The sequence below is a fragment of the Weizmannia acidilactici genome, assembly GCF_008974225.1.
GTDB classification, from domain to species: Bacteria; Bacillota; Bacilli; order Bacillales; family Bacillaceae_C; genus Weizmannia; species Weizmannia acidilactici.
This window is the reverse complement of sequence record NZ_BKZR01000010.1, coordinates 1-57,671: the sequence shown is the minus strand read 5'-3', so window position 1 is coordinate 57,671 and position 57,671 is coordinate 1. Positions and strand designations below refer to the sequence as shown.

Below are 57,671 nucleotides of genomic sequence, written 5' to 3'. Positions count from 1 at the left end.
GGAGCGAGAACGATGGCGCAATTATTTTTCAAATACGGTGCAATGAACAGCGGGAAATCGATTGAAATTTTGAAAGTGGCCCATAACTATGAAGAACAGAACAAAACTGTCCTGATTTTTACATCGGGAATCGACACGCGTGATGAAGTCGGGTATGTTTCAAGCAGGATCGGCTTGCGGCGTAAGGCCATTCCGATTTTCAATGATACGGATATTTTTGATACGGTGAAACAATACCGGCCGCAGCCTTACTGTGTTTTAATTGATGAAGTGCAGTTTTTGAAAAAAGGCCATGTGCTGCAGCTTGCCCGGATTGTCGATGAGCTGAATATACCGGTTATGGGCTTCGGTCTGAAAAACGATTTTCAAAATGAGCTATTTGAAGGAAGCAAATATATGCTTTTATACGCGGACAAGATCGAAGAAATGAAGACGATCTGCTGGTTTTGCGAGAGAAAAGCAACGATGAATCTGCGTGTTGATGAAAACGGGAAACCGGTGTATACGGGGGATCAGATCCAGATCGGGGGAAATGACACGTATTATCCGGTCTGCCGCAAATGCCACGAGCATCCGCCGATTTAGTTTTGCCGTTTTGTAAATAAACCGCCTCCCATGCGGGAAACCTATCTGGCAGGGAGGTGTTTTTTTATGGCAAAACGGCTAATTTGCCTGTTCCTGATTGCCTCACTTGCAGGCTGTTTCGAGGAAAGCAGGGATGATGCCAAGCCGCACCCGATTGAAACGAGACAACTAAGCACAACGGAAAAGGGCGGGCATGTGAATCAAAATGATGATAGATCTTCCGTTACTGCCGATATTCAAAAGGCCAAGGAAGCCGTATGGAAAATGAACGGATACATACCGCATTCCGTTTTCATTAACGGGAAAGATATGTGGGTGAACGTCCACACCGAATACACACTGAACCACCGGGAGAGGATGGAAAAAGAAAGTGAAATCCGGGACAGGCTTTTGAAAATTCTGCCCCGGTATGACATCCATGTCAAAATCGATGTGAAGTAGCTTTTCCCGGTTTTCCCCCACCGGGTTTCGCTTTAAGTTTTCCATTGCGTATACTATAATAAATTTGGTATGCTGTTAGCCGGCTCTAAACGGGCCGTCGGGCGGAAACGGAAAAAGTAGTGAAATGAGGTGGGGTTCGATGTTCGATCGGCTGCAGACCGTGGAAAATCGGTACGAAAAGCTGAATGAGCTTTTAAGCGATCCTGATATCGTGAATGACCCAAAAAAATTAAGAGAGTATTCGAAAGAACAGTCGGATATACAGGAAACCGTGCAAGTTTACCGTGAATATAAAGAAGTGAAAAAGCAGCTCCGGGATGCCAAGTCTCTTCTGAAGGAAAAACTCGACCCCGAAATGAAGGATATGGTGAAGGAAGAAATCAATGATCTGGAGCATAAAATTTCAGAATACGAAGAACGCCTAAAAATTCTTCTCCTGCCGAAAGACCCGAATGACGAAAAGAACGTGATTGTGGAAATCCGCGGGGCGGCCGGCGGGGATGAAGCGGCATTGTTTGCGGGTGACCTGTACCGCATGTATACCCGCTATGCCGAGTCGCAAGGTTGGAAAATCGATGTGATTGAAGCCAATGTAACAGGGATCGGCGGCTATAAAGAAATTATTTTTATGGTGAACGGAAAAGGGGCTTACTCCAAGCTGAAATTTGAAAACGGCGCGCACAGGGTGCAGCGTGTGCCGGAAACGGAATCGGGAGGCCGCATCCACACATCGACCGCAACGGTTGCGGTTTTACCGGAAGCCGAAGAAGTTGAAGTGGAAATTAACGAAAAAGATGTCCGGGTTGATACGTTTGCATCGAGCGGTCCGGGCGGGCAGAGCGTCAACACGACGATGTCGGCTGTCCGCCTGACCCACATTCCAACCGGGATTGTCGTTTCCTGCCAAGATGAAAAATCGCAGATCAAAAACAAGGAAAAGGCGATGAAAGTGCTGCGCGCCCGTATTTATGACAAATACCAGCAGGAGGCGCAGGCGGAATATGATGCCAACCGGAAATCCGCCGTCGGGACGGGTGACCGTTCCGAACGGATCCGCACGTATAATTTTCCGCAAAACCGCGTGACGGACCATAGAATCGGTTTAACGATCCAAAAGCTCGACCAGGTGCTGGAGGGGAAACTCGATGAAATCATTGATGCTCTCATTCTCGATGACCAGTCGAAAAAGCTGGAAAGTGTGAATGACTGATGGAAAGCCCGATGAAAGTATATGAAGCCTTGCAGTGGGCTTCTTCTTTTTTAACGGAAAACGGCCGCGATGCGAATGCCGGCGAACTGTTGCTGGAACATTTTTTGCAAATGGACCGCACCCGCCTGCTTTCGAACTTAAGGATGGTTTTGCCGGAAGAAGTGCAGGAGAATTTCCGGAAAGCGGCGGAGGCCCATGCACAAGGGGTTCCGGTCCAGCACATTACGGGGTATGAGTATTTTTACGGGCGCAAATTTATCGTCAATCGTGATGTGCTCATCCCGCGCCCTGAAACAGAGGAACTGGTCCAAGGCGCCATCGAAAGGATCCGGCGGCATTTCGGGAAAAACCGGTGCCTTAAACTTGCGGATATCGGAACGGGAAGCGGCATTATTGCGATTACCATGAAATTGGAGTGCCCCAATCTTTCCGTGAGCGCCTCCGATATTTCGGAAAAAGCGCTGCGGGTGGCAAAAAAAAATGCAAAAGCACTGCGAGCGGATGCCCGGTTTATTCAAGGCGATCTGCTCCGGCCTTTTTTGGCGCGCGGCGAAACTTTCGATATTATTTTATCCAATCCCCCGTATATCCCGAAACGTGACCGGACATCTTTATCGGTTGTTGTCAAAGACCATGATCCCGAAACGGCTTTGTTTGGCGGAGAAGACGGGCTTGATTATTACCGCCGTTTTATGGAAGAGCTTCCGCAGGCGTTAAATGGGAGTGCGCTTGTAGGGTTTGAAATTGGCTCGGGGCAGGGGGATCGTGTTTCTGGCCTCCTCCGCGCGGCTTTCCCTGGCAGCCGGGTGGAGACGGTGCGCGACATTAACGGGCATGAGCGGATGGTGTTTTGCATGAAATAACAGACTCCCCGCCGATTTTTTTCAGATTGATAGTTTAAAATCTCATTTTCTTGTCCACAATGTGGATACGAAGGGACGGGGGAAGAAAATGAGAAGAAAAACGATTGTTTCGTTATATATTGTGATGTTATCCATTGCAACGATCTTAAGTTTATATGCGCCGAAACAAAAAGCGGCCGCAACGGATACGGTCGTCATTCCGAAAGATGCGATCCGGCTGAGAATACTGGCGAACAGCGACAAGCCGGAAGACCAGGCGGTAAAAAGGAAAATCCGTGATGAAGTGAATGCGGAAATCACCAAATGGGTGGGAAATTTAACATCCAAGGATGAGGCCGAAAAAGTCATCCGCTCCCATTTACCGGATATTGAAAGGATCGCCAAACGGGTGATAGCGGAAGAACGGATGAACCAATCTGTAAAGGTGGAGCTCGGGAAAGTGGCTTTTCCTACGAAACTGTACGGACAATATTTATATCCGGCCGGAAAATATGAAGCGGTTTTGATTACGCTCGGGAAAGGGCAGGGCGCCAATTGGTGGTGTGTCCTCTACCCGCCGCTTTGCTTCCTCGATTTTCCAAACGGAGTTGCAGTGGAAGGCGGTTTTGAGGAAAAACCTAAGGAAACAGGGAAGAATACGAAGGTAGCTGAACCGGCGGCGCACGCCGAAAAACCTGCAGGCGATACAGCGGTTAAAAAAACAAAAACTGCCAAAAGCGGGAATGAAGCCGCGCCTGAAAAGACAGATAATCACGAAGACAAGAAGTCCGTCCGTAAAGAAACGAAACACGAAGGGCGCAGCGGGCAATCCGTTTACATGAGTGAGAACGACGAAGTGAAGAAAAAATTGTTGGTTGTGGAAATCATTAAGAAATTGTTTTAACATTTGCCGGCCTGCGCTGTGGAAAAATTAGGAGTGCTTCCGGAAATAGACTAATTATCAACAGAATGAAGAGTATTATCCACAAGATGTGGATAATACTTGTTTCATTTCTCACATTTTTGTATACTTGCGGGGAGAAAGCTTGTTAAATAAATATCTTAACGGGGTTTGCGATCCGATGAAGAAAGGTGAAAGTTATGGATACAAAATATTGGTTTGTGGATAAAACTGTGGAAAATCTCCAATCTTATCCACAACTTGTGGAAGCAGCACAATTGTTAAAAGAGAAGCAAGCTGTAGCATTTCCGACTGAAACGGTGTACGGTTTGGGAGCTGATGCGACTAGCGATGAAGCCGTCGATAAAATATACAAGGCGAAAGGCAGGCCGAGTGATAACCCGCTGATTGTCCATATTGCAGATGAGGTGCAGCTGGAAATGTTGGCGGAAGAAATTCCAGATATGGTGCGGGCGTTGATCAAAGCTTTTTGGCCCGGCCCGCTGACACTGATCCTGAAAGTAAAAAAAGGAAAATTATCGCAAAAAGTGACGGCCGGCCTTGATACGGTCGGGATCCGCATGCCGGCCCATCCTGTTGCACTTGCGCTCATCCGTCTCGCCGGGTTTCCGATTGCCGCCCCGAGCGCAAACCGTTCCGGCAAACCGAGCCCGACAACAGCCGGACATGTACGCCGCGATTTGGACGGCAAAATTGCCGGTATTGTGGACGGGGGAGAAACGGGTGTTGGGGTCGAGTCGACCGTGCTGGACTGCACAGCAGATACCCCTGTCATTTTGCGCCCGGGCGGCATTACGAAAGAACAACTTGAAGAGGTGATCGGGGAAGTTCAGCTTGATCCGGGGCTTGAAAATGAAAATGTTGCCCGCCCGAAAGCGCCCGGGATGAAATATACGCATTATGCGCCAAATGCGCCCGTTTACCTAGTCGACGGCGGGGTTCCGTTTATGCAGCGGTTGATTGATGAAAGGCGGGAAAATGGTGAAAATGTCGGTGCGGTGGTGACAGAAGAAACCGCCGGCGAAATCCGTGCCGATACCGTTGCGGTTTGCGGCAGGCGGTCTTCACTTGAGACGGTCGCACATCATCTGTACGATTCATTGCGCTCGTTTGACGATCAGGACGTAGATGTCATTTTTTGTGAGACTTTCCCGCGGAAAGGGATCGGGCAGGCCATTATGAACCGGCTCGAAAAAGCTGCCGGGCACCGTTTGATATCGGAAAATCCATCGGGAAGGTGAACATACGCATAGACTGCGCCTATTCTAAAACGCCTTGGACGTGCATATGCTGGATTAGGCACGTCCAAAGGGGGAAAGGGTATGGCAGTCATCGCAGAAGTGGTTACATTAGCGATTATGGCACTGGCACTCGGGATGGATGCTTTTTCGGTGAGTCTCGGCTTGGGGATGATGAAACCGAGGATGAGGCATATCTTTTACATAGGTTTGACGGTCGGGATTTTTCACGTGATTATGCCGTTTCTCGGGATCATTGCGGGGCAACTTTTATCCCATACATTTGGCATGTTTGCCCAGTATATCGGTGGCATTATGCTTGTTGTAATGGGCCTTCAGATGATTGTGTTTATATTTAAAAAAGAAAACGAATCGATGAGCCCCTCCGGCTGGGGAATTATCCTGTTTGCATTGAGTGTAAGTTTGGACAGTTTTTCTGTCGGGCTGTCACTTGGAATTTTCGGTGCACGGATGGCTGTGGTGATGATTTGTTTCGGGGCGGCGGCAACAGCATTAACCTGGCTCGGCCTGTTGATTGGAAGAAAATTCCATGTTTGGCTCGGCGCATACGGTGAAGCGCTCGGGGGAATGATTTTAATTATTTTCGGCGTTAAATTGCTTTTATCTGTTTAATACGTTGGGCAAGGACCTGGTTTCCAAGACGGATGCCGGGATTTTTTCGTGCGGGGAAGTTCAGCTTTGTATTCGGTGTCTTTTTTACTATAATATTAGTAGATAAAAATACCGGACAAGGAGGACGGGGGTTGAATATTCTTTTTGTTTGCACAGGGAATACATGCAGGAGTCCGATGGCAGAGGCGATCCTAAAGGCGAAGCAGCTGCCGGGCGTTGAAGTAAAATCAGCCGGCATTTTTGCATTGGAGGGAAGCGCCCTCTCAGCCCATACATACGAAGTGCTGAAGGAAAACGCGATTAAATTCCGCCATGCGGCCAAAAATCTTTCGGAAGAACTTGTGGATTGGGCGGATTATATTTTTACAATGACAAACGGCCATAAAGAAGCGGTGGCCGGGCGGTTTCCACGGGCCCGAAATAAAACGTTTACACTACTGGAATTTGCGGACGGCATCGGAGGTGATGTCGTGGATCCATACGGCGGCAGCCTCCAAATTTACAGAGCAACATATGGGCAATTGGACGGTTTAATCAATCGTTTGATTGAAAAATTAAAGCTGGGGAATTAGGGGCGAGTGTGTTGAAAGAAAGAAATTACAGATTCAGTTTGACGAAAAAAATCGTTTTGTTTGTCACCATTTTGTCTTTTATTACGTATACGTCCAGCGGCATTTTTATTTATGTGGTGTTTCCGTTCTTTTCAAATTCGATCAGCCAATCTTGGTTTATTGTGCTGACGCTTGCTTTAGGCATTATCTGGTCCGGGATTTTGAGTTATTTTGTGGCGCGTTTGATTGTTAAGCCGATGCGCAGGCTGGAAAGTGCGGCGATCAAAGCGAGCAGCGGGAATTTGCAGCATGAAGTTCCGGTGCCGAAATCCGGGGATGAAATCGAATCGTTGGCGTCCGCTTTCAATCGGATGATTGCCAATTTGCGGGAGATGGTCGCGCAAATTAACGGAAATGTGGAACATACAAAAGAAAAAGTGTCAGAAATCTCCAAAAAAACGGGGGTGGCCACAAACCAGGCCGAAAATATTAACCAGACGGTTGAAGAAATTTCCCTTGGGGCGGAACAATCTGCAGCGGCGACTCAATCCGCAGCCGATTTGGTGGAGGAAATATACCGGCTGGCTACAGAAGTCCGCGAAAAAGCGGATACTTGCAAACATTCGTCAGACCACATGCTTGGGGAGGTAAAAGCCAGCAAAGAGGCGATTGATTCATTGGTTACGGGCGTCGAGGAAATGACGAAAGAAAATGCGGCTTCCCTTGAGGCTGTCCACCGTCTCGCTGAAGATACGAAAAAAGTGGAAGATATTGTTTCTTTTGTCGGGGAAGTGGCGGCGCAAACCAATTTGCTGGCGTTAAATGCTTCCATTGAAGCGGCACGCGCGGGCGAACACGGTAAGGGGTTTGCTGTTGTGGCCAATGAGGTCAGGAAGCTGGCAGATGAAAGCGCCCAAGCGGTACAGGGCATTGCCGGCCTGATTCAGCATATTGAGGAGGAAGTCAGCCATGTCGTGGGACAAATCACCGTCCAGGTGCAAAATGCGAATGATGAAGCGGTGAAAGGGAAACAGGCCAATGAGGCGATGGGGCAAATGACGGACTCCATCCTGCTCGTGGCCGGGGCGGTGGACAATATCGCTTCATTGGCTAAAAACCAAATGGAGTCCATTCAGGAGGCCGCCCGGCAGTCGCAGGAAGTTGCGGCAATCGCCGAACAGACTTCCGCCGGGGCGAAAGAAGTCACATCGATCACAAATGAACAGGCCCATGTAATGGAGTCCATCGAAAAATTAGTCGGCCAGCTGGAACGGGATGCGGAGAAATTAAAGGGAAATATCGGCCGCTTTCAAATCCGGTGAATAAGATTTTAGGCTTTGTTCCGTTTTCTTTTTTATGGCGATATGCCAGAATAGAATTAGTTGATTTTGTTGGAGACTATGTTAACCGACAATGACGGCCGCAAAATTTGCAGGGTGCCTGGACGGGCCGGGCAGGATCCATCGGCTAGGGCGCTGCGGGAGTCTCACGGAGGCGGATTTCGCGGCCATCAACCATAAAATGTAACACAGCCTCATAATACTAGGGAAGGCGGAAATAAAACGAGGGGGAAAAACATGAAAGTTGCATTGGCATCAGACCATGGTGGAATGAATCTACGAAGGGAAATTGCAAGTTTGCTCGATTCATTGGGCGTGGAATACGAAGATTTTGGCTGTGAGTGTGAAGGTTCTGTAGATTATCCCGATTATGCGTTGCCGGTGGCCGAGAAAGTGGCAGAAGGTGAATTTGACCGGGGGATTCTTATCTGCGGCACCGGGATTGGCATGTGCATTTCAGCCAACAAAGTAAAAGGCATCCGCTGCGCGCTCGTCCACGATGTTTTCAGTGCAAAAGCCACGAGGGAGCATAATGATAGCAATGTGCTCGCCATGGGGGAAAGGGTAATCGGGCCCGGGCTTGCGCGTGAAATTGTGAAAACTTGGCTCGGGACATCGTTTGAAGGTGGCCGCCATGCGCGCAGGATTGAAAAAATATCGCAATACGAAGAAAAAAACGCATGATCATAATAGAGGTGTGAAGCGTTGAAATCAGATTTTAGCCAGTTGGAAGAACAGTTTAACCGGATGCTGGATGAATTTTTCCGGCAAGTCCCCGTGAAAAAGGGGCAGGTTTTTGTCGTCGGATGTTCGACATCGGAAGTGATCGGGGAAAAAATTGGCACGGCGGGTGCAGCGGAAATCGCTGAAATCATTTTTAACGGCGTGCGGAAATTTTCCCGGAAGCTTGGGTTTTATTCGGCGTTTCAATGCTGCGAACATTTGAACAGGGCGCTTGTCGTGGATCGAACGCTTGCTTTGCAGAAGGGCTGGGAAGAAGTAACAGTGGTGCCTGTCCGAAAGGCAGGTGGTGCTATGGCTGCTTTTGCATACGGCCATATGGAAGATCCTGTTGTTGTTGAATTTATCCGGGCAGATGCCGGGATTGACATCGGGGATACTTTTATCGGCATGCATTTAAAGCATGTTGCCGTTCCTGTCCGGATATCGGAAAGGGAACTGGGCGCGGCCCATGTCACATTTGCCAGGACGCGCCCGAAACTGATCGGGGGTGCCCGGGCAGTATATGAAAAAGGCGGCACGTGCTAAGCAATCCGCAAGAAAGAAGCCGAGTCCCGGCAGTTTCCACGCGGGGGCGGGCTTCCTTTTTGATGTTTGTCCCAAAAAAAGGGCATGATTTCACAAAAAGTTATGGTAAAATAAAAAAGAATATGAAAAATGACCGTATGAGGGGGTTTCAATTTGAGCCATATTGCAAGACAAGACCAGGAAGTTTATCAAGCCATCCGGAAGGAACTGAACCGGCAAAGGAGTAAAATTGAGCTGATTGCCAGCGAAAACTTTGTTAGCGAAGCCGTTATGGAAGCGCAGGGATCCGTCATGACAAATAAATATGCTGAAGGCTATCCGGCCCACCGGTATTACGGCGGGTGCGAGTATGTCGATATCGTGGAAAATCTTGCGCGTGACCGGGCAAAGCAGCTTTTCGGCGCAGAGCATGTAAATGTCCAGCCCCATTCCGGTGCGCAGGCGAACATGGCGGTTTACTTCACTATTTTGGAACACGGTGACACGGTGCTGGGTATGAATTTGTCGCATGGCGGCCATTTGACGCACGGGAGCCCTGTGAATTTCAGTGGCATCCAATACAATTTTGTGGAATACGGCGTTGACAAAGAAACCCAGTATATTGACTATGATGATGTACTGGAAAAGGCGCGCATACATAAACCAAAACTGATCGTTGCAGGCGCAAGTGCATACCCCCGTACGATCGATTTCAAAAAGTTCAGGGAAATTGCGGATGAAGTTGGCGCTTATTTGATGGTCGATATGGCGCATATCGCCGGACTCGTTGCGGCCGGTCTCCACCCGAATCCGGTTCCTTATGCGGATTTTGTAACGACAACAACCCATAAAACATTACGGGGGCCGCGCGGCGGCATGATTTTGTGCAAAGAGGAATTTGCGAAGAAATTGGATAAGTCCATTTTCCCGGGAATCCAGGGCGGCCCGCTGATGCATGTGATTGCGGCCAAAGCCGTGGCGTTCGGCGAAGCACTCACAGACAAGTTTAAAGTTTATTCGCAAAAAGTGGTTGATAATGCCAAACGCCTTGCCGAAGGGCTGAAAAAAGAGGGTCTCGATCTTGTATCAGGCGGGACGGACAACCACCTGATCCTGATTGATTTGCGTTCTTTATCCATCTCGGGCAAGACAGCCGAAAAAGTACTGGATGACATCGGGATCACCGCCAATAAAAACACGATCCCGTATGACCCGGAAAGCCCGTTCATCACAAGCGGACTCAGAATCGGTACGCCTGCTGTGACGACAAGGGGCTTCGGCCTTGAAGAAATGGACGAAATTGCGTCGATTATTGGCACTGCGCTCAAAAATCCTAGTGATGAGGGAATTTTAAAAGGAGAAGCCGAACGTGTGAAAAAACTGACCGAACGTTTCCCACTTTATCCGGATCAAAATTAATCTCCTTCCCCGCGGAAGACGCGGGGCCTTTTCATGATCTGCCTTAAGAATTTATTTTGCCGTTCCTTGAGATTGGGTTCTTTTTTCGTGTAAAATGGTTGAGGCGAAGAAGTTTGTCGAATTTTATACCAACCTCTAAAAGGAGAGAATTTCATTGAGCACAGTTCATGTAATTAACCATCCGTTGATCCAGCACAAGTTAACGTATATCCGCGATAAACATACGGGGACGAAGGAATTCCGCGAGCTTGTGGATGAAGTGGCGACGCTGATGGCGTTTGAAATTACGCGGGATATGCCGCTTGAAGAGATCGAAATTGAAACGCCTGTCAGCAAAGCGAAATCAAAAATACTGTCTGGCAAAAAAATTGGCATTGTCCCGATACTGCGTGCAGGATTGGGCATGGTTGACGGTGTGCGGAAACTGATCCCGGCCGCGAAAGTCGGGCACATCGGGCTGTACCGCGATCCGAAAACATTAAAGCCGGTTGAATATTATATAAAACTGCCGAGCGATATCGAGGAGCGGGATTTCATTATCGTAGATCCGATGCTGGCAACGGGCGGCTCCGCAGTGGATGCGATCCAATCCTTAAAACAAAGGGGCGCGAAAAATATTAAATTCATGTGCCTGATTGCATCACCCCAAGGCGTGGAAGCGGTGCAAAAGGCGCATCCGGATGTGGATATCTTCATGGCCGCCCTCGATGAAAAACTGAATGAGAAAGGCTATATTGTACCCGGCCTCGGGGACGCGGGGGACCGTTTATTCGGGACGAAATAATTTGATCTCCTTCCGTCCGGCCATGCAAAATGAATCCGCTTAGTGTTTTACAAATTTGTTAACCTAAGGGAAATGGACTGGCAAAAAAATAAAAAGGGTCTATAATAACTGTATATTTTCGATGTAAATAGATGGAGGCGCCTTGTTCTTTCGGCATGCGGCCATTAAGGTGTCTCCAGGGATAGGGCACTTCCCTTTTTCAGCTTTTGCGTACCCGGGCGCTGAAGCGGTTATGAAAATCTTTAACGATTTTATAGGGGGCAGGAATTCAATGTTGTTTTACAGAAACTCCATTGACAATGCTTTAGTGCTATTGTATGCTAAAAAAGTGTACATTTTGAGAAGGTTTTCATAACTGGAAAGGGGAATCTTTTCTACTATTTACATACAGAAAATAGAACATAATGGCAGTGGCGGGCTACAGTACCTGTAACAGGTGGAGTTTTTGCGTATTGCCGTAGCCGGCTGGTCCCGCATTTCTGCTCTTTGCAGCGCCTGCTGTTGTAAAAGTATGGCAATATCCATTTTTCAGATGCGTGATAAAGAAAAAATACCTTGCTGTTAACGGTCCGGACTTTTACTCGGGAGTGTATTGATACTTATGCCGGAATTTATCCAGGTTTATAAAAGGCAGCGCAAGTATTTGGTGTTTCTTCTGCTGTTCTACCTAATGGGTTTAGGCCTGCCCCCATACCGTCCGGTTTTTCTGGGGTTGCTTTTAGGTACATCCGTCAGCCTTTTTAACTTATGGCTGCTGGCAAAAAGAACGATTTCGGTAACAAACTCTATTGATCCGGGGAAAAAACCGCGTGCAATGGGAACAGGCCTGAGAATGACGGCGGCCGTCATCGCGGTTTTGTTTGCATTGCGCTATCCGGGATATATAGACGTCCTCTGTGTAATTATTGGAATAATGACTGCTTATGTGGTCATTATGATAGATTTTTTTGTGGGTTTATTGCGGCAAAGAAAAATGTAAAAGTGAGGTGAGTTCTAATGGAACATAAGGCTCCAATCGTAGAATTCATGGGATTGTACTTTAACCTGGCCAATGTCATGATGATTACGGTTTCTTCTTTGATCGTTTTCATTATAGCGGTCGTCTCCACAAGAAAGCTGGCGTTGAAACCCACAGGCATGCAAAACTTCCTTGAATGGGTCATGGACTTTGTCAAGGATATTATTAAAAGCAATATGGATTGGAAAACAGGTGGAAGATTCCATATTCTTGGGATCACTTTGATCATGTATATTTTTGTTTCCAATATGCTCGGCCTGCCGTTCATGGTAGTGTTCAACCATTACTTATGGTGGAAGTCGCCTACGTCTGATCCGATCATCACATTGACTTTGGCGGTTATGATTGTAGGTTTAACCCATTATTACGGCGTCAAAGAAAGGGGAGTCGGCGGCTATTTAAAAAGCTATGTCCAGCCGATGGTATTCCTGCTCCCTATTAAACTGATAGAAGAATTCGCGAACACTTTGACAATGGGTCTCCGGCTTTACGGAAACATTTATGCCGGTGAAATTCTGCTGACGCTTCTTGCCGGGAGTTTGGCGACACATGTCGGAGGGACCATTGCGGCCATCGTGCCTACATTGGCATGGCAGGCTTTTTCCATCTTTGTCGGAACAATCCAGGCATATATTTTTACCATGCTGACAATGGTTTACATGTCTCATAAAGTTTCACACGAGGCATAGCCATTTCATATAATTTTTCTTTTTGAAAAGACAAGCCAATTTTTATATAACTTAAAGGAGGAAATATTCATGAGTTTGGGTGTTATTGGAGCAGCAATTGCATGTGGTTTGGCAGCAGTAGGCGCTGGTATCGGGAACGGTCTTGTAGTCGGCCGCACTGTAGAAGGGATTGCCCGCCAGCCTGAAGCACGCGGATTACTGCAAACAATGATGTTCGTTGGTATTGCGTTGGTTGAGGCTCTGCCAATCATCGCGGTTGTTATCGGGTTTATGGTTCTTAACAGATAGGAAACGGTTTTTATCAATGGCGAAGATCATCTAACGGAAACTTCGCCATTCCTTTATGATGGTGTTTTAACGGCGCTTGGTAACGATGGAAGCGGCTTTGGAAAGGAGTGAACCTGGGTGTTTGAAAACAGTTTTGTACTAGGATTCGTTGAAGGACATTTAAATACAGGCGATATCGTCTTTCAGCTTGTCATGTTTATCATTTTAATGCTCCTGTTGAAACGGTATGCCTGGAAGCCTTTAATGGGCATCATGCAAAAGCGTGAAGAACATATCGCAAAAGAAATTGAATTGGCGGAAAAAAACCGCGCTGAAACAAACAGGCTTCTTGAGGAGCAGCGCGCTTTGCTTAGCCAGGCAAGGCAGGAAGGCCAGGCTTTAATCGAAAATGCGAAAAAACAAGCGGATGCGCAACGGGAAGAAATCATTTCGACAGCTCGTGCGGAAGCGGAAAGATTAAAAAATGCCGCAAAGCTGGAAATCGAACAGGAAAAAGCAAAAGCTGTCGCTGCTTTGCGTGAACAGGTTGCATCCCTGTCTGTTATGATTGCCTCGAAAGTGATTGAAAAAGAAATATCGGAAAAAGATCACGAAAAACTGATTATGGAATCTATTAAAGAGGCAGGAGAAATGCGATGAGTCATGACGCGGTAGAAAAACGGTACGCTTCGGCGCTTTTCGAACTTGCGAAAGAGCACGGGCAGCTGGAAACAATTGAAAAAGAGGTGCGCGTGGTTAAAGAGGTTTTTGAAGGAAATGAACCGTTCAGAAAACTCCTTAAATCTCCGAAAGTGACACTAGAAAAAAAACAAGAAATCCTTAAAGATATTTTTTCCGGATTATCCACTTTCACATTGAATACGCTGCTGCTTTTGACAGAGCGCCACCGTGACGATTTGATTGCTGACGTTTGCCGTTCTTTTATCGAGCGGATGAATGAAGAGCGCGGCATTTCCGAAGCTGTTGTCTACTCAGCACGGCCGCTTACTGCCGAGGAGAGCAAGGCCATATCCGGCGTGTTTGCAGAAAAAGTCGGAAAGCGGTCCTTGAATATTGAAAATGTTGTAGACAGCGGATTATTGGGCGGATTAAAGATCAGAATCGGAAATTCCATTTTTGACAGCAGTTTGCGCGGAAAATTGGAACGTCTTGAAAGAACATTAATCAGTTAAGTGGGAAATGAGGTGCTGGATTTATGAGCATAAAAGCTGAAGAAATCAGCTTGCTGATCAAAAAACAGATTGAAAATTACCAGTCTGAAATTGAAGTTAGCGATGTCGGTACCGTTATCGAAGTTGGTGACGGGATTGCACGTGCTCACGGACTTGACAATGCAATGTCCGGAGAACTGCTGGAGTTTTCAAACGGGGTAATGGGGCTTGCCCAAAACCTTGAAGAAAGCAATGTCGGGATCATTATTTTGGGACCTTACCGCGAGATACATGAAGGCGATGAAGTGAGAAGGACCGGGCGGATTATGCAGGTTCCGGTAGGCGAAGAGCTGATCGGCCGCGTTGTAAACCCGCTCGGCCAGCCGGTTGACGGCCTTGGCCCGATTAATACAACGAAAACACGCCCGATTGAGGCAAAAGCGCCTGGCGTTATGGATCGGAAATCGGTAAGCGAACCGCTCCAAACGGGGATTAAGGCGATCGATGCGCTTGTACCGATTGGCCGCGGCCAGCGGGAATTGATCATCGGAGACCGCCAAACCGGTAAAACGACCATTGCGGTGGATACGATTTTGAACCAAAAAGACCAAAATATGATTTGTATTTATGTTGCGATCGGGCAAAAAGAATCGACGGTCCGCAGTACAGTTGAAACCTTCCGCAAATTCGGTGCTTTGGATTATACGATTGTTGTTACAGCTTCCGCGTCCCAGCCGGCTCCGCTGCAATACCTGGCGCCGTACGCCGGTGTTGCGATGGGTGAAGAATTCATGTATAACGGCAAACACGTATTGGTTGTCTATGATGACTTATCCAAGCAGGCTGTCGCATACCGCGAACTTTCCCTGCTGCTGCGTCGTCCGCCGGGCCGTGAAGCGTATCCTGGTGATGTATTCTATTTGCACTCCCGCCTGCTTGAGCGTGCTGCAAAATTGAGTGACCGGCTGGGCGGAGGTTCGTTGACTGCGCTGCCGTTTGTTGAAACACAGGCCGGTGATATTTCGGCATATATTCCGACAAACGTCATTTCCATTACAGACGGCCAGATCTTCCTGCAGTCCGACCTGTTCTTCTCCGGTGTGCGCCCGGCGATTAACGCAGGTTTGTCCGTATCCCGTGTCGGCGGCGCTGCGCAAATTAAGGCAATGAAAAAAGTTTCCGGTACTTTGCGCCTTGACTTGGCTTCCTACCGTGAACTTGAATCATTCGCCCAATTTGGTTCGGATCTGGATAAAGCAACCCAGGCAAAACTGGCACGCGGACAGCGCACCGTTGAAGTGTTGAAACAGGATTTGAACAAGCCAATTAAAGTCGAAAAACAAGTATGCATTCTCTATGCTTTGACAAAAGGATTCCTGGATGACATTCCGGTTGAAGATATTCTCCGTTTTGAATCCGAATTCTATGCTTGGCTCGACCAAAACCGCGCTTCTCTGCTGGAGGAAATCCGTACAACCGGAAATCTTCCTGCTGATGAAGACATGGAAAACGCGATCACGGAGTTCAAGAAGACGTTCGTCGTTTCCGTGCAGCAATCTTAAAGGGTAAACACATAGATGAAGGATTTCAATCAGCAATATTGAAATCCTGATTAACTCACAAGGGTGGTGAAGCTCAAGTGGCATCCTTACGCGATATCAAAACCCGAATTAACTCAACGCAAAAAACAAGCCAAATTACGAAGGCAATGCAGATGGTGTCGGCCGCAAAACTGAACCGTGCCGAAATGTCTGCCAAGTCGTTTGTCCCATATATGGAAAAAATGCAGGATGTGGTTGTCAGCATTTCAAAGGGGACAAGCGGCGCCCAGCACCCGATGCTTGTTTCCCGCCCTGTTAAAAAGACAGGTTATTTCGTCATCACGTCAGACCGGGGACTGGCCGGTGCATTTAACAGCAATGTTTTAAGGCTTGTTACCCAAACCATACGGGAACGCCATCAATCCGATGACGAGTATGCGATTATCGTTGTTGGGCGTACAGGATATGAATTTTTCAGGCGTTTAAAGATGAATGTTGTGCTGCATATTGTTGGCTTGGCGGACCATCCGACATTTGCGGATATTGAAAATATTACAAAGAAAACAGTAGCAATGTATGAAGACGGGACATTTGACGAATTGTACTTATATTACAACCATTTTGTCAATACGATTACCCAGAAAGTTATGGAGAAAAAGCTATTGCCGCTTACAGATGTAACGACTACAAACCGCTTAATTTCCTACGAATTTGAACCGTCTCCAAAGGAGATCCTGAATGTCCTGTTGCCGCAATATGCTGAAAGCCTGATTTACGGGGCGCTTTTGGACAGTAAGGCGAGTGAGCATGCGGCGCGCATGACGGCAATGAGAAATGCTACGGATAATGCAACAGAATTAATCGATACGTTGACATTGACCTATAACCGTGCCCGCCAGGCATCGATTACACAGGAAATTACGGAAATCGTCGGTGGAGCAGCAGCACTGGAATAATTTCCGCTTTGGCAAACCGCTCTTTTGCCAAGACGGGTCCGGCATGCCCCATCACGCAAGTTAGGAGGGAACAGTATGAGCATTGGACATGTTCTGCAAGTAATGGGTCCGGTAGTTGACGTAAAGTTTGAAAACGGTCAGCTCCCTGACATTTATAACGCATTAAAAATTAACTATAAAGCAAAAAGTTCCGATGAAGTCGATATCAATGTCACGCTGGAAGTTGCATTACACTTGGGCGATGATGCCGTCCGTACGGTTGCGATGTCTTCAACAGATGGCATCAGGCGCGGCATGGAAGTGGTGGATACGGGTGCCCCTATTTCTGTGCCGGTAGGGGAAGCAACGCTTGGCCGTGTATTTAACGTACTCGGTGAAGTCATTGACCTTGATGGAGAACTTAAAGGTGACGTCCGCCGCGATCCGATCCAAAAACCGGCGCCTTCATTTGAACAGTTGTCAACGCAAGTTGAAATTCTTGAAACCGGCATTAAAGTCGTTGACCTTTTGGCCCCTTACATCAAAGGCGGAAAAATCGGGTTATTCGGTGGTGCCGGTGTCGGCAAAACCGTTTTGATTCAGGAATTGATCCATAACGTTGCCCAGGAGCACGGCGGTATTTCCGTATTTGCCGGCGTAGGGGAACGCACACGTGAAGGAAACGACCTTTACTATGAAATGAAAGACTCCGGCGTTATCAACAAAACCGCCATGGTGTTCGGGCAAATGAACGAGCCGCCTGGTGCACGTATGCGGGTTGCTTTAACCGGTTTAACAATGGCTGAATATTTCCGTGATGAACAAGGGCAGGACGTATTGCTGTTTATTGATAACATTTTCCGTTTCACACAGGCCGGTTCTGAAGTTTCCGCGCTTCTCGGACGCATGCCTTCCGCTGTTGGTTACCAGCCGACGCTTGCAACGGAAATGGGCCAATTGCAGGAACGGATTACTTCGACGACAAAAGGTTCCATCACATCCATTCAGGCGATTTATGTACCGGCTGACGACTATACAGACCCGGCTCCGGCGACAACATTCGCACACTTGGATGCAACAACAAACCTTGAACGCCGGTTATCGGAAATGGGGATTTATCCGGCAGTGGATCCGCTCGCTTCCACTTCCCGCGCTTTAGCCCCTGAAATTGTCGGTGAAGAGCACTACAAAGTCGCCCGTCAGGTTCAGGCGACGCTGCAGCGTTACCGTGAACTGCAGGATATTATCGCCATTTTGGGTATGGACGAATTGAGTGAAGACGACAAACTGGTCGTTCACCGTGCACGCCGGATCCAGTTCTTCCTGTCGCAAAACTTCCACGTCGCGGAACAATTTACCGGCCAGCCGGGTTCTTATGTGCCGGTTAAAGAAACAGTACGCGGCTTTAAAGAAATTTTGGAAGGGAAATATGACCATCTTCCTGAAGATGCCTTCCGCCTCGTAGGCCCGATCGAGGATGTTGTGAAAAAAGCGGAAGCCATGGGAGTAAAAGTATAATACGGGACCAGGAGGAAGCAAAATGAGGACATATGAAGCCAGTGTTGTCACTCCAGACGGCCCGGTATACCATGGTGAAGTGGAAATGGTAATTGCAAAGGCCAAAAGCGGCGAGCTCGGAATATTGTATGGGCATATTCCATTGGTTGCGCCGCTTGAAATCGGGGCCGTCCGATTTAAAAAAGGCGAACAAGAGGACTTGGTCGCAGTCAGCGGCGGCATTTTGGAAGTACGGTCGGACCAGGTGACCATTTTGGCCCAGGCTGCCGAAACACCGGAACAAATTGATATCCGGCGTGCTGAAGAAGCGAAACAACGTGCAGAGCGCAGGTTGCAGTCCCATCAGGATGATATTGATTTCAAACGGGCGGAATTGGCGTTAAAACGCGCAATAAACCGTATTGATGTTTATCATCATTCAAGATAAGAACTGTTCTGCTTGATGCAGGCAGTCATATAAGCTGCATAAAAAATAAAAACACCTTCTGTTTTTTTTCGGAAGGTGTTTTTATTTGAGTGCAAAATTTGCGGGGCTTTTATGAAAAAAAGCCCTGTGTGCAAGGCGGCACGTATTGGTGGCCGGGAAAAGTCAACCAGATACGGCCCATTTTTCGGGAAAGGAGTGGGTGCCGATGACAGCCGGTTTCGGGACACAGGCCGTAATCAGCATCATTACCAATTTATTTTTCATCGGTATGACTTTTTGGATCCTTCAAGCTATCAACATTGAAAAGATTTTGAAGAAAAACCGCGTGATCCAGGCAAAACTGCTGTATATTTTTCTTTCAGTCGCAATCGGGTACAGCGTCAGCAATTTTTTTCTCGATTATTTACTTTGGGCGCAACACCTACCCTTATTATTTCATTTTATTTTTGCAGGATAACCCCTTTAACAAGGCCAATAAATGGTTCATTTTTCCTGTTCCCAAAAAATCATATATTGTCTACAATTTAGTTATGCTTTTTTAGACAAAATTCATTATACTAATGTATAGAGTGTCAAAACTTGACGACATTTACCTCGTATGTCCCCATGCTCTCTTGTTAACACTTTTAATAAGGGAGAGGGGGAAAGAAGATGAGAAAATTAGGAATCATTTGGCCGGTAATTGTTGCGGTTAGTTTGGCACTGATTGTAATGGGGAATAAGACAAATGCAGCCCATTTTACAGGTCAATTACAGCTGTTTCAGCAGTCCGTTGAACAGATGGGTGGCAAAGTGACTGGATGGTCTTTATATACGAGAGAAACCCTTGGCCAGCTTTCGCCGGAAGGTTGGAATGAAAAGGTGCGGGAATTGCAAAGACATTTCCCTGAAATGCAATGGCAATTCGAAAAGGACAGGCATTCAAAGATGCTTGTGGGCAAGTTGGCAAAAAGCCATTATGTCGAAACCGTAAAATTCATGTCGACCCTTACAAATCGCAAATCCGGTTCGTATTTAATTTACGAAGTGGAAGGGCAAGGCTGGGACGAAGCAGAAATGCGCAAAATCAATCAACTTGTGTCAGACCGGACAGGTATACTTTATGCGGAAAAACCCATGGTTTTCTCTTGTATCAAAGGCGAATTCAGTGATAAAATTGATAATGTTTTGTTGTATGAAAAAAAGGCATTGCTGAAACGTCTTGATGCTACAGAAATTGAAACAATGGAAGAAAAAAATTTTTATGCGGTTTCCGGATACTCGCCGAAGTTTTCGGAAGACTTAGCTGTAAAAAAAAGGGAAATGAATGTGCAAATCGGCTTAAGAAACAGCGGTTTGGGCGGTAAGACAACAGTCGTAATTGGCACACCTATCATTACGATTGAATATTAATATAGAGAATATGGACGCGGAGGGGAATACTCTTGGAAAAGATCATCGTCCGCGGCGGGAACAGGCTTCAAGGCACCGTACAAGTAGAGGGCGCAAAGAATGCCGTACTGCCTGTGATCGCTGCATCATTATTGGCAAGTGAAGGAAAAAGCATTATACGTGATGTACCAAAACTCTCCGATGTATTTACAATCAGCGAAGTACTGCGCCACCTGAATGCTGGTGTATCGTTTCATGAAAATAAAATCACTGTAGATGCATCAAGGGAGTTATCGGTTGAAACACCGTTTGAATATGTCCGCAAAATGCGCGCATCTTTTTTAGTGTTGGGCCCATTATTGGCGAGAACCGGAAAGGCGAGAGTGGCATTGCCGGGAGGCTGTGCAATCGGCTCCCGCCCTATTGACCTGCACTTAAAAGGTTTTGAAGCGATGGGGGCAAAAGTAAATGTAGGAAACGGCTTTATTGAAGCCACCGTGCCCGACCGTTTGCATGGAGCAAAAATTTACCTTGATTTTCCAAGTGTCGGTGCGACCCAGAACATTATGATGGCTGCATCGTTGGCCGACGGGCAGACAATCATAGAGAATTGCGCTAAAGAACCTGAAATTGTCGACCTGGCCAACTTTTTAAATGAAATGGGCGCAAATGTAAAAGGCGCCGGCACAGGAACCATTAAAATAGAAGGTGTAAAGAAGCTATACGCTGCTGATCATACCATCATACCTGACCGGATTGAAGCAGGGACGTTCATGGTTGCTGCTGCAATCACAAAAGGGAATGTATTGGTAAAAGGGGCAGTGCCGGAACATATTTCTTCCTTAATTGCGAAGCTCGAGGAAATGGGCGTAACGGTGATTGAAGAAGAAAACGGGGTCAGGGTGATCGGCCCTGAAGAACTGAAAGCTGTAGATATTAAAACGATGCCGTATCCGGGTTTTCCGACTGATATGCAATCGCAAATGATGGCATTACTTTTGTGTGCCAAAGGAACAAGCGTCATTACGGAAACCGTATTTGAAAACCGCTTCATGCACGTGGAAGAATTCCGGCGCATGAATGCTGATTTGAAAATAGAAGGGCGATCCGTCATTGTGAACGGTCCTTGCAATTTGCAGGGCGCTGAAGTTGCTGCCACCGATTTAAGGGCTGCTGCTGCTTTGATTATTGCGGGTCTGGCTGCAAAAGGCATTACCCGTGTAACAGAATTAAAACACCTTGACCGCGGATATTTGGACTTCCATCTCAAACTGGCTGCACTTGGGGCAGACATTGAAAGAGTCGACGATGAAGCGGAAGTTATGCTGGCTAATCAAAATCAAATGGTTGCCGACGCCAATCTCTAGTTTGGATAAAAATCTCTGTACATATTCCCCATGTGCAGGGTTTTTTTTTACCTGAAGCCATATTTCCAGTATGGACGCCTTAGGCAAATTTTAAACCCTGCCGCCTCCTGACTTTTTATTCATAAATGCTTGTCCAAAGCCATAAGTTGGAGTATAGGTTTTCCACCACCTAAACATATGGAGGCATCAGGCATGAAACCAATCAAACCCGTTATCATTGCATCCATCCTCGTTCTCGCCTTTTCCTTTCTCATCCCCGCCCTTGTTGTTCTTCCGTTCCAGAACGAAAAAGCCAGCGGGAAATTAAATGAAAAAAAACAGCCAAAGGGAGAGAAAGAAACGGATTCAATCCAAGTGTCAGTGTATAGAAGCATGGAAAAAAAGATTGACCGAATGCCGATGGAAGACTATGTAGCAGGTGTTGTCGCTGCGGAAATGCCGGCACAGTTCAGGATGGAAGCGTTGAAAGCTCAGGCATTGACGGCGCGCACATTCATTGTGAACCGGCTGTTATACGGCGGCAACAGCGATTTACCGCAAAATGCCGATGTAACAGATACGGTAAATGACCAAGTATATTTAAGCAATGATGAGCTGAAAAAGATTTGGGGAAAACAGTACCGGGCAAAATTAAATAAGATCAAAAAAGCAGTTTCAGCCACAAAAGGGGAAATTATCACCTACCACAACAAGCCGATTGACGCGGCCTTCTTTTCCACAAGCAACGGCTATACGGAAAATGCGGAAGATTACTGGACAAACCCGGTTCCTTATTTAAAAAGCGTTAAAAGCCCGTGGGATAAAACTTCACCAAAATTTAAAAAAGAAACGGTCATATCTGTGCCTGTTTTTGAACAAAAGCTCGGGATCAAACTTTCTTCCAACGATATGGGCACCGTTTTATCCAGGACAAAAGGGAAAAGGGTTGCAAAAATCCAAATCGCCGGCAATGTCTTTACCGGCAGGCAGGTCAGGGATAAACTCAGCCTTCCTTCGTCGGATTTTACATGGGTCAGAAAAGGCAATGAAATTGTGGTCACCACGAAAGGTTACGGGCACGGTGTCGGCATGAGCCAATATGGCGCAAACGGTATGGCGAAGGAAGGAAAGGATTATAAAGCCATTGTTACGTATTATTATAAAGGAGTGGAGATCGTACCGATTGATGCCATTGTCAATCCCCGCATGCTGGCGGAAAAATAACCCGGGGAGCAGCGTCTTAAAAATTTTTTAAAATCTATGTATAAACAAATAAAGAAATGTTCAGAATGGTTGCTGAGGTGATGAAAATGAGAGAGGAAGAAAAGAAACGGCCTTCTCAACCAAAGAACATAAAAAATTTCTTAAAAAAACGCTGGGTATATCCTGCGCTCTACTTAGCCAGCGCGGCGCTGTTAATTGCCGGGATTATTTGGTACCAATCGCTGGGAAGCAATTCGGCGAAAGAAAAATTCTCGAGTGACACATCCATCAGCCAGAAGAATTCCGAAAACCGGGCAATAGAAGTCAATAAAGCGGTTGAAAATTTCAAAATGCCGGTGAAACATCCTGAAATGGCTAAAATCGAGAAGAAATTTTACGATCCGAACGCATCGGTGAAAGATCAGGAAGCTGCACTTGTCGTATACGAAAACACTTACCAGCCGAACCAGGGCATTGACATTACGATGACAAACGGCAAATCTTTTGATGTTGTCGCGGCAATGAGCGGAACGGTAACAAAAGTGCAGGAAGATGCAGTTTTAGGGAATGTCATTGAAGTGGAACATGATAAAGGTGTCGTCACCGAATATCAATCGGTGAAAGACATTGCCGTTAAAGAAGGGGATGCAGTAAAACAAGGCCAACTACTTGCAAAAGCCGGCCAAAGCGAACTGAACAAAGCAGCAGGCACGCATCTCCACTTTGAAATCCGCAAAGACGATGTTGCAGTCAATCCGGAAAACTATTTCAATAAACCAGTCAGCGATGTCCAACTTCCGGATGCAACCTCCGGCAACAGCCAATCCAAACAAAACCAGGCTTCTGAAGACACGTCTGCGGGCCAGGGAAGCAAATAACAACTTTCCCTAAGGGATAGAGGACAGAAAGGCTCTATCCTTTTTTTATGCGTGCAAGTAGCCGTCCGGCCGGCCCTTTCTTTTGTTTTTTTGCATAAAATGTAATCCAAGCTAATAAACTGTTACAAACTTGACAAAAAGCGAGAGTGTTTGAGGTGAGGAATCGTTAAATACGGGAGCGTTTTCGTTACAGACTTGTTTATTTCTTGCAGCATCAGAAAGGAATTGACTTTCTGCCGCAGAAGCTGCCCTTGACAGGAACGACTGCGGGATACAGTACGAATCTGAGGTCAGCGAGTCTCATTTCACACTCCTCACATCCAATTTTGGGGAGGGCGAGTAGTGTGCACGATTACATCAAAGAGAGGACTATCAAGATTGGAAAGTATATCGTGGAGACGAGAAAAACGGTTCGCGTGATTGCGAAAGAGTTTGGCGTATCCAAAAGTACTGTCCATAAAGATTTGACGGAAAGACTGCCGGAAATCAACCCGGAACTGGCAAATGAAGTAAAGAATATATTGGATTACCATAAATCGGTCCGCCACTTGCGCGGAGGGGAAGCAACGAAGCAGAAGTATAAAAAGGAAGAATACCAAGTTACAGAATAGCAAAACGGTTGCATAAGCCCACCAGAGGCAGCCGGTTTCCACGTTCAAAAAGAAGCAACCGAAACAGGCGGTTGCTTCTTTTTGATGGGACAAAAAGTCCGCTTCTTAGAAAGTCCCTCTAAACATGTCCCCGGTGATTTCCGAGGCTGCAACAGCAGCAAAATGCGGAAAATAAAATTTGACAAATCCTCCCGAAACTCGACAAGAATGTGGTAAAATAGTTACTTAGAGAAAACAGACATTCATAGACTGCTTATAGATAAATCGTCCTATAAAGTATGGAAAATGAGGAAGGAGCACATTCATGTTTGCAAAGGATATTGGAATTGATTTGGGCACCGCTAACGTATTGATCCATGTTAAAGGCCAGGGCATCGTGTTAAATGAGCCGTCTGTTGTGGCAATTGACAAAACGGCCAATAAAGTGCTTGCTGTCGGGGAGGAAGCGCGCCGCATGGTGGGAAGGACGCCGGGGAATATTGTGGCGATCCGTCCGCTGAAAGACGGTGTCATTGCCGATTTTGATGTGACGGAAACGATGCTGCGGCACTTTATCAACAAGCTGAATGTCAAGGGCTTTTTATCCAAACCGCGCATTCTGATTTGCTGCCCGACGAATATCACAAGCGTTGAACAAAAAGCAATCCGTGAAGCGGCAGAAAAAAGCGGCGGGAAAAACGTTTATCTGGAGGAAGAACCGAAAGTGGCGGCAATCGGTGCCGGAATGGATATTTTCCAGCCGAGCGGCAATATGGTTGTAGACATTGGTGGAGGAACAACGGATATTGCCGTATTATCGATGGGCGACATTGTGACAAGCTCATCCATTAAAATGGCTGGCGACAAGTTTGATAATGAGATTTTGCAATATATCAAGAGGGAATACAAGCTCCTGATCGGTGAACGCACGGCGGAAAACATCAAAATCAATATCGGTACGGTATTCCCGGGTGCCCGTAATGAAGAAATGGACATCAGGGGGAGGGATATGGTTTCCGGCCTTCCGCGCACAATTACCGTCAAATCTTCCGAAATTGAAAAAGCATTGCGCGAATCGGTATCCGTGATTGTGCATGCAACCAAAAATGTATTGGAGAAAACTCCGCCTGAACTTTCTGCTGATATCATCGACCGCGGCGTGATTTTAACCGGCGGCGGCGCCCTCCTGCACGGCATCGACCAGCTGCTCGCCGAAGAAATCAAAGTGCCGGTATTGGTGGCGGATAACCCGATGAGTTCAGTGGCAATTGGGACAGGCTTAATGCTTGAAAACATTGATAAGATTTCAAAAAGAAGGCTTGTTTAATCAAACGTTTGATGAAAACGGAAAAGCACCCGTTACACTTTTCCAGTGAGGTGGATGGCGATGTTAAGAGGTCTCTATACAGCGGCTTCCGGAATGATTGCACAACAGCGGAAAACGGATATGCTCGTCAATAATTTATCCAATGCAGATACACCCGGTTATAAAGCAGACCAATCATCGATGCGGTCGTTTCCAAAGATGCTGCTCAGCTATATGAATAAAAACGGGACAACAGGCGAGATTGAGCATTCGGTCGGGTCGCTGGCAACCGGCGTTTACATGCAGGAGACCATCCCGCTGTTTACGCAGGGCTCCCTTGAAGAAACAAACAACAAAACCGATCTGGCCATTGTTGATAATCCTGCATCTACAGGCCGTTTATTCTTTCCTGTTGAAGACAGCGGTGGCAATATAAAATATACGCGGAACGGAAACTTTACGGTCGATTCACAAGGATATTTAACGACTGCTTCCGGAAATTACGTCCTGAATACTGCGGGTGGCCGCATTCAAGTCAACAGTACCGATTTTTCTGTTGATCCAACCGGCGCCATTACGGAAAATGGCCAATATGTGGATACAGTAGGGTTGGCGTATGCCCAAAATCCGGATTTGCTCGTAAAAACAGGGGACGGTTTATACACGCTCCAAAATAACGCACAGCTTCCAAATGCTTACGCCCAGCGGATCGGCTTCCAGATCAAACAGGGCTATTTGGAGGCTTCCAATGTGGATGAAACACAAACAATGACGGACATGATCAGTGCGTACCGCTCTTTCGAAGCCAACCAAAAAGTGCTGCAGGCTTATGATTCAAGCTTGGGCAAAGCGGTCAATGACGTCGGCAAAGTTTAATCGGAAATGAGGTGCCGCCATGAATCAATCCATGATCACAGCAACAAATTCGCTCAGGCAGTTGCAGAATAAAATTGATATCATCAGCAGCAATGTCGCAAACGCCGATACAACAGGCTATAAAAGCAAACAGGCGACATTTACGGATCTGCTTGTCCAGCAGATCAATAACCAGCCGGTTGTTTCAAAAGAAGTAGGAAGGAAAACGCCGGACGGCATCCGGATCGGCACTGGTGCAAAACTGGCCCAGACGGCTTACAACACTTCGCAAGGGCTATTGGAGAATACTGGCCGCGCCCTTGATATCGCTTTTACAAAAGAAAACCAGTATTTGAAAGTGCTCGTGCAAACGAACGGCATGAGCGAAGTGGAATTTACCCGGGCCGGTGCATTGGAAGTTACCCCGGTTGGGAATCATACAAGCATGCTTACAGATGGGAACGGAAATCCGGTTTTAGATGAGTATGACAACATGATCATGATTCAAGGTAACGTTAAAAATTATGCCATCAATCAGAATGGGAGGCTGCAGGTTACATACGCAAACGGCACAACAGGAAGTTTTAACCTTGGCGTTGTCCAAATGAATAACCCGCAAGTGCTGGAACAGGACGGGAATAATCTGCTGAAGCTGCCGCAAAATGTAAATGCCGCACAAATTTATACAGACTTGTCGGGTGCAAACCGCGGCCAGATCTCCATGCAGCAGGGCGCCCTTGAAAAATCGAACGTGGATCTTGGGATGGAAATGACGGACTTGATCAAAGCTGAGCGTTCTTATCAGCTGCAGTCGAGGGCCATTACAATATCGGACCAGATGATGGGTCTTGTGAACAGCATCCGTTCTTAACGGCCGATTTTTAAATGATGGAGGATTTGCCAATGCTTGATTTGCAACAGATTAAAGAAATTATTCCGCACCGTTACCCTTTTTTGCTGATCGATAAAGTTCTTGAAGTCGAAGAAGGGAAACGTGCGGTAGGCATTAAAAATGTATCGGGCAATGAAGAATTTTTTAACGGGCATTTTCCCGAGTACCCGGTTATGCCGGGCGTTTTGATTGTTGAAGCCCTTGCGCAGGTGGGGGCGGTCGCCATTTTGAAAAAAGAAGAAAACCGCGGCAAACTGGCGCTGTTTGCCGGAATCGACAAATGCCGGTTTAAACGGCAGGTAAGGCCGGGGGACCAGCTTCGTCTTGAAGTGGAAATCATCCGCCTGAAAGGACCGGTCGGAAAAGGCAAAGCCGTTGCCACAGTCGACGGCGAGCTCGCTTGCGAAGCTGAAATTATGTTTGCCCTGGGAAAATAGAAAAGCGGAGGGTCGTTTGCCTAATCGCTTTTTTTACATAAAAAAATCAGCTGTGCGAACAGCTGACTGAAAATATTTTGGGGATCGTTGGGGAGTCTTTGAAAAAATCTTTCTGATGGGGAAATTTGGGGAATCATTCGATAAGAAAGGAAAATGAAAAAGGAAAGTAAAAAAACTTAGTTTTTGTACTGCACTTGGACGGACATACTGCGGAGCTGCTTATCGATCCTTTTCATTTCAGCCATCAAGATGGTAAACTGCTGATTGATCAATCCTTGTTTGACAATCATGTCCGCCAGTACCCGTTCGAGCGCATCCAACCTTTTCGCAGCTTCTTCCAAAACATCTTACCCTCCTTGGCCGGCTTCCTGCAACGGTTTGTTTTCCGGCCGTCTGCTTAAAAATTGGACTGTATCGGCAATGACTTCCGTGACGTACACCCTTTTCCCTTCTTTATTGTCATAATGGCGGGTCTGGATTCTGCCGATAACGCCGAGTATCGAACCTTTCCCGCAATATTTGCTTGTATTTTCGGCAATTTTATTCCAAAGCGTACACTGGACAAAATCCGTCAGTGTTTCGCCAAACTGATTGCGGTAATGGCGATTTAAAGCTAAAGTGATATTTAAAACGGGTTTTCCGTCCGCGGTATAATGGAGTTCCGGGTCCTTTGTAAGCCTCCCGACCAAAGTGACCTGGTTGATCAACTGTGCCACCCCCTTTCTATTTCTATCTTAATGGCTTTACAATTTTGTGTAAAATCGGCATTTTTCAAAAATTGGGCATGCTGATCCGGCAAAATTCAATTTTTCCCGGGCAATTTTTGCATTTTTCGGCATGAAAAACAGCCAAAAACCGCAAATCCGGAAAATTTATAAAGGGTTTGCGGCAGGGAAGCTTTAGAAAAAGTATGGTATAATTTTGCCAAATGGACAGGGAGGGAAACGATGAAAACGTTTAAAATTGTATCGCTTTCCATTGTAAAATCCGGCGAACGGAAGAAAATCCCTTTTATTGACGGGTTGATTATCAATAAAGAAGACGGCAGAGGCACATGGCTGATTGAGGCTTATATGGACAGCGGGCAGGCCCCGTTTTTTGCCGAAGCCGAAAAAAATCAGCAAGAACTGGAAACGGAAGTCGTCATCACTTATGAGAACAACGACCCGGCCCCGCTGACGACCCATGTCCGCGGCATCAAAGAATTTGGCGGAACGGTCAGCGTTTTGCTGGAAGGGACAATGCGTTCGAGGAGGATTGCGCTTGCAGAAAAGGTATTACGGGATCTGGTTCAGAAAGGGTATGAGGGCGAGGCGTTAATCGAGGAATTTAAAGCAAGATTAAATGGAAAAAGCCGCTCCACATCATAGAAGATGCGGGCGGCTGCCCATTATCCTTCAAGCATGACCAAATGTTTCAGCTCGGCATTGGACAGTTCCGTGATCCAGTCGTCGCTTTGGATGATTTCGTCATTCAATGCCTGCTTTTTCTTGAGCATTTCATCGATTTTTTCTTCTAAAGTGCCGGTAGCAATGAATTTATGGACATGGACAAATTTCCGCTGCCCGATGCGATGCGCCCTGTCGGTTGCCTGGTTTTCTACAGCCGGGTTCCACCAGCGGTCATAGTGGATCACATGATTGGCTGCCGTTAAATTTAATCCTGTTCCCCCGGCTTTTAGCGAGAGTAGGAAAATAGGGAACGCCTGGTTTTGAAATTCCCGGATATAGTAATCGCGCTTTGCTTTCGGCATACTCCCGTTCAGAAACGGGACTTTGAGCCCGAATTGCTGTCTGATCATTTGCCGGATGATTTCGCCCATGCCGATATACTGTGTAAAAATCAAACACGATTCTTCCGTGTTTAAAATTGAATTCACCAATTCGGCCAGTTTTTCCAATTTATACGACCTTTCCAAGAGAAGGGAAGGCTTTTCTTCTTTCAGGAAAAGGGCCGGATGGTTGCACAGTTGCTTCAGGCGGTTCAGCATCTGCAAAATCAGGGCCTTTCTGCCAAATCCGCTTAATGTATCGAGTTGCTGAAGCGCGCTCTGTACCGTTTCTTCGTACAATGCCGCCTGCTCTGCCGTCAGCGGACAATATTCTTTCTGCTCCAGTTTTTCAGGCAAATTCAGCTCGACTTCCGGGTCTTTTTTCGTCCGCCGCAGCAGGAACGGCTTGATGAGCGCCTGCAGCTCGCGGATTTTTTCTTTAGACCCGTCTTTTTCGATCGGGGCAATGAAACGCTTTTGGAATTGCGGAAGACTCCCCAAATAGCCTTTATTGGTAAAATCAAAAATCGTCCACAGTTCCGATAAGCGGTTTTCCATCGGCGTGCCAGTTAAAGCGATATAGTGCCGCCCTTTCAGTTTCCGGATTGCCCTTGACTGCTTCGTTTGCGCATTTTTGATATTTTGCGCCTCGTCAAGGGCAACCGTGCTCCATTCAACACAAGACAGTTCTTCAAAATCAATATGCGCCAGCCCGTAGCTGGTTAAAACGACATCAGCATTTCCGTAATACTTGTCCAATTGTTCTTTTTCCCTGCCCGCTCCGTAATGGAGGGCAACGTTTAAATCAGGGGCAAATTTTTCAAATTCTTTTTGCCAGTTGCCTAAAACAGACGTAGGGCAAATGATCAGCGCCGGTACTTCCGGTTTTTCCGCATGTTTCACATGGAGAAGGTAGGAGATGAGCTGCACGGTTTTGCCAAGCCCCATATCATCCGCTAAAATGGCCCCGAAGCGGCAGTTCCGCAAAAATACTAGCCAATTCAACCCGAGCTGCTGATACGGCCTTAAATGCCCTTTAAACCCATCCGGAATTTTGACGGCAGGGATTTCCGACAGGGTTGATAATGTCCGTACAAATTTTTTTAATGACTGGTTCAGCTCAATTTGAATCTGGGTAAATGCGCGCGCATCCCCCTCACCGGGTGGTTCCTCTTCTTCGGGCGCTAATTCCTGCCCGAGCAGATCCTGGATGCGCAAGCCTTCTTTTTTGGCTTTTTCCATGAGCGCCTGCAGCGATTTGATCATCGCCGGATCAAGTTTGATCCATTCCCCGCCGGCTTTTACAAGGCGCCGCCCCCCGTTTACAAGGTTCCGGAATTCTTCTTCACTCAATTCCGTCCCGTTTAACGAGATGCGCCAATCAAAATCGAGTACGGTATTGAGGCCGAGGAAGGACCGGTAACTGGCGTGTTGTTTCATTTTCGCTTTCAGCCGCATATTGGCATCTTTGACGGAAGACCACCACGGGGGCAGCAGAATATCGACACCGAGCGAGAGCAGCTTTTCGCTGGCATGGATTAAAAATTCCCATGCCAGCTTTTCTTCCAGCTGTTCTGCCAAATTTCCGTTTTCGTCTTTAAGCCAAGGGAACAGTTTGATCCACCTTGCCTGCTCAAGCCGGATAGCATTTTCATATTCCTTCCATTTTTTGTAAAGTTTCTGCCTCGGATAGACGAGCATCCGATCCGGTTTGGCCCGATCCCTCAACACCGTTTCCAATTTCCATTGGCCACCATCATGGGCGGGTTCAGAAAGCCGGATGCCAATCGAAAAAGGGAGGCCGGCATCACCGGTCCAAATAGAGAAGCGCTTTTCGTCGAAATACAAGCCAAGTTCCTGTTTTGTAAAACCGGATTTCCGCAACATGCCCAGCTGCGGCTTGATCCCCGGCCGGCTATCGATAAAAGAACGCACGGCTTCCCCGTACCATTCGGCCAACACGGTTTTCAAAGGTTTCCCGCCAAGCTTCCGACTCCAAAAAAGCGGGCCGAATTCATCCATCACCGCTTGCGGGAGTTCAAAAATAGGCTGATCTTCTTCTGGAAGGGATGCGGCTTCCGCAAGCCATCCGCCGCTTAAAACGGACTCGAGCAGAACAGGGGCGGCGGCCAAATAGATTTGTCCCCGCTCATCCCAATCCCACCGCAGCATTGAACTGAAGCTTTCTTTTCCAAGAAGGGACATGAGCATATAGCTGTCGATCCCGATGCCATGATGCCCGCCGTGAGACGTAAACGATATGAAAGAGCCGTAATAGCTTTCCTCATGCCAAATAAAAAGAGATGGCTTCCAATAAAGGGGAGCAATCTCTTTGCCTGATTCATCCTCGGCAAACAAAAAATAGCGTCCTTTCTGCAATGGTTCTATATTAATTTTTACATCATATTCCATCCGCATCGGTTAGTTTTCCCTTCCTGCATTCTTCCTGAAAAGCGCGCAGCCTTTTTGTCTGCTGCGTTAAAACATAAAAGAACGAATCCCACTTGTCTTCCTCTTTTTTCTTCCGATAAACCGCCCTTAATTTTTTTAAATACCGGACCGCTTTTTTGTAAGAACTGCGGTTTTTTTCTGCGATACAGGCATTTACCGCCCTATGGTAGAGCGGGAGGAGGGCTTCTGGTTCTTGCTTTGCAATCAAATTGAGTTTTTCTTTTTCAATGTCTTCAATCTGATTGCCGATCAAAAGCTGGAGCTCAACCCATTTGTGGTACCGCTCTTTGGAAAACAAATGATCGCCGTATTTCGCGGAGCTGGAGGGCAAAAACGTCCGGTACAGTTTTTCCAGCAATCTCGGTTGATGCTCCGCCAAAGCCTTTTCATCCACAGACCGGAAATAAAGGCGCATATAGGAAAGCCTGTCGTAAGCATCCCTGCATGTTTGTAAGAAGGCCGAAACCATCGGAAGTGAAGCGGAAATATAGCGGTACAGCCTGCCTTCCGAATGATGCATGTTCAATTCCGCCAGCCAATAAGGTATATAAACGGCCGTCATCATCCCGCTATTTGCCAGCTGTTCCAATGTGTTCAGGGCCGTATCGTCATTCCCGGACAAAAATGCCTGGTGGATGAAGCAGAGCACCGCAGCAGAAGAAAGCTTTTCTCCTGTGTCAATTCCGTTTACAATTTTCGCCCTTAAACGTTCGGCTTCCTGCTTTCTCCAATTGGCATTTTTAAGCAGTCGGGACCAGAGCATCCGGTAAAAGTCAACTGAATCGAATTCATATACGGATTCCCCGTCCGCAAGCCACCAGCAGTCATCGCGCAAATAACCGATAAACGGATCATAAGCAAACGGAATGGAACCGGACGACAGCCGGACGAGTGAGTCTTCTGCTTCCTCAACAAAAAAGCGCAGCAAGGAAGCTGATGAAAAAAATTCGTTTTCCCGGCAGATCCGGTTGAGATATTTAAACATTTCATAAGCGGCGATTAACCGGTACAATGGCTCCCATTCCTGTTCAACCGGCAAAAAACCGGTCAGCCGGCGGTATACCTGCCTTGCAGAAATATCCATCAAGTATTCATGGCGGTTGTTTATTTCCTGAAAAGCGGCATGAAAGTCAGCCAGCCATTGCGTGATGCTTGGTTGGGAGTAGGCATCCTTTTTCTGTTTCAGAAGCTCGCTTGCCCGTTTGACGGATTGCAGAATCTGCCCGGCAGCACTCCGGCTTTTCCACTGCTGCACCCAATCAAACACGCTGTTTTCTTCACTGTACGCAGAGAAAAATAAAGCGAGCTGATGGCGGCAAAAACCGTCCTGCGGGCAGGAACATTCGCAATCCAGCGGGTTTTCCAGATCCAGCCGGCACTCCACCGGCGAAACGTCCTGGACTTTCCCGGTTAAAAACCGCCCCGAAACCCGTTTTCCATAGACAAGATGCTGGCGGTACAACAACAGCCCTTTTTGGACAAGATTTTGGTGGGACTCTCTTTCAGGCTGAAGATAGCTTTGAAGTTTCATGGCAAAATCGTTCAACAGGCCGGACATTTTGGTAGGCATACTTCCTTGCATCCAGAGAATATGAGTATGGGAGAAAGCGGTAAATGGTGGCTGCATTTTTCTCCCGTGCATCCGAAATATAATTCAACTATTTATCGTAATATATATCCGTTGTGATGTCCAGTATAATCTTTTGGTACGAAAATATTTACAAGGTGCTGTCCGTTGATGATAGCGATAGAAAAATATCTATGAAACCCCTTACAATTTTCCTGATTTTTTGTTATATTAGAAATGAATCATGATGATCATACCTTTTGTCAAATCCACAGGCCTCTCACGAAAAAAACTGAGAATTTTAATAAAATCGTAAGGTATTTCGTGTAAGATATTGGATAAAGGGTAATACATAAGTAAGGAAAAATGTCGGAAGTAAAATATATACATGGGGTGATCATATGAAAAAAAATCATGATCATTTAAAAAAGGTCGTATCCAGTTTTTCGGAGATGGGTATCAAAACGGCCTGCACCAAATCCCGTTTAGAACTATTCGAAGTGCTGGAAGGGAGCAAGCTGCATCCGGTTTATAAAAAGAATTGAAGGCGTACGGGAGGACCGGAGCGCAAAAAAGCGTGGGCGATTATCATTGAATCGCTCACGCTTTTTGGGGTGCGCCTAGCATGGCTGCACGCTATAAGGTGAAAGTCCCGAAACGCGAAGGCAGTAGTAGCGATAGCCTAACGCAAGGGTGTCCGTAGTGATGCGGAATCTGAAGGAAGCGAGCGGCAAACCTCCGATTCTCGAGGAACACGAACCTCATACAAGGCTAGGTATCATTGGATGAGCTTGCCGAACAAAGTAAAGTCCATACTGCCAAAGGTGATACAGAGTAAATGAGGCAGATAGGTGGAGGAAAAGAGTGCAGTCTTACCCAGGGAGGTCTGACTGGTACGCCGACTAAGTTGGTAACTAGCCTAGTGATAGGTTATTGAACAGTCAGAAGTCAGCAGAGGTCATAGTACAATACGGGTCGCTCCCGTTTTGGAAGGACTGAACAATCAAAGAGAAGTTTTCGTCTGGAAATTCTGTATGGCAATGACACAGACAATCCATAGTGGACTTACTTGAGGAAAGTAGTGGTGAATTCCATGAGGGACCTCAAGAGGGTGGAGCCAGAACAGGTCTATTGAAAGAAGAGAAAACACACGCAAGGAGCAATACACATGAGGATGGAACAGGTCTTATCACGTGAAAATTTACTGGAAGCACTTCATCGTGTGGAAAGAAACAAAGGCAGTCACGGTGTCGACGGCATGCAGGTTTCCGAATTACGACCGTATATTATGGAACATTGGCAAGAAATTCGTACTTCACTGCTTGAGGGAGCCTATCAACCGCAGCCAGTCCGCCGGGTCGAAATCCCGAAACCGAACGGCGGCAAACGGAAGTTAGGAATTCCTACCGTGATGGACCGACTCATCCAACAGGCACTGAATCAAGCCTTGATGCCAATCTTCGACCCGGAGTTCTCCGAAAACAGCTATGGATTTCGCCAGAGAAAACAGCCCTTGACCGTCCCTGGAAAAGGGATTATCTGGGATTCAGCTTTACGGCGAACAAAGAACCAAAAGTCAGAATCGCTCATAAAAGTATCAAGAAAATGAAGCAGAAAATCCGGGAAATAACTGGAAGATCAAAAGCAATTCCAATGGAAGCTTGGATACAAAAGCTCAATCAATACTTAATGGATTGGTGCGGATATTTCGCACTTGCCGATACTCCTAGTGTATTCCAGAGATTAGATGCCTGGATTAGAAGAAGGCTTCGAATGATTTTGTGGAAACAATGGAAGAAACCGAAAACGAAGGTCAAGAAGCTGATTCAGCTTGGGGTAGCCCCGCATAAAGCATATGAATGGGGAAACTCAAGGAAAGCATATTGGCGAATTTCTAAAAGTCCAATATTACACAAAACCCTTGGTAACTCCTAATGGAATCACCAAGGGCTGAAAAGCCTGTATGAAAAGTATTGTGACAAGCGCCATTTATTTGGTTGAACCGCCGTATACAGAACCGTACGTACGGTGGTGTGAGAGGACGGGGGCTAGTCACCTCCTCCTACTCGATTGATTCCTGCAACAAATTTCAACAAATTATTTCTCGGGAAATTGGGGAATGTCGAAAAAGCGGGCGGACAAACGGCTGTCCGCCCCAGTCCGGTACTCCTTATTCGAAGGCTTTCAGCATTTCGGGATGGCCGATCTCGGTATTGGAGATTGGAAAGGTTTCCTGCTTCGGTTTTTGCTTTGTTGCCTGTCCGGCTTTCTTTTTGACTTCGATGTACCGGATGTGCATGTCTTCCATTTCACTGATTGTAAATTCATATCCGCCGTATTCCAGCACATCGCCCTGTTTTGCCTCAAACTTTTCGGTTAGAATCCATCCGCCGATTGTGTCGATGTCTTCATCTGAAATATGGGTGCCAAGCAGGTCGTTTACTTCACTGATCAACACTTTTGAATCAATAATAAAGTGCCCGTCTGCGACTTTCCGGATCAGCGGCACTTCGTCCATGTCAAACTCATCACGGATTTCCCCGACAATTTCCTCCAAAATATCCTCGACTGTCACAATACCGCTTGTGCCGCCGTATTCGTCAATCAATACCGCCATATGGATGCGTTCTTTTTGCATCATAATTAAAAGTTCATTAATTGGGATGGTATCAATGACACGGATTATCGGACGGATATACGTTTCAAGCGGAGGAGGGGGTGTCTGTTTCCTGTGCAGCATATCAGTCAACACTTCTTTTAAATTAATGATCCCGATGATATGGTCTTTATCCCCGTCAATGACCGGATAGCGGGTGAACCGTTCTTCCTGTACGAGGTCCAGGAAAGTTTGGAGGGAGTCGTTTTTGGAAAGGGAAACAATCTCCGTCCTCGGCACCATGATTTCTTTCGCGATCCGATTATCAAACTCGAATATTTTATTCACATATTTAAACTCCGATTGATTGATCTCACCGTTTTTATAGCTTTCAGAAAGGATAATCCTCAGTTCCTCTTCCGTATGGGCAACATCATGCTGGGATGCGGGTTCCAGCCCGGCCGTTTTCGTGATCAGGCGTGCAGAGCTGTTCAACACCCATATGAACGGGTACATCAGCCGATGAAATAAAATTAACGGCCTTGCCGATAGAAACGCAATGGTTTCCGCTTTTTGGATCGCGATTGTTTTTGGCGAGAGTTCGCCGGCCACAACATGGGCAAAAGTGATCAGGGTAAAAGCGAAAATCACGGAAGCAACTGCTGCAAAAGACTGCGGCAATTGCAGCATCCCAAACACAGGGCCGATCAAATGCGAGACGGTTTCTTCTCCGATCCATCCGAGCAGAAGTGAAATGATGGTAATGCCCAACTGACAGGTTGATAAATATTCATCAAGGTTTGTGATGATTTTTTTTACCGGAATCGCTCTTTTGTTTCCTTCTTCAATGAGTTGGTCAATCCGGGAACTTCTGATTTTTACGATTGCAAACTCTGAAGCTACAAAAAAAGCGGAAAGTGCGATTAAAATGAAAATCAGCACCAATTTAAATATGTCCAAATAAGTTTTCCTGCCCCATAAGGTGAACGAGGCAGGAGTCACCTCCTATAAGTGTACAATTTCATGCAATCCCAGTTTCAATGCCAAACCACTTCCTTGTTTAAAAGGGAGGAAAGTGATTGGATCAGGGCCAGGCTATCCCTCGATAGCCGGTTGCGCAATGTTTCTTTTTGCTCTTCCGGCAGTTTTTCCAAATTCGGAGTAAAATCTTTCAGTTCCATGTTGAGCTGCTGCAGCTGTTCGGAGAAGAGATTCAGTTGCTGTATCAGTGCATTTTCGCTTATTTCGCCGCTTTTTCTGTATTCCAGTTTTGTCCGGATCGCCTCAAGCGGAAGATGCCGTTTTTTGCACTCTTCTATAAATTTCAAGTCAGCGACGGCTTCCTGGTCATATATGCGGTAATTTGCACCTGTTCGTTTTGGTTTTAACAGCCCGAGCCGGGTATAATAGTCGATTGTCCGCTTTGAAACATTAGCTACGGATGCTAATTCCCCAATACGGTACACAACCCCATCGGATTTCACCTCATTCCCTGAAAAAAAGCATTCTCGTATTACGTATATTATAGATGAAAAAGACCGTACAGTCAAACGTTATGGTTAGAAATAAATTTAAATTAGAAAAATTCAATCTTATTTTAACATATGGCGGTTCCTTTCCCGCTATTCGTCTCGGTAACGGGGCGCGTAGCAGACAAAAAAGCCCCCTGTTTTACTGGGGGGCTACTTCCTGTTTTTTTGTGACGTCCACATAAAGAACGTGTGAACCTTCCATGTCTGCCACTTTAAACTCATACGATTGGAACGGAACGACATCGCCTTTTTTCAAATCATATTTTTGGGTCAGCAGCCATCCGCCGATCGTATCCACTTCTTCATCGGAAATTCCAATCGCCAAAAGATCATTCACATCTTCTATCAGGACTTTGGCATCCAAAATATAATGATTCTCCCCGACTTTTTGGATCAGCGGGACCTCATCCGTATCGAACTCGTCCCGGATCTCCCCGACAATTTCTTCCAGAATATCCTCTACGGTAATAATCCCGGCAGTGCCGCCATATTCATCCAATAAAACCGCCATATGGGTATTGTCTTTTTGCATGCGGGCAAGAATCCCTTGAATCGGGACGGTTTCGATCACATGGATAATTGGATTGATGTACGGATCAATCAACGCGTCTTTCCTCACCTCGGGGGCGGCAACATAATCGGTCAGCACTTCTTTCATGTTAATCACGCCTATGATGTTGTCTTTGTCCCCGTCCGTAACCGGGTATCTCGTATATTTTTCCTTTTGCGCAAGCTGGATGAGATCCTCAATCCGGTCACTTTTATCGACAGTGACCACCTCTGTGCGCGGCACCATAATTTCTTTGGCGATCCTGTTGTCGAATTCAAAAATATTGTTTACATATTTATATTCGGACTGGTTAATCTCGCCGCTTTTCAAACTTTCCGACAAGATGATGCGCAATTCTTCCTCAGAGTGGGTAATCTCGTGGTCGGAAGTGATATCATATCCGAGCGCTTTTGTGACAAACCGAGATGATTGGTTCAGCGTCCAGGTAAACGGAAACATCAGTTTGTTAAAAAAGATCAGCGGTTTCGCGACAAAAAGCACAATATCTTCCGCCTTTTGGATGGCAATATTTTTTGGCGCCAGTTCCCCGACAACGACGCTGAAAAACGTAATGATAAGAAAAGAAATAATAAATGTCACAACATGGCTTAATGTATGGGGCACATGCAGTTTATCCAGCAGCGGATTAAAAATTACGCGCAAAGTCGGTTCCCCAAGCCACCCAAGAACAAGGGAAATGACGGTGATGCCTAATTGCGTTGTAGATAGGTAGCTGTCCAGCTTTGTGATCACTTTTTTGGCGGAGGCTGCTTTTTTATTGCCTTCCGCTATCAGCTGGTCGATTCTTGATGTCCGTACTCTTACCAACGAAAATTCAGAAGCAACGAAAAAAGCATTTGCCCCTATTAATAATACGATTAAGATTAATTTGGTCGTCAGCATGGTTTGTCCTGCTCAAGAGGTGTAAAAATGCGGCGCCCGCTTTTACATTGCCCCTTATAACGGCAAGACACGCACCTCCTTAGGAAACAGAACTCTTTTCGAATAATGTTCCCGAAAATAGATATGAAAAACCGGCAAAACAGTTGGAAAGGAGACAAGGCGAAGCTTTTGAAACAGGGATGGCGCCTCTGACGGATTTTGCCGGCAACAGTAACGTCTTTCCTATACATTATTTTGAATGATTTTTCCATAAACTGCAAGCGCGACGGCCGGCCGGAAACCAGGCCTGTGAAACAAGTTAAAATGGTTTTTTATTGGTTGGAGATTCATTATAATTTTCAATGGTGGTTAAAGTATGGATAGGATCCAGATGAAATAAAAATCCAATTTTTTTGCCAAATTTGGTAAAATAAAATTATGGATAAATGAGGATTGCATTACTGGCGGGCTTTGTCCATGTTTTGCACAATCGGGGGTAAACATATTGAAAAACCATGGTGGCAACAGGGAGCTCATATATGTTCATGCGAATGAAGTGAATCATTATGTTTTAACGCACGGCATTTCTTTTTATGAATTTTATCATGCCTTCCCCAATTTAACGAATATCCTTCTTCTCCGGCATCAGTTTGATTTGGGTACTGTGAATTTACATACGTTGTTTGAATATGCCAATGAAGAAACCATCGGCCGCCTCGTTGAAGACGACATTTACAGCTATGGAGATTTCTGCTGGGTCGATTTTGAGGACGAAGAAGGTCTCGATCTGCTGGAAGGGTACGAAATTGCGGAATTGCTGTATTTAAGCCATATGAAGCATCATTTGCGCATGCCTTTTTACCGGAAACTGAACAACCATTTTGTGTATTTGTCCCAGGATGACGGTTATTACAGCAAGACATATTTCCGTTCTTTCCGCGATTTTTATGTGATGCTCGGTGATGTCATTGCACAGCGGATCAATGAAATCAAAGGGGAAAAGCCGTTTTTGTTCGGGAGGAAAAAGCGGAAAGCGCTGCCCCGCGTCCCTTTGGAAGTGCTGCTGCCGCTTTCCGACAAAATGAAGGAAGGGCTTGTGATTTCCATGGAATATGCCGTGCAGACCCGGGCGCAAATCGAAATCCCGTTCTGGATGATCGGAGATTTTCATGATATGGATGAAATGCACGAAGAATACAAATCCATTTCCGGCACACCAACAGACGGAAAAATGGTCTACGACCGCAAAATGCAGGAATGGAAAGTATTGATACAATAAGAAAAGTGGAGGCGTCTTGCCAAGTGGCGTACGGACTTCCCGGCCTCTAACGAATATAAAGGAAACACGGGCGGGGGCCGGGCGTGTACAGGGAATAAGAAGGAAAATCGAATAGCCGGACAAAAGAAAAGCGGAGGACGTATACGCTTTCTTTTTGTGTTTTTCGGGAAAACTGTAAAAAAGGCATCGATATAATACACAAATTGTCCATTTTCCCATACAATAGGGAAGAAAATGAAACGGGCCAAAAATTTTAGTTTTGTCACACTCCGGAAACGTGAAAATGATAAAATAGAATTATTCCGTACTGATATGGAGGAGCACAATGAAAAAGAAAATTTGCTTATTGTACGGCGGAAAATCCGCTGAACACCAAGTGTCCTTGCAAACCGCGAAAGCAGTGATACAGGCCTTGGACCACCAAAAATACGACATTTACCCGATCTTCATCACAACAGAAGGGAATTGGATAAAAGGGCCGCTTTTAACAGGGCCGGTTGAAACAGTCAAACAGCTCGAATTCCATGGGGGAGAGAAGATGGCGCCAAATGCGCTGTCAACTTCTGTGTCAGAAGGGGAACAGGGCGGCTACGATGTCATTTTTCCACTGCTTCACGGGCCGAATGGGGAAGACGGAACCGTCCAGGGCATGCTCGAATTGCTGAATCTGCCTTATGTCGGAAACGGGGTGCTTGCCTCTTCGGCGGGAATGGATAAAGTGATCATGAAAAACTTGTTTGCGCAGGCCGGGCTTGATCAGGTCAAATATGTTTCTTTTATCCGCAGCATATGGGAAAAGAAACCGGAAGCGTGCTACCGTGAAGTGGAAGAGAAAACCGGATATCCTTGCTTTGTCAAGCCGGCCAATCTCGGTTCCAGCGTCGGCATCAGCAAATGCACGAATCGTGAAGAACTCGAAGCGGCTTTCAAAGAAGCTTTTCAGTATGACCGGAAAATCATCATAGAAGAAGGCGTCACGGCCCGTGAAATTGAATTGGGCGTCATTGGGAATGACGATCCGAAATGTTCGGTTGCCGGCGAAATTGTTTCTAAAAAAAATTTTTACGATTACAAAGCAAAATATGAAGACGGAGACACGGCGTTAATCATTCCGGCCGACATTTCCGAAGAAGTGTACAAAAAATTAACCGAGGCGGCCATTACCGCTTTTAAAGCGCTGGACTGCTCCGGGCTGGTACGCGCTGATTTCTTCGTAACGAAAGAAAACCGGGTAATGATCAATGAAGTCAACACGATGCCGGGATTTACGCCGTTCAGTATGTTCCCGCTTTTGTGGAAGCACTCGGGCCTCGATTATCCGCAATTGATCGAAAAACTCATTGAGCTGGCGCTTGAACGGCATGCGGAAAAACAGCAGATTAAATACACATTGTAACATCAATGGAACCATGGCAGCATGGTTCCCGTTCTGTTTTTAGGCGAAAGAAGGAGGAATCAAACAGGATGATCAGGCGGACAATCCGGGAAATTACAGGCATGATCCATGTTGAGAATCAAGAAGCACTGAAAAACAACGAAACGCTTGTACAAGGCGTTTGCATCGATACACGCAAGATCGAAAAAGGCAATTTATACGTGCCGCTGCGGGGACGAAATGCGGACGGGCACAAGTTTGTCAAAGATGCAATCCGAAAAGGCGCAGCTGCATCGCTCTGGCAAAAAGACATGCCGGATCCGCCGGCGCATCTTCCGCTCATCATTGTGGAAGACGTTGAGAAAAGCTTGCAGGAACTGGCGGCAAGTTACCGCCGGCAATTACGGGCCAAAGTGGTCGGCATTACAGGCAGCAACGGCAAGACAACGACAAAAGATATGGTCGCGTCTGTTTTGGCTCAAAAATATAAAGTGCAAAAAACCGAAGGGAATTTTAACAACCATCAGGGCCTGCCTTTAACGATCCTGTCTTTGGATGAGGATACCGAAATGGCTGTTGTGGAAATGGGCATGAGTGCAAAAGGGGAAATTTCTCTTTTGACACATATTGCCCGCCCGGATGCAGCCATTATTACGAATATCGGCGAGGCCCATATCCAAAATCTCGGTTCGCGGGAGGCCATTGCCGATGCGAAGCTTGAGATTGCGGAAGGCCTGCCAGAAAACGGCCTCCTGATTTATATGGGTGATGAGCCGCTTTTACAAGAACGTGTACCGAAGCTTGCGGGGATCCGGACAACAACGTTCGGAAAGGGGGTTGCGAACGATCTTTATCCGATCGGAATCAGACGGGAAGACGCCGGAAGCACATTTCGGACAAATGCCTCCGGAGACACGGAATTTTATCTGCCTGTATTGGGCGAATATAACGTGATCAATTCTCTTGCTGCCATCCTAGCGGGCCGCGAGTTCGGAATGGGCTTCGGGGCAATCCACGAAGGCCTGCAGAAAACGAGGCTCACGGCAATGCGGATGGAAATGGCAGAAGGGATAAAGGGTTCGAAAGTCATCAATGATGCGTATAATGCCAGCCCGACATCGATGCGTGCCGCCATCCGGCTCATTGAACAATTTGAAGGGGCGGGGCGGAGAATCCTGGTACTCGGCGATATGCTGGAACTTGGGGAAAGGGAAGCGGAATTTCACAAGGAAGTCGGCCGCGAGTTAAACCCCGGGAAAATTGATCTTGTCTTTACATACGGAAAATTGGGCAGACATATCGCGGAAGCCGCTAATTTTCCGGACGGGCGTGTCTTTCCATTTGAAGACAAGGAGGAAATGATTGCCGTTTTGAAAGATAAAATTGAAGTAAATGATCTGATTTTGGTAAAAGCTTCCCGGGGTATGCAGCTTGAGGAAGTTGTAAAAGCCATTACGGCTTGATCAAGGGAAAGGGCTGTTTTTGCATGGGCAGCCCTTTTTCTTAAGATATTTTTGTTCAAGCATTTGACTTTTTTGTACTTTATAAAAACCGATTTGTCAAGCGCACTGCCCAAAAGGGGTCCTAAGAGGGCTTATAAAGACCGATTTGTTCATTTTATACATCCCGAAAAGGTCATGGGTCGCATCAATCGTTTTCTAAAAACAATACCGGAATGTTTTTAAGAATATGAAAGGGGCTGCTCCAATCATATTTCAGGAACAGCCCCCCTCGTTTATTTCTCCATATAATAAATCCCGGCTTCGTATGGGCGGAACAGTGTGCTGCTTTCCGTATCGTCATAGTTTCCAAGCAGCAATTTCCAGTTCCCCTCCGGTTTTTCAAAGCTTACCGTATTCTCGCTGATATTGGCGGCAACGAGTAATTTCTCTGACCCATTTTCCCGTGTATACACGTACAAATGCGGATGGTCCGGCAGCAGCAGTTCATACCGGCCGTCGACAAACACATCGTATGTATGGCGCAGCTTGATCAGAGATTGATAGTAATAAAAGATCGAGTTCGGATCTGCGAGTGCTTTTGCCACGTTAATTTCCGGGTAGCGCGAATTCACCTTCAGCCACGGCGTTCCGGTTGTAAAGCCGGCGTTCGGGCTGTCGTCCCACTGCATCGGCGTCCGCGCATTGTCTCGCCCTTTTTTCCGGACGGCTGTTAAAAACTCGTCTTCCGTCATGATTTGATTTTCCAAAACGAGTTCTTTGTAGGCGTTCCGGATTTCGACATCGTCATATTCTTCCAGTTTTAAATCAGCGTTCACCATCCCGATCTCTTCACCCTGGTAAACATAAGGCGTTCCTTTTAACCCGTGCAAAATCGTGGCAAACGCTTTGGCGCACTCAACGCGGTATTTTGTATCATTTCCCCACCGCGATACGACACGCGCCTGGTCGTGGTTTTCAAAATACAGCGCGTTCCAGCCGGTATCCGAAAGTGCATACTGCCAGCGGGAGAGCGTTTGCTTTAATTCAACAAGATTAAAAGGTTTCAAGGCCCATTTGCCGGCCGGGCTGCCCGGTTTTGTATCGGCATCCATATGTTCAAAGTTGAAAATCATGTTCAGTTCATGGCGGTCGGCACCGGTATACTTTTTGGCGATCTCAACATCGGATCCGATCGCTTCACCGACAGTCATGCAGTCGTATTTCGACAGCACTTCGCGGTTCATTTCCTGGATGAATTCATGGAGGCGCGGACCGTTTGCATGGTACTTGCCGATGCCGTATTTTTGGCCTTTAGGGAGCTCGTAGTCCGGGAAATCCAGGAATTTCGATATGGAACCGATGACATCCATACGCCAGCCGTCCACGCCTTTGTCCATCCAAAACTTCATCATATCATAAACTTCTTTGCGCACTTTTTCGTTTTCCCAGTTTAAATCGGGCTGTTTCTTTGTAAAATAGTGCAGGTAGTACTGCCCGGTTTTTTCATCATATTCCCAGGCCGAGCCGGAAAACATTGACCCCCAGTTATTCGGCGGCGCGCCGTCCGGATTCGGTTCTTTCCAGAAATAAAAGTCGCGGTACGGGTTATCTTTTGATTTCCGGCTTTCGACAAACCAGGCATGTTCGTCGGATGTATGGTTGACGACGAGGTCCATCACAATTTTAATGCCGCGCGCGTGTGCCTCGGCAAGCAGCCGGTCCATGTCTTCGTTTGTCCCGAACATTTTGTCGATCTTACGGTAGTCGCGGATGTCGTAGCCATTGTCGTCGTGCGGGGAGTCGTACACCGGGCTGATCCAAATGCAGTCAATCCCAAGTTCTTTTAAATAATCCAGCTTTTCAATAATCCCCTGCAAATCGCCGATTCCGTCGCCGTTTGTATCATAGAAGCTGCGTGGGTAGATTTGGTATACAACTGCCTGTTTCCACCATTCTGTCATGACCACTCATACTCCTTCGTGTACGTATTTGTTAAATGGATGAATTCTCCATATAACTTCAGTTCGAGCGGTTCCCCCTCAAGTAATGAAACCGATACGTGCTTTTTGTTCACTTTTACTTCCAGCAGGCGGTGGCGGTAATTGATTTTAAACGCGTACTCGTCCCATTCTTTCGGCAAAAACGGCGCGAAAGACAAGGTTTCATGGAATGTGCGCATGCCGGCGAAACCATGGACAATCGCAAGCCAGCTTCCGGTCATCGACGTAATATGCAGCCCGTCTTCTGTGTCATGATTATAGTTATCCAAATCAAGACGGGATGTCCGTTTATACAGTTCCACCGCTTTGTCCTCTTTCCTGAGTTCGGCCGCCAAAATGGCATGGACGCAAGGGGAAAGACTCGATTCATGGACGGTTAACGGTTCGTAAAATTCAAAGTGGCGCCGCTTTTCTTCCATTGTAAACTCATCATTGAAGAAATAAAAGCCTTGCAGCACGTCAGCCTGCTTGATGTAGCAGGAGCGCAGGATACGGTCCCATGACCAATGCTGGTTGAGCGGCAGATCTTCTTTCGGAATGGCGCTGACCGGTTGGATCGGTTTATCCAAAAAACCATCTTGCTGCAGGAAAATTCCGAGTTTTTCATCGTACGGAAAATACATCCGGTCAATGATATCCTGCCAATGCGCCAGTTCCTCTTCCGTAATATTGAGCGCTTTTGCTTTTTCATTGCCGGCATCATCGAGGGAGGCGATTGTATATTTCAGCGTCCAGACCGCGATCCGGTTTGTGTACCAGTTGTTGTTCACGTTGTTTTCATATTCATTCGGGCCGGTCACGCCGTGGATCATGTATTTTTGCTTCCGTTCCGAGAAATGGACGCGGTCGGCAAAAAACCGGCTGATCCCGACAAGGACATCAATGCCGTACTGGCTGATGTATTCCTTGTCTCCGGTATAATTGACATAATTATAAATCGCATACGCAATGGCGCCGTTGCGGTGGATTTCTTCAAATGTAATTTCCCATTCGTTATGACATTCGATCCCGGTGAACGTCACCATTGGATATAAAGCACCTTTGAGCCCGAGTTTTTTCGCGTTTTCGTACGCCTGCGGGAGCTGATGATACCGGTAGAGCAGCAGATTCCTAGTGACTTGCGGCGGCGCGACGGAGAGATACATCGGCACGGCATACGCTTCCGTATCCCAATAGGTAGCGCCCCCGTATTTTTCACCTGTAAAACCTTTCGGGCCGATGTTTAAGCGCGGATCGTCCCCGTAATAGGTCGAGAAAAGCTGGAACAGGTTGAAGCGGATGCCTTGCTGGGCTTCCGAGTCCCCGGAAATGCGAACATCGGCTTTTTCCCACCGTTTCTGCCATGCTGCCGCATGTTCCTGGAACAGTTCATCGTATCCGCTCTCCAATGCCTCGCCGAGCAATTCGTAAGCACGGGGCAGCAGCGTATCTTTTTCATAGTCCCGGCTTGTAGTGACGGACACGATTTTATCTAAACCGAAAGACTCATTTTCCCCCAGCTCTTTTTCATACACCTGCTCCGCGTAAAGGGGTTCCGCTTTATGGGAAGTCCGGGTTGCTCCCGTTTGACAGCCCATTGCCGCCGCAACGGTAAAGCGCGGGATGCCAAACGGGTTTTCAATCGTTTCGGTGACAACGGCAGCCCGCTTCTCGTCCACCTCGGAATGGATTTCCGCCCAAAACATATCGTCATAATTCGCGTCTTCATTTTTTACGTTTCCGTCCAAATACGGCATCAGTGTGATGACAGCCGGTTTTCCGAGATTGGTTGCGCGGAACCGGATGGCGGCAATTTCTTTATGAACGATGCTGAAAAAACGTTCAAATTCGATTTTTACTTTTTTGCCGGACTTTTCGACAATGTAGGAATGACGCAAAACTGCTTTTTTCATATCGAGTTCAAGCTGAAATTGTTCGAGCGGGTCGAGAAACAGGTCGATTTCTTCTTTGTCAATCCAAACGTGCAAGCCGACAAGATTGATGGTGTTGATGACTTTGCCGAAGTAATCCGGATAGCCGATTTTCCACCAACCGACTCTTGTTTTATCTGGAAACCACACCCCTGCAATATAAGTGCCCTGGTGATGGCAGCCGGAATAGGACTCTTCGAAATTGCCGCGCATGCCCATATAGCCGTTCCCTAAAGAGGTGATACTTTCCTGCAGCCGGATATGTTCCCGGTGGAGCTGCGTTGTTTTTAATGTCCATTCATCTACATCGAAAAGCTGGTTGTAATACATATGAGAGCCTCCTTATCAACATCTTATTAATCCAAATTCTCTTCTGCCAGAAACTTTGTTTTGAAAAAGATAAAAGCAATGACAAGAACAATCCCTAAAGATTGGATCATCAACAGCGCTGTAATATTGGCGCCTGCAAAACCGGCAAGCATGGCTGCAATCGAAGGGATGCCTGCTGCAAATACTGTTATGGATGCGGCCTGTTTCAATGTCCGGATGCCGGAAAAACTCGAAAATTTCGTCATCCACAGAATGAGGGAAACCGCCCCCATCAAAATAAAATTGCTGAAGAAAAGCATGGCCAAAATCAAACATGAAACAAGCGGAACCAGGATGACTTTATACTGCCGGAACCAGAGTTCTGCTGCAAAAGCGGCAAGGCCGTTCCCGTTGCGGATCATTTTATCAGCCTGGCCGTCCGGATAACGTACTGAAAAGCCAAACCCGTTTTCATCGGCCAGGATCAGCCGGTGTTTTTGAAAAATTAGGGCGTTTTTGTAATGCGCTACTTTCTTATGATAACGATCCCCTGAAACGGCAATTGCCTTGTTTGGACCAATGGTGATGATCGTATTTCCGTGGGCCGTTTCATAGGCCGGTTCGGCTTGAAGGGCGCCGTTTTTGAAAGAAATGCCGACAGCCGGGCCGGTATAACCGGTCTGGACTGCCTGGTTTAAATGCGGCGCAATTCGGCTTAAATCGAAGCTTTCCGCTCGGGCAAAAGACAGCGAGAACGGAGCGACCAGGCAGGCGTTTAAGAAGAGAAACACGAGCGTGATTTTCAACCAGCCCAGCTCGCCCCTGTGCTGAAACATTTTTGCCGGTGAAAAAATATTTGCAAAATAGTTGGCAGGGAATCTTTGAATCTGTTCCATTTACAATCCCACACTTTATTAAAATATTCATCAAGGCACAGCCATTACCCTTTTGTGCCGCCCGAAGTCAGCCCGGACACAAAGTTTTTCTGCAGGAAGAAAAACAAGATACAAATCGGCAGGGCAGCTAAAATGGCGCCTGCGGCAAACAGTGCCACTTTTTGCTGTGTCGGATTGGAAATAAATTGCTGCAGGCCGACCGCAACCGTTAAATGTTCCGGCATCCGCAGTAAAAATTTTGCCAGCAGGTAATCCCCGAAAGGCCCCATGAATGCCCAAAGCGCCTGGACGGCGAGCATCGGTTTCACGAGCGGGAGCACGATTTGCCAGAACACCCTTAAATGCCCGGCGCCGTCGATCCTTGCCGATTCATCCAAATCGCGCGGCACGGTATCGAAATATCCTTTCATCAGCCATGTATTCATCGGGATCCCGCCGCCGACATAAAGCAGGGTTAAAAACCAATAAGTATCCAGCGCATTTAAAATGTTTGCCAACACATAGAATGCAGTTAACGCGGCCATTGTCGGGACCATTTGGATGATCAGGAAAAAGACTAAGCTGTATTTTCTGCCTTTAAAGCGGTAGCGGCTGTAAGTATAACCGGCAAGCGTTACGATCACGACTTGCAGTACCATTGTGGCCACCGCGATAATGAGCGTATTTTTATACCATTCCGGATATAGCGTGTTCGTAAACAGCTGGCGGAAATTATCCAGCGTCCAGTTGGAATGTAAATCCAACTGGAAAGAAACGATATTCGATTCTTTGAAAGCCGAGGAAGCGGTGATCAGCAATGGATAAATGATGATCACGCTTAAAAGGATTAAAAACGCATAAGTGAAAAACCGGTTCCAAAAGCGGGTAAATTTTTGGTTTTTCATTAATTCTTTCATGTTACATCATCTCCTCATTGCCAAATGCGTTCGTTTTCTTAAAAGCGATCAGGGAGACAGCAATTACGATGAACGAAATCATTAACGTAATTGCGGCTGCCATGGCATATTGCGGAGAGGTGCCGGTTGTCAGTTTATAAATCCAGGAGATTAAAATATCGGTTGACCCGGCACCTGCGCCGACACTGCCCGGTCCGCCATTATTAAAGAGATAGATAATAGAGAAGTTATTAAAATTAAAAGTGTACTGGGTAATCAGGACCGGCGCGGTTGCAAAAAGGATCATCGGCAACGTAATCCTCCGGAACTTTTGCCAGAAGTTTGCGCCGTCAATCCGTGCCGCTTCATATAAATCCCCCGGTATCGACTGCAAAACGCCCGTAACCATCACATAAATATACGGGAAGCCGAGCCATGTCTGGATCATGATTAGAGCCACTTTCGTCCAAAACGGATCTGTTTTCCAGGAAATGGCGGGAATATCTGTAAACAGCAGGTGGTTGATCGTTGGAATGACCTGAGCATTAATGGCGCCGATGCTGTCGTTAAAAATATTGGAAAAACTCATGATGGTAATGAATGCCGGTACGGCCCACGGCAGTAAAAAGATGACCCGGAACAACCTTTTTCCTTTAATGAAATCCTGGTTGACAACAATCGCTGTCAATATGCCGAGCACGATCTGGCCGGTTGTGGCGCATAAAGTCCAAATGATTGTCCAGCTGAGCACACTTGTAAAAGTTGCGCGGTAGGAACCGAGAGAAAAAATATTTAAGAAGTTTTTTAGGCCGACCCAGTCAATCAGCCGAAATGGCGGAATATGATAAAAATCGTAGTTGGTAAAAGCTGTGAATAAAGTCACAAGTACGGGAAAAATGATGACAAACGTCATGGTGACATATGCCGGAATCGTTAATAAATAAGGGAAACCCGCTTCCCAAGCATTTTTTAAAATGGCGAGGGCCGAGGTGTTGGCTGTTCCTTTCATGTTCCATATTGCGGCGACGCGCCGGGCGTCATATATGTTCAATAAATAAAATGCAAGAAATACCAAAATCAAAATAATTTGCAGGGAACCTTTAATGAGCAGAAACAGCGAATGGTCCACCCGCGGCGTTGACCCTAATGTGATAAAACCGGTTAAAGCTGGAATGCCGGCAATGGCCATTTGGAAGGCAAATAGGAGAAATATTGCCAGGAAGAGTATGCCTTTAAAGGGCTGCCTATTGTAAAACTGGCCAAGGCCTGGAATCAGGGAATATAAGCCGGCTTTACGAACATTCTTCAGCTTATTTTCTTGGATTTCCATTTATTGTTGCCTCATTTCTATATTGATCTTCGTTATTTTGAAAACCAGGTGGAGAAAAATCCCCACCTGGAAATGGATTGTGGTTTTTACTTATTAGAATACTTCTGGGCAATATTGTCTTTAATGGTTTTAACGGCTGCATCGGCTGCCTGTTTCGGTGTTTTCTTGCCGACAGCGGCGTCATACATTGTCGATTCCATGCCTGTCCAAACTTCGGCCATTTCCGGGATATTTGGCATCGGCTGGGCCGATTTATATTGTTCGGCGACTGCTTTTGCCAATTCGTTATTTGTGCTTGCTGCTTTTTCGCGTGCCGTTGGATTTGCCGGAATTTCATTATATTTTTCAAAGAACTTGTAGTCGTTTTCGGCATTCGTTACATATTTGATCCATTTTTCCGCCAGTTTCGGTTCTTTTGTATAGTTGGAAGCCACCCATCCTTTTCCGCCGCCGAATGCTTGATATTCTTTGCCGTTTGGAAGCGTCGGGATCGGCGCTACCCCGTAATTCACTTTTGCTTTCGTGTAATTGGCCGCCGACCATGGTCCGTCAATAACAGCTGCCGCTTTGCCTTTAGAGAATTCTTCCGTTACAAAGTCGCCGGAGCTTTTGGTGTCTTTCATACCCTTAGGCCAAATATCCTGGAACCAGTGTGTCGCATAGGTGATGGCTTTCACGGAACCTTCATTATTTAAGCCGATATCTTTTATATTCGTACCGTTATCCCCGAAGACATAACCGCCGTAACCCGCCAACAGTCCGTATGCATAGTAGAAATCCGTCCATTTCACAAGAAATCCGGTATTTTTGCCTGGTTCGGATTTAAAAGCATATTTGTTGTCTTTTGCCAGTTTTTCGAGGTCAGAAAAAGTTTTTGGAGGAGAAGAGATTAGATCTTTATTGTAATAGAGTACGAGCGTTTCGATGACAAACGGCACGCCGTATACTTTGTTATCGATGGTGACTTGGCGCTGGTCTTTTGCGTCAAATGCACTGACATCTTTTTTGCTGAGCTCAAGCAGATGCCCCTGCTGGCCGAGCCCGCCGATCCGGTCATAAGAAGCGAGCATGACATCCGGCGCTTTTCCTGCCGGGCCGTCGAGCGGAAGTGCTTCGAGCTGGTCAAACATCGGCTTTTTCACGACTTTTACAGTGACATTGTTTTGTTTTTCAAAATCTCCTTTAATACTGTTAATATAGTCTGCGTATTGGTCTTCAACGGAAACAGTGAGCGTCTTTTTGCCGCCGCTGTCTGAAGAGGAACTGCTGTTTGTTTTTTTCGATCCTCCGCATGCGGCCAGCGCCATGATGACGCCAAAAACAAGTGTGAGCACAAACAGCTTCTTTAACACTTTCACTTTCTTAACCTCCCTTTTTTTATTACAACCCCATTATAGTTGACGGCAGAAAACGTTTACAATGCTAATTTTTCTGTTACCGTTAACAAAATATATGAACCCCTGCCAACGGACCGGGCAGGGAGGAGAGGTTAATCAGATATTTCCAAAATCGTGAATTGCATAGGAGGGAGCACAAGTGCGCTGGCTTGAACCGGTTTGTTTTCCCAAATGTTTTTGGCGGAATCCGAATTTTTTACCTTCAGATCGTCCCACGGAATGGACTGTTCCGCATCCGACCGGTTAAAGGCAAACAGCAGCGTGCGGTTTTTGTCTTTCCGCAAGAAGCAGACAACTTGTTTATCGTTGTCGGTTTTCAGCCAGATCAAATCGCCGTATGTCAATGTCGGCTGATAGTCTTTACGGAACCGGATCAGTTTTTTTGTAAAGGCAAGCATATCGCGGTCCTGTTTATCTTCTTCCCACACCATGCATTTCCGGCAGAGTGGGTCGCCGCCGCCGTCAATCCCGACTTCCGTGCCGTAATAAATGCACGGAGATCCGGTATGCGCGAACGTAAAAGCCAGGGCAAGCTTTACTTTTTGTTTATCGCCGCCGCATTTTGTCAAAATCCTCGGTGTGTCGTGGCTGTCGAGCATATTGAACATGACTTCGTTGTTCGACTGCATATAATGCATAAAATGCTGATTGATGCTATGCATCATTTTTTCGGCAGATATTTTTTCATCCACAAAATATTCAATGATCGTCTGCGTGAACGGATAATTCATGACTGAATGGAACTCGTCGCCCAAAAGCCACGGCCATGAATCATGCCATATTTCGCCGAGAATAAAAATATCCGGTTTTTCTTTCACGACCGCATGACGGAATTTTTTCCAGAATGTATGGTCGACTTCATTGGCCACATCAAGGCGCCAGCCGTCAATATCAAATTCGCGGATCCAATAGGTGGCGATATCAAGCAGATATTTTTGCACTTCCGGGTTGGCCGTATTGAGCTTCGGCATGCTCGTTGTAAAAGCAAACGTATCGAAGGACAGCGTATCGTGCCCGTCGATATTGCCGTTATCTCCTTCGCGGACCGGGAAAGAGTGGATGTGGAACCAGTCCTTGTAGCGGGAGTTTTCCCCGTTTTCCAGCACATCCTGCCATTGATTCGAGTTTTTCCCGATATGATTGAAAACGGCATCGAGCATAATCCGGATCCCGCGTTTGTGCGCTTTTTCTACAAGCTTGCGGAATGTTTCCTTGTCTCCGAAATGCGGGTCAATTGTAAAGTAGTCAAACGTATCATATTTATGGTTGGACGGCGCTTCAAAGATCGGCGTCAAATAAATTCCGTTAATGCCAAGGTTGCTCAAATAATCCAAATGGTCGATAATCCCCTGCAAGTCCCCGCCGAAAAAGTCATTTACGCCAGGTTCTTTACTTCCCCACGGCAAGACATTTTTGGGGGAGATGTCCGGGTTCCCGTTTGCAAATCGTTCCGGGAAAATTTGGTACCAAACGGTCGACTTCACCCAGTCCGGCGCCTTGAACATATCCGTTTCATGCATAAACGGAAATTTAAAATAATAATCGGGTACATTCAGTGTATCTTCATTCGGCGGATAAAAGCCGCGGCCGCCGTAAAAAATGTCTTTGCCGTCCGTTCCGGTGAGTAAAAAGGCGTACTGCACGCGGCGGTGCGGCGGTTTTACTTCCGCAAACCAGTAATCATGTGCTTCTGTTTCGACAACTTTTTTCATTCCAAGGCGTTCGGACTGCCAGCGATATTCCCCGTCTTTATTTTTTTTGAATAAGTAAGGATCGCCCCAAACGAGCAGAACGTTGGCAATGTCCCCTTTTTTCGTGCGCAGCTTAAGATGCATCGTTTCCTTGTCGTATACATACGCATCTGTGAACGGCTGGTGAAAAATTCCCGCTAACTCCATGTTTGTTCCTCCTCGTTTTGGTTATTGTTTTTGAAGCAAAACAAAACATTCATAAGGCAGCAGCACCAGTTTGCTTGGAATTTCAGCTTGGTAGCCGTTATTATTGAGCAGGCATTCCCATTTAAAACGGGCCAGCTCCGGACAGGTGAAAGTTTGCCGCTTTTTTGATGTGTTGCAGACCACCATTGCACGCCTGTCTTTATACGTGCGCAAATAAGCATAAATATTCGGATCATTCCCGGCCAGCGTTTCCCAACTGCCGGCTGTAAAAACGGTCATTGATTTTTTCAATTTCAGCAACTTCCGGTAATAATACAGGACGGAATCCGTGTCTTTTTCCTGTGAGGCAACGTTGACGGTGCGGTAATCTTCATTGATGCCAAGCCATGGAGCATATGTAGAAAAGCCGCCGTATGGTTCACTGTTCCATTGCATCGCACCCCTTGATGTATCTTTTGAGCGCTTTTGCACCATTTGTAAAATTTCCGCTTCTGTATAGCCGGCTTTTTTGGCAACCGGAATGAGCCCCCGGATGCTTGGGTCTTCATAGTCTTCGAGGAGCGGCAGTTTCAAATTCACCATGCCGATTTCTTCGCCTTGCAGCAAAATTGGCACGCCCCACTGCAAATACATTAAAGTGGCGAGCATTTTTGCGCTTTTTTCCCGGTACCGACCTTTATCCCCGAAGCGCGACAAGAGCCGCGGCATATCATGATTATTCCAGTAGAGTGAATTCAATCCCTTTCTGTATAAATCTTTCTGCCACTTCGCCATTACCTTTTTGAAAGCAAGCAAATCCCATTTTCCCTGCTGCCAGTTTTGCGGGATGTTTGGATTTTTTGCTTCCGTGTCAAACCCTAAATAATGAAAGGTGATGATGGCATCGCATTCTTCACGGCTTGGGTCGGAATACAGCCGGGCGAGCTTTGTGTCGGCGGAGGCCGTTTCCCCGATTAAAAACGCATCGGGATACGCTTTTTTAATCGTACGGTTGAATTCACGGATATACTCATGGACACGCGGGAGGTTGGCGAAATATTGTTCGGCGGGTACAAATTTTTCATCCGCATTTTCGGTGTTGACAGAAAGGAAACGGGTGTCTTTCGCCATATGAATGACCGCATCAAGCCGGAACCCGTCAATGCCTTTATCCAACCAGTACAGGGCGATTTTGGCCATTTCTTCGCGCACTTTTTTGTTTTCCCAGTTCAGGTCCGGCATCGTGTCACTGAATAAATGAAAATAATACTGTCTGGTCTGTTCATCATATGACCACGTGCTTCCGCCAAAGAAACTTGCCCAATTCGTCGGTTCATGGCCGTCCACTGGATCATGCCAAATATAATAATCCCTGTACGGATTGTCCTTGCTTTTCCGTGCAGCTTCAAACAACGGATGACAGTCCGATGTATGGTTCAGCACAAGGTCCAAAATGATCTTCAACCCGCGTTTTTTCGCTTCTCTGATTAAGTTTTCAACGTCTTCCATCGTACCGAATACAGGGTCAATTTTTCTGTAGTTGCTGACATCGTATCCGTTGTCGACGTGCGGCGACTCGAAAATCGGATTCAGCCAGATGGCCGTCACCCCGAGATCGCGGATATAATCAAGTTTCTCTACGATCCCCGGGATATCGCCGATCCCGTCCCCGTTCGAATCTTTAAAACTGCGCGGATAAACCTGGTAAATGATTGCTTTTTTCCACCACGCATCTGCCAAAGCCACTCACCTCCAATTTACTCTATCCCCTTTCAACGTACCATCACCCCTTCACGAAGAACAAATTTTTTATCAATGTTAACGTTAACAAAATAGAAAAAGCAGAGGGCGCATCGCTCAGTGGCATACGGGGTTCATAGTCTTCGGCCGGGATAAAGGAAACACGACGGGGAAGTGGGCTGGAGACGGGCAAGAAATCCGCTGGCCCGGGCCTACAATTGAGCGAAGATGCCTTGTTCGCAGGAATAAAAAAAGAAGCAGCCTGTTTTAGAGGCTGCTCTATTCATGGACTGTTGACGGACGGATGAGCAGTTCGGGTTCGAAAAACTGGTGCCCCTGCGCCTTGCCGTTTTCCCGGATTTTTTTCAAAAGCATGCGTGCGCAGGCTTCCCCCATTTCAACAACCGGCTGGCGCACTGTTGTAATACGGGGTGAAGAAATCCGGTCAAGAAAAACGCCGCCAAATCCCGTAACCGCGACCTGTCCGGGAATCAGTAACTGCAACGACTGCGCGGCTCTGATCACCCCCAGTGCAATCCGGTCACTCGCACAGATAAATGCACATTTTTCATTCCAATTGGACAAGATTTCTTTCGCTTTTTTCTGGGCTGCGCTCGAGCTGTTTTTGATCCTGTACAAATGCCGCGGTAATCCGTATGATTCAACAGTGTCCAAATAACCTTTCTGCCTTGCAAACATGAAAGATTCTTGCAGATCAATTCCGAAAAAATAGATTTTTTCAAACCCCAGGTTGATCACATGCTCGGTCAAAAGCCGCGTCCCTTTTTCATTGTTTACATCAATAAAATCAAAACCCCTGTCATTTTGACCGAACAAAATAAGCGGCTTCGAGAATTCTTTTAAGATCGTATCGTAATCGTAACTGCGGACGCCTGTGGCAATCACGCCGTCGCATTGGCCGATATCCTTCGATTTTCGCGTAACAAGCTGGAGCGAATAGTGGTTCCGGTCTAATTCCTTGGCAATGCCGGCCAATAAGTTCATATAATAAGGTTCGGTCGTATCCATTTCTTCTAAAATCAGGAACTTGATCACCTGGGTGCGGTTCGACACCAGGGCGCGCGCCGCATAATTCGGCACGTAATTTAACTGTTCCATCGCTTCATAAACCAATTTTTTTAAATCATCGGTGACCTGTTCGGGGTGGTTAATGACCCGCGATACAGTCATTTTTGAAACATGTGCCCGTTTGGCTACATCAGATATGGTAACCATACACGCTCATTCCTTGTTTTTTAAAAGATATGCGCTTTCAATTTTTATAAACGAAAGCTTTTGTGTTCCTTCTACCCGGAGACCTGCCTCCTTCATTTTATCAGCTGTGCCGATACCGACAGCAAACATTCCAGCCGCTTTAATGGCCTGAATGCCCGCTTCCGCATCTTCAATCCCGACGCACGAGGCAGATTCGGCATGAAGCTGGCGGGCAGCTGCTAGAAAGATTTCCGGATCCGGCTTTCCGTGCTCAATCGTAGCTGCATCTACAATGCCGTCGAAAAAGGAAGTAATGCCCAGTTTTTCGAGCACCACCATTGCATTTTTACTTGCGGAGGCCAGCCCGATTTTAATCCCTTTTTGTTTAATTTCCTTCATTAAATCTGTAATGCCCGGCAGCAAATCATCAGGGGTAATTTGTTGGATGTATTCTTTATAGTATTCATTTTTACGGTCCGCCAACCGGTTGAGTTCATCTTCTGAAAAAGACGGGGCCGGCTGTGCGCGGCTGATGATTTTCTTTAAAGAATCCATGCGGCTGACGCCTTTGAGCGCTTCGTTGAAATTGCGGTTAAACGGAATATTTAGCTCATCGGCCAGCTTCTTCCATGCTAGGTAATGGTATTCTGCAGTATCTGTTATGACGCCATCCAAATCGAAAATAACGGCCTGAATGTGTGAAGCTGCCATTTGATTTTCCTCCAAATCTTGTAATTTACTTTATTTATAGTATACGGGATTTAAAATCAGAAAACTATTAAACTAATTTGAAAAGTCCGTGTTTCATTCACTAAAACCAGACAGACGGATGAAATGTTTGAAAAATCTTTTCACAAAAAAATCGTTGACACCAGAATCAAAAGTTGATAGATTAATAAATGACGCTGCTAAACAAGGGTTAACAAGCAGTGGGTGACAAAAAAGTTGTTGACAGTGTTTTGTTGTTATGATAAAATGAATTTCGCTGTCGCAACGAGACGGCGAATGATTGATCCTTA

Annotated in this window: 55 protein-coding genes and 1 pseudogene; 38 read left to right on the top strand and 18 right to left on the bottom strand. The window is 46.6% G+C overall.

From position 1 onward, the window contains the following. Positions 1-12 precede the first annotated feature (12 nt). From GBH70_RS05460 to fabZ, 32 genes are all read left to right on the top strand, one after another. Positions 13-585: a thymidine kinase gene (locus GBH70_RS05460; protein WP_151680095.1), complete on the top strand. Its 573-nt coding sequence runs from the start codon at positions 13-15 to the stop codon at positions 583-585. 66 nt (positions 586-651) lie between these two features. After that, entirely contained in the window at positions 652-1,026 is a 375-nt protein-coding gene (locus GBH70_RS05455; RefSeq protein WP_151680094.1) for a hypothetical protein, read from the top strand. A gap of 139 nt (positions 1,027-1,165) precedes the next feature. After that, positions 1,166-2,236: a peptide chain release factor 1 gene (gene prfA, locus GBH70_RS05450; RefSeq protein WP_151680093.1), complete on the top strand. Its 1,071-nt coding sequence runs from the start codon at positions 1,166-1,168 to the stop codon at positions 2,234-2,236. An 11-nt stretch (positions 2,237-2,247) separates the two neighbouring features. Continuing rightward, positions 2,248-3,099 (top strand): peptide chain release factor N(5)-glutamine methyltransferase, encoded by an 852-nt coding sequence (gene prmC / locus GBH70_RS05445; RefSeq protein WP_172968282.1) that lies wholly within the window; start codon positions 2,248-2,250, stop codon positions 3,097-3,099. Positions 3,100-3,187: 88 nt separating this feature from the next. Continuing rightward, on the top strand, positions 3,188-3,982 hold the full coding sequence (gene spoIIR / locus GBH70_RS05440) for a stage II sporulation protein R (protein ID WP_151680091.1): 795 nt from the start codon (positions 3,188-3,190) through the stop codon (positions 3,980-3,982). A 197-nt stretch (positions 3,983-4,179) separates the two neighbouring features. Beyond that, positions 4,180-5,241: an L-threonylcarbamoyladenylate synthase gene (locus tag GBH70_RS05435; RefSeq protein WP_151680090.1), complete on the top strand. Its 1,062-nt coding sequence runs from the start codon at positions 4,180-4,182 to the stop codon at positions 5,239-5,241. Positions 5,242-5,322: 81 nt separating this feature from the next. Beyond that, positions 5,323-5,871, top strand: coding sequence for a manganese efflux pump MntP (locus tag GBH70_RS05430; protein WP_151680089.1), 549 nt, complete (start codon positions 5,323-5,325; stop codon positions 5,869-5,871). A gap of 131 nt (positions 5,872-6,002) precedes the next feature. Continuing rightward, complete coding sequence (locus GBH70_RS05425) at positions 6,003-6,443, top strand: low molecular weight protein arginine phosphatase (protein WP_151680088.1); 441 nt, start codon at positions 6,003-6,005, stop codon at positions 6,441-6,443. 11 nt (positions 6,444-6,454) lie between these two features. Then, positions 6,455-7,744 carry a methyl-accepting chemotaxis protein gene (locus tag GBH70_RS05420; protein ID WP_151680087.1) on the top strand — a complete coding sequence of 430 codons (1,290 nt, stop codon included), beginning with the start codon at positions 6,455-6,457 and terminating at the stop codon, positions 7,742-7,744. A 255-nt stretch (positions 7,745-7,999) separates the two neighbouring features. Then, the gene (gene rpiB, locus GBH70_RS05415; RefSeq protein WP_151680086.1) at positions 8,000-8,446 is read left to right on the top strand and encodes a ribose 5-phosphate isomerase B; all 447 of its coding nucleotides are present in this window, start codon (positions 8,000-8,002) and stop codon (positions 8,444-8,446) included. 63 nt (positions 8,447-8,509) lie between these two features. Beyond that, positions 8,510-9,031: a TIGR01440 family protein gene (locus GBH70_RS05410; protein ID WP_371862237.1), complete on the top strand. Its 522-nt coding sequence runs from the start codon at positions 8,510-8,512 to the stop codon at positions 9,029-9,031. Positions 9,032-9,184: 153 nt separating this feature from the next. Beyond that, positions 9,185-10,429, top strand: a complete 1,245-nt coding sequence (gene glyA / locus GBH70_RS05405) for a serine hydroxymethyltransferase (protein ID WP_151680084.1) — start codon at positions 9,185-9,187, stop codon at positions 10,427-10,429. A gap of 154 nt (positions 10,430-10,583) precedes the next feature. Next, positions 10,584-11,213: a uracil phosphoribosyltransferase gene (gene upp, locus GBH70_RS05400; RefSeq protein WP_151680083.1), complete on the top strand. Its 630-nt coding sequence runs from the start codon at positions 10,584-10,586 to the stop codon at positions 11,211-11,213. 601 nt (positions 11,214-11,814) lie between these two features. Next, on the top strand, positions 11,815-12,192 hold the full coding sequence (locus tag GBH70_RS05395; RefSeq protein ID WP_151680082.1) for an ATP synthase subunit I: 378 nt from the start codon (positions 11,815-11,817) through the stop codon (positions 12,190-12,192). Positions 12,193-12,209: 17 nt separating this feature from the next. Next, the gene (gene atpB / locus GBH70_RS05390; protein WP_151680081.1) at positions 12,210-12,920 is read left to right on the top strand and encodes a F0F1 ATP synthase subunit A; all 711 of its coding nucleotides are present in this window, start codon (positions 12,210-12,212) and stop codon (positions 12,918-12,920) included. Between the two features lie 69 nt (positions 12,921-12,989). Next, complete coding sequence (gene atpE / locus GBH70_RS05385) at positions 12,990-13,208, top strand: F0F1 ATP synthase subunit C (protein WP_151680080.1); 219 nt, start codon at positions 12,990-12,992, stop codon at positions 13,206-13,208. Between the two features lie 117 nt (positions 13,209-13,325). After that, complete coding sequence (gene atpF / locus GBH70_RS05380; RefSeq protein WP_151680079.1) at positions 13,326-13,847, top strand: F0F1 ATP synthase subunit B; 522 nt, start codon at positions 13,326-13,328, stop codon at positions 13,845-13,847. Beyond that, entirely contained in the window at positions 13,844-14,380 is a 537-nt protein-coding gene (locus GBH70_RS05375) for a F0F1 ATP synthase subunit delta (RefSeq protein ID WP_151680078.1), read from the top strand. The genes atpF and GBH70_RS05375 overlap by 4 nt, the downstream gene beginning before the upstream one ends. Before the next feature lie 23 nt (positions 14,381-14,403). After that, on the top strand, positions 14,404-15,921 hold the full coding sequence (atpA, locus tag GBH70_RS05370; RefSeq protein WP_151680077.1) for a F0F1 ATP synthase subunit alpha: 1,518 nt from the start codon (positions 14,404-14,406) through the stop codon (positions 15,919-15,921). A gap of 77 nt (positions 15,922-15,998) precedes the next feature. After that, positions 15,999-16,856 carry a F0F1 ATP synthase subunit gamma gene (locus tag GBH70_RS05365; RefSeq protein ID WP_151680076.1) on the top strand — a complete coding sequence of 286 codons (858 nt, stop codon included), beginning with the start codon at positions 15,999-16,001 and terminating at the stop codon, positions 16,854-16,856. 75 nt (positions 16,857-16,931) lie between these two features. Further along, positions 16,932-18,353 carry a F0F1 ATP synthase subunit beta gene (atpD, locus tag GBH70_RS05360; protein WP_151680075.1) on the top strand — a complete coding sequence of 474 codons (1,422 nt, stop codon included), beginning with the start codon at positions 16,932-16,934 and terminating at the stop codon, positions 18,351-18,353. Between the two features lie 22 nt (positions 18,354-18,375). Next, positions 18,376-18,780, top strand: coding sequence for a F0F1 ATP synthase subunit epsilon (locus GBH70_RS05355; protein WP_151680074.1), 405 nt, complete (start codon positions 18,376-18,378; stop codon positions 18,778-18,780). Positions 18,781-18,985: 205 nt separating this feature from the next. Then, positions 18,986-19,237, top strand: coding sequence for a DUF1146 family protein (locus GBH70_RS05350; RefSeq protein ID WP_151680125.1), 252 nt, complete (start codon positions 18,986-18,988; stop codon positions 19,235-19,237). A gap of 194 nt (positions 19,238-19,431) precedes the next feature. Beyond that, positions 19,432-20,172 (top strand): YwmB family TATA-box binding protein, encoded by a 741-nt coding sequence (locus GBH70_RS05345; protein WP_151680073.1) that lies wholly within the window; start codon positions 19,432-19,434, stop codon positions 20,170-20,172. A 32-nt stretch (positions 20,173-20,204) separates the two neighbouring features. Further along, the gene (gene murA, locus GBH70_RS05340) at positions 20,205-21,518 is read left to right on the top strand and encodes a UDP-N-acetylglucosamine 1-carboxyvinyltransferase (protein ID WP_151680072.1); all 1,314 of its coding nucleotides are present in this window, start codon (positions 20,205-20,207) and stop codon (positions 21,516-21,518) included. 192 nt (positions 21,519-21,710) lie between these two features. Continuing rightward, positions 21,711-22,721, top strand: coding sequence for a stage II sporulation protein D (spoIID, locus tag GBH70_RS05335; protein ID WP_151680071.1), 1,011 nt, complete (start codon positions 21,711-21,713; stop codon positions 22,719-22,721). 86 nt (positions 22,722-22,807) lie between these two features. After that, positions 22,808-23,578, top strand: a complete 771-nt coding sequence (gene spoIIQ, locus GBH70_RS05330) for a stage II sporulation protein SpoIIQ (protein WP_151680070.1) — start codon at positions 22,808-22,810, stop codon at positions 23,576-23,578. Positions 23,579-23,922: 344 nt separating this feature from the next. Continuing rightward, positions 23,923-24,189: a sporulation transcriptional regulator SpoIIID gene (gene spoIIID, locus GBH70_RS05325; RefSeq protein ID WP_151680069.1), complete on the top strand. Its 267-nt coding sequence runs from the start codon at positions 23,923-23,925 to the stop codon at positions 24,187-24,189. A 304-nt stretch (positions 24,190-24,493) separates the two neighbouring features. Then, positions 24,494-25,495 (top strand): rod shape-determining protein, encoded by a 1,002-nt coding sequence (locus GBH70_RS05320; RefSeq protein ID WP_151680068.1) that lies wholly within the window; start codon positions 24,494-24,496, stop codon positions 25,493-25,495. 60 nt (positions 25,496-25,555) lie between these two features. After that, entirely contained in the window at positions 25,556-26,350 is a 795-nt protein-coding gene (locus tag GBH70_RS05315; RefSeq protein ID WP_151680124.1) for a flagellar hook-basal body protein, read from the top strand. A gap of 19 nt (positions 26,351-26,369) precedes the next feature. Then, on the top strand, positions 26,370-27,200 hold the full coding sequence (locus GBH70_RS05310; RefSeq protein ID WP_151680067.1) for a flagellar hook-basal body protein: 831 nt from the start codon (positions 26,370-26,372) through the stop codon (positions 27,198-27,200). A gap of 32 nt (positions 27,201-27,232) precedes the next feature. Further along, the gene (gene fabZ / locus GBH70_RS05305) at positions 27,233-27,658 is read left to right on the top strand and encodes a 3-hydroxyacyl-ACP dehydratase FabZ (protein WP_151680066.1); all 426 of its coding nucleotides are present in this window, start codon (positions 27,233-27,235) and stop codon (positions 27,656-27,658) included. A 176-nt stretch (positions 27,659-27,834) separates the two neighbouring features. On the opposite strand, the gene GBH70_RS16665 is transcribed toward fabZ, so the two are convergent. Beyond that, the gene (locus GBH70_RS16665; RefSeq protein ID WP_172967447.1) at positions 27,835-27,999 is read right to left on the bottom strand and encodes a hypothetical protein; all 165 of its coding nucleotides are present in this window, start codon (positions 27,997-27,999) and stop codon (positions 27,835-27,837) included. Between the two features lie 6 nt (positions 28,000-28,005). Continuing rightward, positions 28,006-28,365 (bottom strand): single-stranded DNA-binding protein, encoded by a 360-nt coding sequence (locus tag GBH70_RS05300; protein ID WP_151680065.1) that lies wholly within the window; start codon positions 28,363-28,365, stop codon positions 28,006-28,008. A 240-nt stretch (positions 28,366-28,605) separates the two neighbouring features. Here GBH70_RS05300 and GBH70_RS05295 point away from each other — a divergent pair, with 240 nt between their 5' ends. Further along, positions 28,606-29,028 (top strand): YwpF-like family protein, encoded by a 423-nt coding sequence (locus tag GBH70_RS05295; protein WP_151680064.1) that lies wholly within the window; start codon positions 28,606-28,608, stop codon positions 29,026-29,028. Between the two features lie 20 nt (positions 29,029-29,048). Here the strand turns inward: GBH70_RS05295 and GBH70_RS05290 are convergent, their stop codons facing one another. Both GBH70_RS05290 and GBH70_RS05285 read right to left on the bottom strand, forming a co-directional pair. After that, the gene (locus GBH70_RS05290; protein ID WP_151680063.1) at positions 29,049-31,847 is read right to left on the bottom strand and encodes a DEAD/DEAH box helicase; all 2,799 of its coding nucleotides are present in this window, start codon (positions 31,845-31,847) and stop codon (positions 29,049-29,051) included. Next, the gene (locus GBH70_RS05285) at positions 31,831-33,450 is read right to left on the bottom strand and encodes an SWIM zinc finger family protein (protein ID WP_253693520.1); all 1,620 of its coding nucleotides are present in this window, start codon (positions 33,448-33,450) and stop codon (positions 31,831-31,833) included. Before GBH70_RS05285 ends, GBH70_RS05290 begins: the two co-directional genes overlap by 17 nt. Positions 33,451-33,848: 398 nt before the next feature. Between GBH70_RS05285 and GBH70_RS16660 the strand changes: the two genes are divergently transcribed. Both GBH70_RS16660 and GBH70_RS05275 read left to right on the top strand, forming a co-directional pair. Next, positions 33,849-33,992, top strand: coding sequence for an Lmo0850 family protein (locus tag GBH70_RS16660; protein WP_172967446.1), 144 nt, complete (start codon positions 33,849-33,851; stop codon positions 33,990-33,992). A gap of 623 nt (positions 33,993-34,615) precedes the next feature. Beyond that, a pseudogene (locus GBH70_RS05275) lies at positions 34,616-35,448 on the top strand (group II intron maturase-specific domain-containing protein). 169 nt (positions 35,449-35,617) lie between these two features. Here the strand turns inward: GBH70_RS05275 and GBH70_RS05270 are convergent. The 3 genes from GBH70_RS05270 to GBH70_RS05260 form a co-directional block, all read right to left on the bottom strand. After that, entirely contained in the window at positions 35,618-37,003 is a 1,386-nt protein-coding gene (locus GBH70_RS05270; RefSeq protein WP_151680062.1) for a hemolysin family protein, read from the bottom strand. A gap of 77 nt (positions 37,004-37,080) precedes the next feature. Beyond that, the gene (locus GBH70_RS05265) at positions 37,081-37,509 is read right to left on the bottom strand and encodes a MerR family transcriptional regulator (protein WP_151680122.1); all 429 of its coding nucleotides are present in this window, start codon (positions 37,507-37,509) and stop codon (positions 37,081-37,083) included. A 205-nt stretch (positions 37,510-37,714) separates the two neighbouring features. After that, positions 37,715-39,028 carry a hemolysin family protein gene (locus GBH70_RS05260; RefSeq protein ID WP_151680061.1) on the bottom strand — a complete coding sequence of 438 codons (1,314 nt, stop codon included), beginning with the start codon at positions 39,026-39,028 and terminating at the stop codon, positions 37,715-37,717. 484 nt (positions 39,029-39,512) lie between these two features. Here GBH70_RS05260 and GBH70_RS05255 point away from each other — a divergent pair, with 484 nt between their 5' ends. The 3 genes from GBH70_RS05255 to GBH70_RS05245 all read left to right on the top strand — a co-directional run bounded on the left by GBH70_RS05255 (position 39,513) and on the right by GBH70_RS05245 (position 43,124). Further along, positions 39,513-40,286: a hypothetical protein gene (locus GBH70_RS05255; protein ID WP_151680060.1), complete on the top strand. Its 774-nt coding sequence runs from the start codon at positions 39,513-39,515 to the stop codon at positions 40,284-40,286. Positions 40,287-40,611: 325 nt separating this feature from the next. Then, a complete protein-coding gene (locus GBH70_RS05250; RefSeq protein ID WP_151680059.1) occupies positions 40,612-41,682 on the top strand; it encodes a D-alanine--D-alanine ligase in 1,071 nt (356 codons plus the stop codon). 68 nt (positions 41,683-41,750) lie between these two features. Next, complete coding sequence (locus GBH70_RS05245; protein WP_151680058.1) at positions 41,751-43,124, top strand: UDP-N-acetylmuramoyl-tripeptide--D-alanyl-D-alanine ligase; 1,374 nt, start codon at positions 41,751-41,753, stop codon at positions 43,122-43,124. A gap of 272 nt (positions 43,125-43,396) precedes the next feature. Here the strand turns inward: GBH70_RS05245 and GBH70_RS05240 are convergent, their stop codons facing one another. The 11 genes from GBH70_RS05240 to GBH70_RS16940 form a co-directional block, all read right to left on the bottom strand. After that, positions 43,397-45,064, bottom strand: coding sequence for a glycoside hydrolase family 13 protein (locus tag GBH70_RS05240; protein ID WP_151680057.1), 1,668 nt, complete (start codon positions 45,062-45,064; stop codon positions 43,397-43,399). Continuing rightward, positions 45,061-47,343, bottom strand: coding sequence for a maltose phosphorylase MdxK (mdxK, locus tag GBH70_RS05235; protein ID WP_151680056.1), 2,283 nt, complete (start codon positions 47,341-47,343; stop codon positions 45,061-45,063). Before mdxK ends, GBH70_RS05240 begins: the two co-directional genes overlap by 4 nt. Positions 47,344-47,369: 26 nt before the next feature. Next, on the bottom strand, positions 47,370-48,218 hold the full coding sequence (locus GBH70_RS05230; RefSeq protein ID WP_151680055.1) for a DUF1189 domain-containing protein: 849 nt from the start codon (positions 48,216-48,218) through the stop codon (positions 47,370-47,372). 44 nt (positions 48,219-48,262) lie between these two features. Next, positions 48,263-49,114: a sugar ABC transporter permease gene (locus GBH70_RS05225; RefSeq protein WP_151680054.1), complete on the bottom strand. Its 852-nt coding sequence runs from the start codon at positions 49,112-49,114 to the stop codon at positions 48,263-48,265. 1 nt (position 49,115) lies between these two features. Next, the gene (locus GBH70_RS05220) at positions 49,116-50,423 is read right to left on the bottom strand and encodes a sugar ABC transporter permease (RefSeq protein WP_151680053.1); all 1,308 of its coding nucleotides are present in this window, start codon (positions 50,421-50,423) and stop codon (positions 49,116-49,118) included. 86 nt (positions 50,424-50,509) lie between these two features. Next, a complete protein-coding gene (locus GBH70_RS05215) occupies positions 50,510-51,781 on the bottom strand; it encodes an extracellular solute-binding protein (protein WP_151680052.1) in 1,272 nt (423 codons plus the stop codon). 131 nt (positions 51,782-51,912) lie between these two features. Further along, positions 51,913-53,718: an alpha-glycosidase gene (locus tag GBH70_RS05210; RefSeq protein WP_151680051.1), complete on the bottom strand. Its 1,806-nt coding sequence runs from the start codon at positions 53,716-53,718 to the stop codon at positions 51,913-51,915. 21 nt (positions 53,719-53,739) lie between these two features. After that, complete coding sequence (locus GBH70_RS05205) at positions 53,740-55,437, bottom strand: glycoside hydrolase family 13 protein (RefSeq protein WP_151680050.1); 1,698 nt, start codon at positions 55,435-55,437, stop codon at positions 53,740-53,742. Between the two features lie 279 nt (positions 55,438-55,716). Further along, a complete protein-coding gene (locus tag GBH70_RS05200) occupies positions 55,717-56,673 on the bottom strand; it encodes a LacI family DNA-binding transcriptional regulator (RefSeq protein ID WP_151680049.1) in 957 nt (318 codons plus the stop codon). Positions 56,674-56,679: 6 nt separating this feature from the next. Further along, positions 56,680-57,363, bottom strand: a complete 684-nt coding sequence (pgmB, locus tag GBH70_RS05195) for a beta-phosphoglucomutase (protein WP_151680048.1) — start codon at positions 57,361-57,363, stop codon at positions 56,680-56,682. Between the two features lie 93 nt (positions 57,364-57,456). Next, positions 57,457-57,671, bottom strand: a 215-nt coding sequence (locus GBH70_RS16940) for a hypothetical protein (RefSeq protein ID WP_216643736.1), incomplete at its 5' end; no start/stop codon positions are given.

Bases quoted from the DNA above. Each gene is read 5' to 3' on its own strand.
- GBH70_RS05460 (WP_151680095.1), top strand. From the start codon at position 13: ATGGCGCAATTATTTTTCAAATACGGTGCAATGAACAGCGGGAAATCG.
- GBH70_RS05455 (WP_151680094.1), top strand. From the start codon at position 652: ATGGCAAAACGGCTAATTTGCCTGTTCCTGATTGCCTCACTTGCAGGC.
- prfA (WP_151680093.1), top strand. From the start codon at position 1,166: ATGTTCGATCGGCTGCAGACCGTGGAAAATCGGTACGAAAAGCTGAAT.
- prmC (WP_172968282.1), top strand. From the start codon at position 2,248: ATGAAAGTATATGAAGCCTTGCAGTGGGCTTCTTCTTTTTTAACGGAA.
- spoIIR (WP_151680091.1), top strand. From the start codon at position 3,188: ATGAGAAGAAAAACGATTGTTTCGTTATATATTGTGATGTTATCCATT.
- GBH70_RS05435 (WP_151680090.1), top strand. From the start codon at position 4,180: ATGGATACAAAATATTGGTTTGTGGATAAAACTGTGGAAAATCTCCAA.
- GBH70_RS05430 (WP_151680089.1), top strand. From the start codon at position 5,323: ATGGCAGTCATCGCAGAAGTGGTTACATTAGCGATTATGGCACTGGCA.
- rpiB (WP_151680086.1), top strand. From the start codon at position 8,000: ATGAAAGTTGCATTGGCATCAGACCATGGTGGAATGAATCTACGAAGG.
- GBH70_RS05410 (WP_371862237.1), top strand. From the start codon at position 8,510: ATGCTGGATGAATTTTTCCGGCAAGTCCCCGTGAAAAAGGGGCAGGTT.
- GBH70_RS05395 (WP_151680082.1), top strand. From the start codon at position 11,815: ATGCCGGAATTTATCCAGGTTTATAAAAGGCAGCGCAAGTATTTGGTG.
- atpB (WP_151680081.1), top strand. From the start codon at position 12,210: ATGGAACATAAGGCTCCAATCGTAGAATTCATGGGATTGTACTTTAAC.
- atpE (WP_151680080.1), top strand. From the start codon at position 12,990: ATGAGTTTGGGTGTTATTGGAGCAGCAATTGCATGTGGTTTGGCAGCA.
- GBH70_RS05375 (WP_151680078.1), top strand. From the start codon at position 13,844: ATGAGTCATGACGCGGTAGAAAAACGGTACGCTTCGGCGCTTTTCGAA.
- atpA (WP_151680077.1), top strand. From the start codon at position 14,404: ATGAGCATAAAAGCTGAAGAAATCAGCTTGCTGATCAAAAAACAGATT.
- atpD (WP_151680075.1), top strand. From the start codon at position 16,932: ATGAGCATTGGACATGTTCTGCAAGTAATGGGTCCGGTAGTTGACGTA.
- GBH70_RS05355 (WP_151680074.1), top strand. From the start codon at position 18,376: ATGAGGACATATGAAGCCAGTGTTGTCACTCCAGACGGCCCGGTATAC.
- GBH70_RS05350 (WP_151680125.1), top strand. From the start codon at position 18,986: ATGACAGCCGGTTTCGGGACACAGGCCGTAATCAGCATCATTACCAAT.
- GBH70_RS05345 (WP_151680073.1), top strand. From the start codon at position 19,432: ATGAGAAAATTAGGAATCATTTGGCCGGTAATTGTTGCGGTTAGTTTG.
- spoIID (WP_151680071.1), top strand. From the start codon at position 21,711: ATGAAACCAATCAAACCCGTTATCATTGCATCCATCCTCGTTCTCGCC.
- spoIIQ (WP_151680070.1), top strand. From the start codon at position 22,808: ATGAGAGAGGAAGAAAAGAAACGGCCTTCTCAACCAAAGAACATAAAA.
- GBH70_RS05320 (WP_151680068.1), top strand. From the start codon at position 24,494: ATGTTTGCAAAGGATATTGGAATTGATTTGGGCACCGCTAACGTATTG.
- GBH70_RS05315 (WP_151680124.1), top strand. From the start codon at position 25,556: ATGTTAAGAGGTCTCTATACAGCGGCTTCCGGAATGATTGCACAACAG.
- GBH70_RS05310 (WP_151680067.1), top strand. From the start codon at position 26,370: ATGAATCAATCCATGATCACAGCAACAAATTCGCTCAGGCAGTTGCAG.
- fabZ (WP_151680066.1), top strand. From the start codon at position 27,233: ATGCTTGATTTGCAACAGATTAAAGAAATTATTCCGCACCGTTACCCT.
- GBH70_RS05295 (WP_151680064.1), top strand. From the start codon at position 28,606: ATGAAAACGTTTAAAATTGTATCGCTTTCCATTGTAAAATCCGGCGAA.
- GBH70_RS05290 (WP_151680063.1), bottom strand. From the start codon at position 31,847: ATGCGGATGGAATATGATGTAAAAATTAATATAGAACCATTGCAGAAA.
- GBH70_RS05285 (WP_253693520.1), bottom strand. From the start codon at position 33,450: ATGCCTACCAAAATGTCCGGCCTGTTGAACGATTTTGCCATGAAACTT.
- GBH70_RS16660 (WP_172967446.1), top strand. From the start codon at position 33,849: ATGAAAAAAAATCATGATCATTTAAAAAAGGTCGTATCCAGTTTTTCG.
- GBH70_RS05260 (WP_151680061.1), bottom strand. From the start codon at position 39,028: ATGCTGACGACCAAATTAATCTTAATCGTATTATTAATAGGGGCAAAT.
- GBH70_RS05250 (WP_151680059.1), top strand. From the start codon at position 40,612: ATGAAAAAGAAAATTTGCTTATTGTACGGCGGAAAATCCGCTGAACAC.
- GBH70_RS05245 (WP_151680058.1), top strand. From the start codon at position 41,751: ATGATCAGGCGGACAATCCGGGAAATTACAGGCATGATCCATGTTGAG.
- GBH70_RS05240 (WP_151680057.1), bottom strand. From the start codon at position 45,064: ATGACAGAATGGTGGAAACAGGCAGTTGTATACCAAATCTACCCACGC.
- mdxK (WP_151680056.1), bottom strand. From the start codon at position 47,343: ATGTATTACAACCAGCTTTTCGATGTAGATGAATGGACATTAAAAACA.
- GBH70_RS05230 (WP_151680055.1), bottom strand. From the start codon at position 48,218: ATGGAACAGATTCAAAGATTCCCTGCCAACTATTTTGCAAATATTTTT.
- GBH70_RS05225 (WP_151680054.1), bottom strand. From the start codon at position 49,114: ATGAAAGAATTAATGAAAAACCAAAAATTTACCCGCTTTTGGAACCGG.
- GBH70_RS05220 (WP_151680053.1), bottom strand. From the start codon at position 50,423: ATGGAAATCCAAGAAAATAAGCTGAAGAATGTTCGTAAAGCCGGCTTA.
- GBH70_RS05210 (WP_151680051.1), bottom strand. From the start codon at position 53,718: ATGGAGTTAGCGGGAATTTTTCACCAGCCGTTCACAGATGCGTATGTA.
- GBH70_RS05200 (WP_151680049.1), bottom strand. From the start codon at position 56,673: ATGGTTACCATATCTGATGTAGCCAAACGGGCACATGTTTCAAAAATG.
- pgmB (WP_151680048.1), bottom strand. From the start codon at position 57,363: ATGGCAGCTTCACACATTCAGGCCGTTATTTTCGATTTGGATGGCGTC.